The organism is Parageobacillus sp. G301, from assembly GCF_030268025.1.
Lineage (GTDB): Bacteria > Bacillota > Bacilli > Bacillales > Anoxybacillaceae > Parageobacillus_B > Parageobacillus_B toebii.
Genome location: NZ_BSDB01000003.1, coordinates 1 through 57,671, shown reverse-complemented (window position 1 = coordinate 57,671; position 57,671 = coordinate 1). Strand labels below are relative to the sequence as shown.

The following is a 57,671-nucleotide window of genomic DNA, read 5'->3' as shown; positions in this document are numbered from 1 at the left end:
CCATTAATTTTTATTTTTTGAAATAAATGGTTATCATACCAAATATCACTCATTTAATAGTAGTATGTCTGATAAAGATTGGATATATTCTGATAAATTCACTAACACATCTTTTTATATTGCATTATATTGCAGTAAGCGCTGCGATATCAAAAATTGTGATGAACCCTGACCCCGATCCTTCAGTAACCTCCTAAAGAATCAAGCCAATCATGTGTTCTCTTTTAATGAAATATAAACGTTATCCACTAATGCTAAATTCCAAATTCTTTTGTTTCTTAAATACAAAAGGAGATAAAAGAATTCCTCCAACAAATCCACCTATATGACCAGAAATACTTATTCCGGGAATCAAAAAAGTCATGATAAAACCCATTTTTAAATTATAACTGCCTTTTACTACAACAAAAAGATCCTAACTTCCTTCATAAACTAAATCCACTCGTCAACCACTCATACCTCACTTTGCAGAACCACAGATTATGTAAGAAATTCTATTCTTCCCTATAATCTGTCGTGCCATGACATGTTTCAATTTTGTCGCAAACTGTTGAAGAAGTGCAACAAGCCATTATTATTATAAAACGGCATGGGTTCTGTTGAATACTGAACCCATACCGTAATTCTTTTGACAGATGCCAGTTCACCATATTCAGGCCTTCTTCTTTCATTTGCCGCGCAAGTGCAGCTGGCAGTTTTGACGTGGTGGGAAAACGGGAAACATATCCAAGCCTTATGCTTCTAGTTTTTGCGTTTCTCCGTTATAGATATTTAAATTCAATTCTTTAGTGATGCGGCTGGTGACTACACCGGCAGTCATGCTTCCGCTGACGTTTAGGGCAGTTCTTCCCATGTCAATCAACGGCTCTACGGAAATGAGCAATCCAGCCAATGCTACTGGTAGATTCATAGTCGACAGCACTAAAATCGCCGCAAACGTAGCCCCACCGCCAACGCCTGCAACCCCAAACGAACTGATGGTGACGACTAGAATAAGCGTCAAAATAAAGGCAAGAGAAGTTGGATCGATGCTGACGGTTGGCGCGATCATTACTGCAAGCATGGCAGGATAAATGCCAGCACAGCCATTTTGCCCAATTGACAGCCCAAATGAGCCAGCAAAGTTGGCGATGCCTTCCGGAACGCCAAGTGCGGTTGTTTGTGCTTTCACATTCAATGGAAGAGTGGCCGCGCTTGAACGGGAAGTGAATGCAAACGATAGTACCGGCAGCACTTTTTTTACGTAAGTAATAGGGTTTAGTCCCGCAAGCGCCAAAATTAGCAAATGAATGGCAAACATAATGAAAAGTGCAATATAGGAAGCGACGACAAATTTCCCTAGTTTTGCAATTGCGTCGATATCGCTTGTCGCAGTCACTCGGGACATAATGGCTAAAATTCCGTAAGGTGTTAAACGGAGCACTAACGTGACGATACGCATGACAATAGCGTACAAGGCATCCACTATTTTTTTGAACATTTCCGCTTGTTCAGGCTGTTTTCTGGCAACTCCTAAATAAGCAATGCCGACAAAGGCCGCAAAAATAACAACCGCTATGGTGGATGTGCTGCGTTGTCCTGTGAAATCTAAAAATGGGTTTGCCGGAAGCAGCTCGATAATTTTTTGCGGGAAAGACAGGTTTTGAATTTGTTCATATTTTTGTTCTAACTCCTGTCCACGTGCCTGTTCCGCCTCTCCTGAAGGAATTTCCATTGCCTCTAATTGAAAGCCTAATGAGGTCATGATACCGATGGAAGCAGCTATCGCCGTAGTGCCTAGTAATAACCCAATAATGAGCGTGGCGATTTTTCCTAAATTATTAGATATAGAAAGTTTGGTAAACGCCATAACGATAGAAATAAAAACTAATGGCATAACAATCATTTGCAATAGCTTTACATATCCTGTACCGACAATGTCAAACCATTGGGTGGAATGCTGGACGATAGCGGAATCAGCCCCGTACACTCCCTGCAATGCGAACCCAAAGACGATTCCTAGTCCAAGGGCAGTAAACACCCGTTTGGAGAAGGAAATATGTTTCTTTTGCATATAGGCCAAAACACCAATCAATAATAGCAATACAGCAATGTTGAGAATGATTAGGTAAACATTCACTGTTAATCCCTCCTGACACATAGAATTTTTAATGATTAAAAGCCGATATGTCAAGTAAGCTTTATTTATCGTATGGAAAAGTTTATAGGAAATTGCTATTGCTAATAAAAAAATTCATGAATGGCTATTAGATGTTTTTCTTTCTTTATTACAGAATTTATTAAGATTTTGTTATCGAAAACGAAAACATTTTGCTTTTTATCGGGGTATATAAAGTGAAAACAGCACTGAGGAGGTGGATGGAGAAGGAAATCATCCAAAGGATTCAGTAGGGGGATGAGAAGGCGTTTGCCGAGCTTTATCATTTATATGCGGAATACGCTTTAAGGGTGGCTATAGTAGTTACAAAAAGCAGGGCAAACGCCGCTGATGCGGTGCAAGAAACGTTTATCCGTGTGTATGATCATATTGACCGCTTCGATCCGGTCAAAGCGTTTAAGCCTTGGTTTTACCGGATTTTGCTCAATGAATGTAATCGACTAATGAAAAAACAAGCAAAAATGGTGGCGATGAGCGATTATATAGATGATTATGCGCGAATGGCTAATGTAGATCAGCATGCTCACGGAGAAAGCGGCCAGCAATGGAATGATGAAGTAGCAAAGTATTATCTTGTCGATAACGGCCAGGGAGGAACGTTCGTCATCGAGCAGCATTACTTTGTCGAAGCGAGCGAAGGACACGGAGCTAGATTTGACAACATGCTAAAGCAGTTTCAGGTGACGAAAGAGCCCGATAAACAACAATAACAATAGACTACTATAGCATTTGATGTTTGATGGGAGGGTATCCTGATAAAGGTTACCCCGCTTTTAAAGAGATTGCTTTTTTGTTCCACTATCCCCTACATTAAGCCGCACTTTTTTTCATCCAGTAAATGGAGTTGTTATCAATAAGTGTTAAAATAAAAGCAGGAGGTGATAAAATGGGATGGATTATACTAATCGTTGGACTGCTTCTCTTGGGAGGCATTATAGATTTTGTCGCCAAAAAAAGAAATATGAAAATAGATCCTGAAGAGGGGGCAAAGAATGCTTCAGATTCGGAGAGAATTTATGTAGAAACTTATATGCACAATACTAAACAAAATCATGAGAACAATCCTTTTTTATAGGATATGCGCGGTTTGATAAAAGAGGGGGTATCTTCGTGAAGATTCCCCCTCTTTTAATATTTTGTCATTGAGTTTGCAGTTGATATTTCGGTTCTAACATTGTTCCGTATTTTTCATAATTGATATGCCATGAGAACGCTTTTTCCAAGACGTGCGGTGTTTGGCCACCGCGCTTAAGCGCTTCCTCGAAGTATTCGCGCAACTGCGGACGGTAATCCGGGTGTGCGCAATTTTCAATGATAAGAGGTGCGCGTTCGATTGGCGCCAACCCGCGAAGATCGGCATAACCATATTCTGTGATAATCACATCCACGTCATGTTCGGTATGGTCAACGTGCGATACGAATGGAACGATGCTTGAAATAGCTCCATTTTTTGCAATGGATTTTGTCACGAAGATGGTAAGGCGTGCATTGCGGGCAAAGTCGCCTGAACCACCGATGCCGTTCATCATGTTTGTGCCGCGAACATGTGTAGAATTAACATTTCCGTATATATCTGCTTCCAAGGCTGTATTGATGGAAATGAGTCCGAGACGGCGAACGATTTCCGGATGATTAGAAATTTCTTGAGGACGAAGGATCAGCTTGTCTCGGTAAGCATCTAAATTGGAATACACTTGTTTCATTTTGTTTTGAGACAAAGTAATAGAGCAGCCGGAAGCGAACCGGACTTTTCCAGCATCGATGAGGTCAAACATGGCATCTTGAAGAACTTCTGAATAAACTTCTAAATTAGAAAATTCCGAATCCAATAAACCGTAAAGGACAGCGTTCGCAACAGAACCAATGCCTGCCTGAATCGGCGCTAAATTTTCAGAAAGTCGGCCTGCTGCGACTTCCTTTCGTAGAAAATTGATTAAATGATTCGCTATAGCAGCTGTTTCCGCATCTGGAGGCACAATCGTGGATGGAGAATCAAGTTGGTTTGTCAAAACGATTCCAATAATTTTATCTTCATCTACCGGAATACCAATTGTTCCGATTCGATCGTCTACTTTTGTTAAAGGAATCGGTTCGCGTTTTCCCTGGTTGCCGACTTCGTAAATGTCATGAAGTCCTTTTAGTTCTTTTGGTTGGGCTGTGTTCAATTCGACAATAACGTGTCGGGCTTTTTTCACAAAGATCGAAGAATTTCCTACGGAAGTAGTAGGGATAATCATTCCGTCTTCAGTTATCGAAATCGCTTCCACGATTGCGAAATCGATAGGATTTAATACGTCTGCACGCACTAATTCTGCTGTATGTGATAAATGTTGATCAATAAACAAGATTTCCCCTTGATTAATTTTTTTGCGCATAACAGAATCAGCCTGAAACGGAAGCCGTTTATTGATAATTCCTGCTTCTGCCATTGTTTTATCAATATCCGAGCCTAGTGAGGCGCCTGTATATACATTTACTTTTAAAGGTTGTTGTTTTGCTTTTTCAATCAGTGCAAAAGGAACTGCCTTGGCATCGCCCGCGCGGGTAAATCCGCTCAAACCGAGCGTCATACCGTCTTTAATCCATGAAGCTGCTGTTTCTGCCGTTACAATTCGGCTCCTTAAACGGGAATTACCGATTAACTCGGAAATTTGTTTATCCAATGATGCTCACCTCTTATTTTATTTTTTAAAATATTCTATCTATTTAGTTGTAAAAAATCATTCAAAAATGAATAAAAGGGCTTTATTTTCGACTAAAAAAGAATTTTTAATACATAAAGGAGAAAAAATAGAAAACCGATCAATAAACAGGGAAAATCATTGCACATGAATTGAAAGTGAAAAAGTTATGGAAAAGTAAGCTGTTTCCATAAATAAAGAGCTCACTTTCCATGAGCTCTTTAGAGAGATTGGCAAAAGGAAGGGGGCTGTATAGCGGAAGAAACTGTTTTGATGTGCAGTTACACACATTAAAAGCAGAGAAGCTTTCGAAAATGGCTTGCATATGTTTGGCTCACGGGTACTCTTGATCCGTCTTTCATCACCAATAAAAAAGTAGAATGCGAATCTGGGTGAATCTCTGTAATGTGATGAATGTTAATGATATAGGATCGATGACACCGAACAAATTTATCATCAGGAAGGGAAAATTCCAGTTCTGTTAAGTTGTATTTATGGTAGCCTTCCGCATAAGTCGATTTTACGAATGTTTTGCGATTTTGGGCTTCTAAATAGATCACGCTCTCGAAAGGAACAGGCAGCCAACGATCCATCACTCGGATCGTTAAATACGGCATTGTAATCAGCGGCTTTCTTGGCAATATGGCGGTAACGCAGCCTTTCGGGTTGCCATCATCTAAAATTGGGACGGATATCCCGAAATAAGGTACTCCAAAAACACGGCTATCTTTTTGCTCTGCGATTTTCCGTTGAACAGTCAAGGCTTTGTAAGTGACCGATTCCGGTTTGATTTTGTCTCCGGGACGAATTTTTAAATCAATTTGTTTGCTTGGTTGGTAATAAATATAGCGCTTATCATCCGAAATCACGAAAGAAGCTTCTTTAGGAAATAATTCATTCATTACTTTTGCAATCGAGGAAACAGTAAATCGGTCCATGTTACCACCCCTAGTGAACGATCTGCCACTTTACTTCGTTTGAAGCGAGGCTTCTGACGGCTTGTAGGTTTTTGCTAAAGGATGGAGACATACAAGCCCCCTTTACGCTTACTTTCCATCCGAGGCGTTCGTTTGAGCACATTATAGCATTATTGTTGCACGTCCATAAAGAGCGGATAAGGAAATCGATAGATGATGACAACAGTGCAGCAAATTTATGATCAAAAAAGTTTGTCGATATATTTAAAAAAATTATGATTAATGTTGTTTTATAATCTTATAGTAGACATCTTTACGTAAGGGGAGAGGGAGATGAACACGCAATTTATTGCAGGACACGCACGGCTGCCCGCGGGAATGGCGGCAAAAAGCGTATATGATACGCTGACGATTACGGCGGAAATTGATAAAAAGTACGGGGTGATTGTCGACGCTTCGTGTACGCTGGCAACAGAACATGGGCGCGATTATGTTGCACGCCTGCTTAAAGGCCATTCGCTAAGGGACGGGATTGATTCCATTTTAGAGCAGCTGAATGAAGGGTATTTAGGAAAGGCGAATTCGGCGTTGTGTGCGGCGCTAAAAGATTTATACAAGCAATATTGCAAAATGCAGGAAAATATACAGTAAAAAGCCCTCGTATAAGCGAGGGCCTTTTTATGTTAAAGTTTCACCGAATCCGGATTCCAAGGCGGAAGCATTTTGCGCAGCGGTTTATCCTGACGGTAGCCAAGCACATATTCCGCTTGCATGATCGTATGAATTTCCCGTGTTCCTTCATAGATGACCGGCGCTTTTGAATTTCGAAGATAGCGTTCGACAGGGTATTCGTTGGAGTAGCCGTATGCACCGTGAATTTGGACGGCATCGTCGGCTGCTTGATTAGCGAAGTCGCACGCGATCCACTTTGCGAGTGATGCTTCTCTTGTTGTGCGGCGGCCTTGATTTTTCAAAAAACCTACTTTATAGACGAGCAAACGGCTAATTTGCAATCCAGCTTCCATTCTGGCGATCATTTGCTGCACAAGCTGATGGCGTCCGATTTCTTTGCCAAAAGTTTTGCGCTCATGGCAATACTTGACGCTTGCTTCCAAGCAAGCCATAATCAGGCCGACCGCCCCGGCGGCAACCGTGAATCTTCCGTTATCGAGGGCGGACATGGCGATTTTAAATCCTTCTCCTTCTTCGCCAAGTAGGTTTTCTTTCGGGACGCGGACGTTGTCAAAGAACAGCTCACCTGTGTTGCCGGCGCGGATGCCTAGTTTTCCTTTAATCGCTTTTGATGAAAAGCCAGGCATTGTCCGTTCGACAATAAAAGCGGAGATGCCTCGGTGTTTTTTCGATTTATCGGTGTAGGCAAATACGATAAAGTGATCGGCGATGTCACAAAGGGAAATCCATGTTTTTTGCCCGTTTAAAATGTAGTAGTCCCCATCGCGAACAGCTGTTGTGGAAATGCTGGCAACATCCGATCCAGCGTTTGGCTCCGTCAGGCCGAAAGCGCCAATTTTTTCGCCTTTTGCTTGCGGAACGAGATATTTTTGTTTTTGTTCTTCTGTGCCCCATTGCAACAAGGTTAAGCTATTTAATCCTGTGTGTACGGAGACGGCAGTGCGAAACGCTGTATCACCTCGTTCTAACTCCTCACAGACGATTGCAAGCGAGTTGTAGTCCATGCCCATTCCACCGTATTCTTCCGGAATGCACACGCCCATTAAGTTTAACTCCGCAAGCCGTTTGAAAATATTCGGATCAAAATATCCTCGTTCATCCCATTCTTTGATGTATGGCATAATTTCTTTATCGACAAATTTGCGCACGGTGCTGCGAAGCATTTCTTGTTCTGGAGTAAAATCGAAATTCATCATAATACATCCTCCCCCGTTTCATTCATGATTTCTCTTATAATTTCGTCGTTATGCTCTCCGGCAATCGGAGGCGGCAGACGATACGATATTTTTGTATCGGATAGTTTGAGCGGGCTTCCGACAAGCTGCAGCGGCCCCACCTTTTCATGCTTCATCATAATGACCATGTCGCGGGCTAGCGTCTGTGGATGCTGGAACAATTGTTCAAGATTTTGCACCGGGCCGCACGGTATACCTTTTTCGGCAAGCAGGCGCTGCCACTCTGCCCGCGTCCGTTTTTTCACTTCTTCATTAATGCGTCTGTTGAGTTCTTCGCGGTAGGCAACACGGCTTGGATTCGTTTGAAAGCGTGGATCTGTTCCTATTGTCGGGTCGGAAAGAAGCTCGCAAAACGCTTGAAATTGCCGATCGTTCCCAACGGCGATTACAATCGGCCCATCGCTTGCTTCGTACGTTGAATACGGAACAATGTTCGGATGTTCGTTTCCTAAAGGAGTTGGTACGTTGCCAGACATTAAATAGTTAGCCGCAACGTTGACGAGCGCGCTGATCGCCGAGTCGAATAACGAAATATCAATTTTTTGCCCGCGTCCTGTTTTTTCACGGGCGAGGAGAGCCGCTTGAATAGCGATTGCCGCATACAAACCGGTAAAGACATCGGTAATGGCTACTCCGACTTTAAGCGGTCCTGATGATGCGGTGCCATTAATGCTCATCCATCCGCTCATCGCTTGGATAATATAATCATATCCAGGTAAATGGCGGTATGGGCCTGTCTCTCCAAATCCGGTAATCGAGCAGTAAATGAGTCGCGGATTGATGGATGAGAGATGATCGTAATCAAGTCCTAATTTTTCCATTGTTCCTGTTTTGAAATTATGAATGACGACGTCTGCTGTTTTGGCAAGATGACGAATGATGTTTTTTCCTTTTTCTTCTTTCAAATTAACAGTAATGCTTCGTTTGTTGCGGTTGACCGCAGTGTAATAGGCACTCATTCCGTTTTGAAAGGGAGGTCCCCAAAATCTTGTATCATCCGATCCGCCCGGTGCTTCGACTTTAATCACATCAGCGCCAAGATCGCCTAAAATCATCGTGGCGTAGGGCCCTGCGAGGACACGCGTCATATCTAAAATGCGAACGCCGTCTAACGCGCCTGGCATTCGTTCACCTCCTTATGCGGGAAAATAAAAAGCCGGCTCCTTTTCTTTGCGAAGAAAGGAACCGGCTTTCACGACCTGAGGGAGCATTTCGGCAAAGAAATGCTGGTCAGATCGATACAGTTCTTTATCCATTGCAAACAATATAAAATTGTCGCGTCTTCATCGTGTTATGTACCGTCTGCGTAGCGTCAGCCGCAAAACCGACGGAAGACGGTTTGTTAAGTTTTATTATAAATAATAAATTTATAATTGTAAATAGTCAAAAAATTATTCAGAATAAAGGGAGCTCGTGATTGAACTCCGTTAATGTGATTTTACCGTTTGAAAAATGTTTTTCACGATATTTACAACGTATTTGCTGCCATGATCATTTTGTACATCCTCTATTAACATGGCAATGAGAAGGTCAGGATGATTGGCATTGTATGCGACAAACAGCCCATTTTCTTTTCCTTTTTCTCCTTTTTTATCTTTCAATTCAGCGGTCCCGGTTTTTCCTGCTAATATAATATCTTTCATATAAGCGCCGTGTGCGGTTCCATTTGGATTGGCGACTATTTGTTTTAACCCTTCTGCGATGATGTTCGCAGTTTTTGCTGAAATGATCTGTTGTTTCCAAACGGTTTTTTGTTGTCCTTTTTCTAAAATTGGTTGTAATAAATCACCATTGTTTACAAACGGTGTGTATGCAGCGGCAAGATGAAGAATGCTCATCTGCATTTGTCCTTGGCCATAGGCGGTATCCGCCAGTTGTGGACCTGTCTTCAGCTCGCCTGTATTCGATATTTGCGAAGATGGAATCGGGTATGGAAACGGCAATTTTTCGCCAAATCCGAATGAGTGCAACCCTTCTTTCAATTTATTCGGTCCGAGATCCAGACCGGCCATGGCGAAATAAATATTATCGGAATAAATGAGCGCATTTTGGAGGTTGACGTTTTGTAAACGATCGCTTACTCTTGTCACAAAGTAATTTCCCCATGATCCGTCTTTCGGTTGCCATTTTTTCCCGGCAATCGTTTTCGTTTGTTCAGGAGTAATGATGCCTTTTTCAAGGCCGATTGCACCGATAATAGGTTTGATGGCTGACCCAGGCGCATAGGTGGCGGCAAAACGATTAATTAACGGTTTTAGCGGATTATTTTCTAATTTTTTGTATTCCTCTGCTGAAATTCCGAGTACAAACTCGTTTGGATTGAACGAAGGGGAGCTGACTAAGGCGAGAATTTCGCCGGTCAACGGGTGAATGGCAGCGGCGGTTCCAGCTCTTCTTTTCATATTTTCATAAATCGTTTTTTGCAGTTTGGCATCGATCGTAAGAGTAATTGTTTCTCCGTTTTTTGGTTTAGATTCAGCGACCGTCACTGTCGAACCATCTTTTTTTTCGATATAGATTTTAGCGCCGTCTTGTCCTTTGAGACGCTCTTCAAACAGTTCCTCGAGCCCGCGTTTTCCGATGCGGTCGGATGGCGAATATCCTTTGTTTTTTAATTTGCTTAGTTCTTCATCTGTAATATTGCCGATATATCCAACCAGATGGGCAGCGGCCTCCGCGAATGGATATTCCCTTTCTGCTGCCTCTTTTACTGCTACAGCTTGGATGTTGAGGGCGCTTTCTAATAGCGCGGTTTCCGATTTTGCCACTTTTTGAATTGGAACAAAATAATCAGGCTGTACCCAAGCGGCGTTTAATTTTTCGTTAATGTATTCGACAGGGATATGGAGCAGCTCGGCAAGCTGTTTTTTAATGGATTCCTCGTTTTCGCCCATTTTTCCAGGAACAATGCCGATTTCGTAGGCGGCTCCGTTCATCGCGAGCGGCAGCCCGTTGCGGTCGTATATTTCCCCGCGTTTTCCGGCGGTAATGGCAATACGAACTTTATCCCCCTTTTGTAATTGCGGAAAAATATATGTCGTATCCCATTGAACATACCATTGCTCGTCATCGTGTTGTTTTTCTTTGACAAGCAATGCTTCATGCTCAAACTGGATCGGGCCGGCAATTGTGTTCATTTTTACGGAAAAAGGGAGTTTGATTTGTTCTTTCTTATCGTCCTCTTTTTTTTCTTCTGCTGGCAATGGTTTTATCGATAAATTAGTTACTTTGATATCTTTATAAATTTTTTTATAGCGATTTATAAAATTTTCCTTTGATATGTTTTGTTTTGCTTGTTTAGATAGCATCGCATACATGTCTTCAAATTGTTGGTTTGTCCACAATTTCGTATATTTTTGCAATGCATCATGCGGTGAAGGTTTTTCACTGCAGGAAGATAATAAAATGGAACTAATCATGATGACGAAAAATGACACCATTCCTCTTTTGATCATTCATTTTCCCCCAATCGTGTTTAAATCATATAATATTTGCTGTTTACATGTTGGAAGTTAACGGTATTTATATTAACTATAACATAAAAGGTAATGAATAACAGTGAATGGGAAAGAAATGATCGTGGAGAAATAAAAAATATGGATACTAGAAAAATGGTAAAATTATATTTGTATGCAATAAAAAATTTACTGATATTATGCCGGTTGCTTGAATGCGAATCGTTATACATGGCCACATCTTCACATTATTATGTGAAAATGCGATGATCTGTTGCTTTGTTTATGAGATGGCTAATAGGTCAATATTTGTGTATAGGAAAAAATTTAAATTTTTTAAGGAAATTTTAATAATATTTTGTTATTATCATATATGGCATGATGATACTGGCCATTACTGTTGGATACATAAGCATGAGAGATGAAAAGATAGTACTGAAACAATATAGCTGCGGGATGGAGAGTGATCTTCCGCTGCTGCGTAGTAGTGGATTATTATAGATCACATTTATATAACAACATAGACAACAAAGGGAGGATTCAGATGAGCAAAACACCGATTACGGTTGCGTACGGAGATGGAATCGGTCCTGAAATTATGGATGCGACGCTAAAAATTTTAGACGCTGCCGGTGCGCAACTAGATATTGAAACGATTGAGATTGGGGAAAAAGTATATCTTCGCGGCGGCACGACTGGTCTAGAGGAGAGTGCGTGGGATTCGTTAAGAAGAACGAAAGTATTTTTAAAAGCGCCAATTACAACACCGCAAGGCGGAGGGTATAAAAGCTTAAACGTAACGATTCGGAAAGCGCTTGGACTTTACGCAAATGTCCGCCCGGCTGTAGCGTATTATCCGTTTGTCGAAACGAAACACCCAAATATGGATGTCGTCATTATTCGCGAAAATGAAGAAGACTTGTACGCCGGCATTGAGCATCGCCAAACGGAACAAGTATATCAATGCTTGAAATTGATTACCCAGCCTGGCTCGGAAAAAGTGATCCGCTATGCGTTTGAATATGCGCGCAGCTATGGCCGCAAAAAAGTAACCTGTTTTGTAAAAGACAACATTATGAAACTGACAGACGGCATTTTCCACCGCATGTTTGAAGAAATCGGCAAAGAGTATCCGGATATTGAAAAAGAAACGTGGATTGTCGATATCGGCGCGGCAAAATTAGCGAATAGCCCAGAAGAATTTGATGTCATTGTCATGCCAAACTTATATGGCGATATTATGTCAGATATTGCGGCGCAAATTTCTGGTTCTGTCGGGCTTGGAGGTTCGGCGAACATCGGTGATCAATGTGCGATGTTTGAAGCGGTTCACGGATCTGCTCCACCGCTTGCGGGAAAAAATCTTGCCAATCCATCCGGATTGCTTTTAGCAGCAGTGATGATGCTGCAGCATATCGGCCAGCCGGAAGTAGCGTCGCGCGTGCATAACGCTTGGTTAAAAACCATTGAAGATGGCATCCATACGTTTGACATTTACCGCGAAGGAATCAGCAAACAGCAAGTGGGAACAAAAGAGTTTGCCCAAGCGGTCATCGACCGTCTCGGCCAGCTTCCGGAAAAACTTTCTCCAGTTTCCTATAAAGAAGCGCCAAAGCTTCACGCGGTGCTGAAACCGCGGCAAAAACAAAAGAAAGAATTATTTGGCGTGGACATTTTCCTTGATTGGGATAAAGGCACGGCAGAAGAGCTCGGCAAAGCGTTGGAGCAATTTAAAGTTGGCAACCTCAAGCTTCGGGTTATTACGAACCGCGGAGTGAAGGTATATCCAGGAGGACTTCCGGAAACGTTCTGCACCGACCATTGGCGCTGCCGCTTCCATGCGGAACAAGGCGAAACGATCGAACATCGGCAGATTGTCGAATTATACAACCAGCTTGTTACGGCTGGATTTGATTGCATTAAAACAGAAAATCTTTACTTATTTGACGGTGAGCCAGGGTTTGCGGCCGTTCACGGATGATAAAACAGCAGCATTCCACTGCTGTTTTTATTTTTGTATAAGATAGAAAAATGAAACTTTTAGGGGAAAATTCGTATGGACATAAATAAAGAAAGGAGGGGGATTGTGAAAAAATATATAGTATTTTCTCTTAGTTTCATCTCCATCTTTGTCATCGTTCAATGGTTCTCAGGAATGCTGTTGACGATGTTGTATCCCCCGGATCCGTCATTATGGAAAGAGGCGGAGCATTTTTCAACTAAAGTTCAGTTTGTTAGACCAACTCATTTTCCATCGCTTATTTGTCTACTTTTTTCATTTGTTATCTCTTTTCTCATCACGAAGTTATTTCAAAAACGCTTTTCTCATTCCCATTGCGACTAACAGCAAAAATTGGAGCAGTAATTGCGCTGCTTTTTTCATGAATGACAAATAGAGTATAACTAAAAATATGCATAAATGTTAATTAGTACAAATATTGCGGTGAAAGATAAAATGGTTGCATCACCTATTTTGGCTGCGTAAGGAATAATAACGACATCTTATAAAGTAATTTAGTTAATGATATGGGGAAAGTTTCCTTTTTATTTTATCATTAAAATATGTTGGGAACGTGATGAAAATTTATATAGTAATGTAAGGGAATAGTATGACTATACGGTAAGGACAAGGAAGTGATTGCTTATGTTTCATATACTGGTGACGTTAAATTCGAACTATATTCCGCCGTTAAAAGTATTAAATGAACTCGCTGTTTTGCAACAATCATAAACCATTTTCGTTCTATCTATTATATTCGCGTATTCCCGAGATGGAAATCGAGTCATGAAACGGTTTGTAGAACAACAAGGCCATCGACTGATTCCGATTTATGTCGATCCTCAATTATTTGCCGATGCCCCTGTATTTTGTCATTACACTTCAGAAATGTATTATCGGCTTGCTGCTCACCAGTTTTTGCCGCAAGAATTGGATCGCATTTTATATCTTGATCCAGACATTGTTGCGATTAATCCAATCGATGATTTGTATTATATGGATTTTGAAGGAAATATGTTTATTGCCGCGGAGCATACTCATTCCACGAAAGTAGCGAATTTATTTAATAAGCTGAGGCTAAAGACCCCAAATGCAAAAGGATACTTTAACACTGGTGTTATGCTGATGAACTTGCAGTTAATGAGAAAAGAAGTTCGGTTAGAGGATATTTACCAATTTATTCGTGATAGGTGTCTGTCACACCACGAAGGGACGTGGATCACAAAGAAGCATTCCATATGGAGATTTGCGTTCAACCCAAATAGAAAGAAATTAAATCATATCTATTGACAAATAGATACTACTATATGATAATAAATATCGAATTAAAATTATTATAATTTAATCAATATTTTAATTAAGCTATTGACTATTCTAACACTATTTTCAGGAGGTAGATGAATGATGTCTCTAATTGGAAAAAAGGTACAACCATTCCGTGCAAAAGCGTATCATAATGGGGAGTTTATTGAAGTTACGGAACAAGACTTTCAAGGTAAATGGAGTGTAGTTTGCTTCTATCCAGCTGACTTTACATTCGTATGTCCTACGGAGCTTGAAGATTTGCAAAATAACTACGCGACTTTAAAAGAGCTTGGCGTTGAAGTGTATTCTGTTTCAACAGATACACATTTTACACATAAAGCATGGCACGATACGTCTCCAACAATCAGCAAAATCGAGTACATTATGATCGGCGACCCTTCTCAAAAGCTATCTCGCATGTTTGATGTGCTTGATGAAGAGGAGGGTCTTGCTCAGCGCGGTACGTTCATCATCGATCCAGACGGTGTCATCCAAGCGGTGGAAATTAATGCTGACGGTATCGGCCGTGATGCAAGCACGCTTATTAACAAAATTAAAGCGGCACAATACGTCCGCAACCATCCAGGCGAAGTTTGTCCAGCGAAATGGCAAGAAGGGGCTGAAACGCTTAAACCGAGCCTTGATCTTGTAGGGAAAATTTAAGGAGGTAACACCATGATATTGGATGCTGAGATAAAAGCGCAATTAGCCCAATATCTACAATTGATGGAAAATGACATTGTTCTAAAAGTGAGCGCGGGAGACGATCAAGTTTCCCGCGACATGCTTGCTTTAGTCGATGAATTGGCCGCAATGTCACCAAAAATTAAAGTAGAGAAAACGCAGTTGCAAAGAACGCCAAGCTTTAGTGTTAATCGTATCGGCGAAGATACTGGTATAACATTCGCTGGTGTTCCTTTAGGGCATGAGTTTACTTCCTTAGTGCTTGCTCTGCTTCAAGTAAGCGGAAGACCGCCAAAGGTTGATCAGAACGTGATTGACCGAATTAAAAGCATAAAAGGCACCTATCACTTCGAAACTTACGTGAGTTTGACATGCCATAATTGTCCTGATGTGGTTCAAGCGTTGAACTTGATGAGCGTCCTGAACACGGGCATTTCGCATACGATGATCGATGGCGCAGCCTTTAAGGACGAAGCGGAAAGAAAAGGAATTATGGCAGTTCCAACAGTATTCCTAAATGGAGAGCTCTTTGGTAGCGGCCGGATGTCATTGGAGGAAATTTTGGCGAAGATGGGGAATACTTTGGACGCATCACATTTCGCTGAAAAAGAACCATTTGATGTACTGGTTGTCGGTGGCGGACCAGCCGGAGCAACTGCAGCGATTTATGCGGCGCGTAAAGGCGTTCGTACAGGCATTGTTGCGGAACGTTTTGGCGGTCAAATATTGGATACATTAGGCATTGAAAACTTTATCAGTGTGAAATATACGGAAGGCCCTAAGCTTGCAGCAAGCCTTGAAGAGCATGTCAAACAGTACGATATTGATATTATGAATTTACAGCGTGCCAAACGCTTGGAAAAGAAAGATCTTATTGAAATCGAGCTTGAGAATGGCGCCGTTTTAAAAAGCAAGACGGTTATTATTGCAACGGGGGCTCGCTGGCGCAATCTTGGCGTACCAGGCGAGGTGGAGTTTAAGAACAAAGGGGTCGCATACTGCCCACATTGCGACGGTCCGTTGTTTGAAGGAAAACATGTTGCGGTCATTGGTGGCGGCAATTCCGGTATTGAGGCAGCCATTGATCTTGCAGGCATTGCAAAGCATGTCACCGTTCTTGAGTTTATGCCGGAGCTGAAAGCCGATGCTGTTTTACAAGAGCGCCTTTATAGCCTGCCTAACGTAACGGTTTTAAAGAACGTGCAAACAAAAGAAATTACCGGTACGGACAAAGTAAATGGCATCACTTATATCGACCGGGCAACCGGAGAGGAACATCATATTGAATTGCAAGGGGTATTTGTTCAGATCGGCTTGGTGCCGAATACGGACTGGTTAGATGGAACGATTGAACGCAATCGCTTCGGCGAAATTATTGTCGATAAGCATGGTGCTACGAACATCCCTGGAGTGTTTGCTGCAGGTGACTGCACGGATAGCGCATATAAGCAGATCATTATTTCAATGGGGTCAGGCGCTACCGCAGCCTTAGGTGCATTTGATTACCTTATTCGAAATTAAGTTTCTTTGATTGCTGAAATTTGTAAAACAGAGAGCCATAGGGTGGCTCTCTGTTTGTTTTTCAAGAGGTTGGCATGCTTTTTTTCGCATGTGGACGAGCATATCGCATTTGTCGGAAGAACTGTTTATCGATGCAGCGGTTGGGAATCGACCTATCGTTTGTATTGTCTAAAACGCTGATACGGTTGAGTCAAGATTTTGTGGGAGATTTTTTTGAGGTTTTGATTTTTTAGGTATATTTTGTAATCGTTTTCTGATTCTCTTATCCTGTTTGTGTGTGCTTTCCCTACTTGTTTAAATCCCTTTCAATGCTTGTAGCGCTTGATAAATTGGTGCTTGGGGATATTGAATTCCCGCGTACGACTTCAGCTGCTCGCTTCCCGTTTCATGGCTCATCACCGCATAGCCGACCATCTTCTCTAGCGTCTCGACGGCTTTGACGATACAATGGATCCGCCATTGCCAATTCCATCGCTGTTTCCTCCAAGAACGGGCTGATCCTCCCAATCAAAGCGGAGAAAATGGTCTAACAAGCAAGTATAGACGCTTGTTTCTCGATCAAAATAATCGTTGCGTTGAACTTCCGCCTCTTTAAATAACATCTGGAATGAGTACGGTTTGTTTATCTTTTAGGCAATAACGGTTCTTATCTCGATGTTTAGCCAATTCTTGATCGATATACTCCAATACTTGTCGAAGCATGTTTCCGTATGTTTCTTGCAGCGTCGAAAACAGTTCCATTCAATCTCTTTCAATGTTTGCCCATTTATGATAAACTTTTTCGCAGGACTCTCTTCCCTCCTTGTGTTTGGTTTTGTGCACTTATCGCAATACAGGAAGAGAGTCCTTTTTGCATCTATTTTGTTTACCATCTCCTTTTTTAGGAAATACAACCCCAAAATACATATCTTCTCCCATAAATATTTTACTCATACTATATAATGTAAGGGAATAGTATGACTATATACGGTAAGGACAAGGAAGTGATTGCTTATGTTTCATATACTTGTGACGTTAAATTCGAACTATATTCCGCCGTTAAAAGTATTAATGAACTCGCTGTTTTGCAACAATCATAAACCCTTTTCGTTTTATCTATTATATTCGCGTATTCCCGAGATGGAAGTCGAGTCATTGAAACGGTTTGTAGAACAACAAGGCCATCGACTGATTCCGATTTATGTCGATCCTCAATTATTTGCCGATGCCCCTGTATTTCGTCATTATACTTCGGAAATGTATTATCGTCTTGCTGCTCACCAGTTTTTGCCGCAAGAATTGGATCGCGTTTTATATCTTGATCCAGATATTGTTGCGATTAATCCGATCGATGATTTGTATTATATGGATTTTGAAGGAAATATGTTTATCGCCGCAGAGCATACTCATTCCACGAAAGTAGCGAATTTATTTAATAAGCTGAGGCTAAAGACCCCAAATGCAAAAGGATACTTTAACACCGGTGTCATGCTGATGAACTTGCAGTTAATGAGAAAAGAAGTTCGGTTAGAGGATATTTACCAATTTATTCGTGAGAATCGGTTTAAGCTTGTGCTTCCTGATCAAGATGTGCTAAACGGTTTATATTGGGACAAAATTAAGCCAGTGGATTGTTATCGTTATAATTACGATGCGCGATATTACGATATGATTCAGTTATTGCCAAATCCAAAGCATGATTTACATTGGATTCAGGAAAATACAGTGTTTATTCATTATTGTGGAAAAGATAAACCGTGGAAGGGAAATTATAAAGGGGAGCTCGGACTGTTTTATAAACAGTATAGCGACATTTTAGAATTAGAAAAGGAAAAAGCCTAAAGGCAGCGTAAATAAGCTGCCTTTAGGCGCTATTTTTTGCGTGCTTTGCTTTGGCGAATGCCAGCTGCTTGTGCGCGCGCTTCTGCTTCTAGGTCTTCGTGATCCGCAAATTCGCGAGAATATTCGACATCTAGTCCGTCGGATTTCAGTTGTTTTGGGACTTGCGGAAGAGTTGCTTTGTTTTTATCACGCGTTTTTTGTCCGCGAGATCGACCCATCATCAATTCCTCCTAAGCAATAATGTGAATCGTACGATTCACTACTTAGGATGGCATTTGCCCGACAAAGTATAAATAACAATGTTTTCTAATGTTTCGCTTTTTTTGCTGTGTAGCCGCCTGCTTGGTCGGCTAATTTAAAGTCGCGGGAATACGTTATTTCTTGTGCTCTCGTTAACGTGCTTTTCGTTTTTTCTTGTCTTCGTTTTTCCGCCATTATTGTCCCTCACTTTTATCAAGATTTGTTTATTTTTAGTTTGTCCACCGTTTGTTCATTTTATGCATGAATAATAGAAAAAGGGCTGTTGTACACAGCCCCGTTACGCTTCTTTGCGTTGTTCTTGTTCGATTTGAGAAGGATGGCGAAGGGTATATAATGTATAGTTATCTTTTGTAATTTCGTATAAATTATATACATCAGCCCCGATTTGTTCCAGCAAACTTTTTCTTGTCTCATTCGCTGGGGTAACATACGGTAATTTTTCTGCCGCTTTGATGGAGCGGATGTTCACTTTGCGAATGCGCATAAATACTGTTTCAATGGAAAGTTCGTAAAATAATTCGTGGAAAAATGCTTCTTTCGCACGTTGGTTATATCCTTGGCCATGATATGGCTTTCCAAGCCATGTGCCTAAAAATCCAGCGTTATTTTGTATGTCAAATAGGCTGATTGTGCCGATTGGATTTCCCCATTCATCTAAAATGGTGCGGGAAATGAGTTCACCGCGTTCTTCCGCTTCGATGATTTGTTTCGTCATAAATAAAAATTCTTCGTACGAGCTTGCTTTTTGGCGCACGAAAGGGAAGACGTCCGGGTGCACCATCAGCTCGTAGAGTGCATGACAATCTTGCAGCTCCCGTTTTTTTAACATACTTTTCCCTCCTTATATCGAGGGCAGTTTACTTGTGGGCGAAACCACCCTCGAAATTTTTTAATATATTTCATCAAAAAATTCCGGGGTGGGAATCGAACCCACTAGAACCAGCGATATCCGCTGGTGGCGCACCATTTGCCTTCCCTTTTGTTGCGTCGTTATCTGATTGTCGGCAATGAGTAGCACAGGTCTTTATCATCATACACGATGATCAAGAAAAAAGAAATAGGTTTTTTGTTAAATTTTTTTTATATATTTGTTGATTTTTCGATAACGAACGTCACGTGGCTAGTAAATCGGCTAAACTTTTTTCCAGCGTAGGGAAGGAAAAGACGAACCCAGCTTCCATCAGTTTTTTCGGAATGACTTGCTGTCCTTCGGTTACAAGCATGCTCATTTCACCAAGGAGAGCGCGCAGCATCGCACTTGGCACGCGAAGCCAATGAGGGCGGTGAAGTATACGGGCGACCGTTTCGCCGAACTGTCCCATACGGACGGGAGATGGAGAAGTGATATTAACCGGTCCTGCTAGCTGCTTATGATCAATAATATATGCAAGCGCACGAACCACATCGTTAATGTGAATCCAGGAGATCCATTGCTGTCCCGAGCCGATTGGACCGCCGATCCAGAAACGGTACGGTAAGACGATTTTCGGCAACGCCCCGCCGTTTTTGCCAAGAACGACACCAAATCGTGCCATTACCGTACGAATTCCTAACGACTCTGCTTGTTTCGCTTCATTTTCCCATTTCGCTACGGTTTGTGCCAGAAAATCGTTGCCAATTATTGAACTTTCTTCGGTAAAAGAATCGGTAAGCGAAGTGCCGTAAATGCCGATGGCGCTCGCGTTAATAAATACACTAGGAGGGGATGGCAATGATTTGATCAGCTCAATCATCCATTGGGTCGTGGAGACACGGCTATGGACAATGCGTTTTTTCTGCTTTTTTGTCCATCTTCTGCGATTAATCGGTTCGCCGGCTAAATTAATCACGGCATCAAAGGCAGGAAAGTCTGTTGCGGGACGGCTTTCAGGCTTGAATAAAACATAGCGGATATTAGAAGAGGAAGATAATTTAGGACGTCGCGTCAATATATAAATGGTATGGCCTTGTGGCTCAAGGTGATTCGAAAGCGCTTTCCCGATAAAACCAGTTCCGCCGGCAATGGCGATATTCATATCCTTCCCTCCTAGTCTGTCGTAGTGAATTATTTCGCTTTTCATGTACCGGATTCCTTCTGTGTGTTACGATAAAAAATGGAGGGAAAATCATGGGGATCATTACGAATATAGCTGTTCAGCCAAACAGCCGTGAACGTTTTCGCGTCACGATCCAAAAAGAAAATGGAGAAATAGATGTGATTACCGTTGATCAAGACGTGTTGCTTCAATTCCGCCTGAAAAAAGGAATGGAAATTGATGAGAATGCCTTACAAGAAATAGTATATGCGGATCAAGTCAAAAAAACGTATAATCAGGCTTTATATTTTTTATCGCACCGCATGCGGTCTGAACGTGAGGTGACCGATCATCTGAGAAAAAAAGGCGCATCTGACGATGTGATCGCAGAGGTGCTCGATAAGCTGCGAGAGAACAAATACGTCGATGACCGTGAATTCGCCTTCGCTTATGTGCGCACGCAAAAGCAAACGACGGCAAAAGGACCGTATGTCATTCGTAAAGAATTAGAAAAATTCGGAGTTGCGGAAGAATGGATTGAACAAAGCTTGGCTATTTACTCCTTTGATGAGCAAGTGGAAACGGCAAAATCGCTTTATGAAAAAGCAAAAAAACAGCGGGCAAAACAGTCTTTGCGGCAATGGAAATATCAGATCGAGCAGCTTTTATATCGAAAAGGATTTCCGCAGGAAGTCATCGATCAGGTGCTGTTGTCAAAACGGGACGAAAAGGAGGAACAGGAGTGGGAAGCTTTGGAGTATCAAGGAAGAAAAGCGCATCGTCGCTATGAAAAATATGATAGTCCGATGTATGAGCAAAAAATGAAGCAGGCTTTGTACCGGAAAGGCTTCCCACTGGAGATGATCGAGCAATTTTTGAGCAAATTAAAGGAGGAGCAGGAACATTAAGATAAAATAATTTCGTTTTGCCCGTGTTCTAAAGCGATAATTTGTTTTGCTATTTCTTTTGGAGAACGAAGCCGCGAATGATCTTTTATATGATCGGTTCCATGCCAAAACGGGGTGTCCATGCCTCCCATGTACACAGCGGTAACCGAAATATTTGTGCCTTTCAGCTCTTTCGTTAAGCTTTCGCTAAAGCCGCGAATCGCAAATTTTGTCGCGACATAGACCGATTCGTTCACTTTGCCGCGTAAGCCGGCAGTCGAAATAATATTGATAATTTTTGCTTTCGGCATCGCCAGAAAATGCGGCAAAAATGCTTTTGTCATATAAATGGTCCCATTGATGTTCGTTTGAATCATATCGTCAATTTGCTGCGCGGAAAGCGAAGAAAGCGGACCGAAATGGCCGATGCCAGCATTATTCACAAGACACGTAACATGGTGGTGTTTCGCAATCATATCGACTGTGTTAACGACATCTTCGTAACGGCGGATATCAAGGGAATAGGCAAACGCTTTTCCTCCTAGATGCTCGATTTCCTGCACTACGTCTAAAAGAGGGGAGATCCGTCTGCCGAGGGCGATGATGGTATGGCCTTGCCCAGCATATTGCAATGCCAATTCTTTTCCTAACCCTGTGCCGGCCCCGGTAATAGCAATAACATCCATTGTCTGTCTCTCCATTCTGTTGGATTGTCTTTTTTATCATATAATAAAATCAAAGGGGGAACAAACGGTGAAAGCGCCAGGAGAACAAAAACGTTATAGTGAAATGACGGAACAAGAATTGCGTCAAGAAATCGCGGCATTAACGGAAAAAGCGCGCAAAGCGGAACAAATGGGGATGGTAAATGAATACGCCGTATATGAAAGAAAAATCGCGATGGCAAAAGCGTATTTGCTTGACCCAAATGATTTTCAGCCGGGCGAAATATACGAGATCGAGGGAGATCCGGGAGAATATTTTAAAGTGCGCTATTTGAAGGGAGTATTTGCTTGGGGATACCGGTTAAAGGGAAACGGGGAAGAAGAAGCGCTGCCGATTTCGTTGTTGCGAAAGCCGTAATTGTAGTAAAAGAGAACCTAGAGAAGATTCTCTAGGTTCGATTTGCTACGATTGTTTCCGCGTTTGACGCTCAAGGATAATTAAGTTAAGTGTTTGTTGAGTTTCTCCATTGACTTGTGAATGGGCATGTTTTGGATTCGCCCATGGCTGCTGGAAAGGATTGGAGTATAAGTTGTCATAAAATTTTTTGTGCGAATGGCGACCCATTGTCTCACACCTCTCAAAATAAGAGAAAGTTTCTAAAAATTGTCATCTCGTTTGCCGGAAGCGTGCATGCGTTCTTGCGGATGGGTGTTAGTCGTGCCGTTTGCCCGTTTTGAAGCATATTCCGCTTTTGCGCGTGGTTCACCTTCGAATTTATTGTTGTTTTGGTTTGGGAAGTTGCGTTCTTTATTCCGCATCGCACATTCCCTCCTTTGCAATTGCTCGTGTTGATGGCCAACACGTATTTTTATTATGAGGATATTTTGCTCTCTTATGTGTTCAAATTGTTGGGATAAGAGGTGGAAAAAATGACGATGAATGAATATTTTGAACGGCTGACGAACTATTTGTTGGAGAAAAATCCATCGCTTGCTTATGCCCAAGCGAGAACGTGGGTCGAATTGTTATGGGAAGATTTCGAAACGACATATGCCCGCGCTGGACACGAGTATAGAGGAAAAGAGCTGACAGAAAAAGTAGTGCGTCAATGGATTGACCGGTATGGAGCGACATTACATGAATTTCAAACGACAAATCCGAAATATCAACATTTGCTAAATCGCAATGATTATTTAAAACATTGAAAATAGGCGGTTGTTTCAAAACGACCGCCTATTTTTATCAGTTTGGAATGAAGTCCAGTTTTTTTCGCAATTTCCCTTCGCTGAAAATCCAGCCGGTATACGAACTGACAATATTTAAATCGCGATCTAATTGCACTACGGCGACGAATGGATAGTAGCCTTTGCTGCGATAGCGCAAGTCCGTAAATCGCACTTCATAATGATCGTTATATTCATGAAGTTCCCATCGGTAGACGGGGGAAAAGGACAGAAAAGCGGCAACGTTTTCATCCCGCTTGGCCGCTTCGATGACGGGATCGTCAGGAAGAGGGCATTTTTCAAATTGGTCCAATATATAGATGCACCCGTTTTTGGCCCTCGCGACATAAAAGTAGTCTTTTGCCGTAATCGCCAAATGCCACTCGCGGAAGCGGAACGTCGGAACGGTAATAATCTGTTCGACATCGGCAATTTCAGCACGGATGGCTTGTTTAATCGCTGCCTGCTGGCGTAATCGTATTATATAATAAGCGGCGATGACACCGTAAATCGCTAGAAACGTATAGCCGGGATGAAGGCCAAGAAACAACAGACCAACCCCGATGACATGCAGGGCAAAAATAATTGGATCGAATGTATTGATCACACCAAGCGCAATCCACTTTTTTGTAAACGGCCGCAGCGCTTGCGTGCCGTAAGCGTTAAAAATATCGACAAATACGTGAACTGCGACAGAAATGAACGTCCATAGCCATAAGTGAAATACATTGACGTATGAATAAAAGCAAACGATAATGCCTGTAATGAATAACGGCCATAGCCATACGGCAGGAATCGAATGGGTAATTCCGCGATGATTGCGGATATATTTTGCGTTGTTTTGTAATTTTAAAATCGTATCGATATCCGGCGCTTGGGAGCCGGCTAATGTTCCGATAAGCACAGCATGAGACAAAAAAGGGTCTTGAGCGACAGTGGGGTCCAATGTGGCAATACTGCCTAGCGCTACCCCCATAAGAATGTGTGTGCCTGTATCCAAGCGAAATAAGCCTCCTTTGCTAGTTTCGTTCATTAGTATATCCAGTCCGTTTTCGATCATTGGACGAGTAAGCACATAAAAACAAGGATGTATTGCCAGTGTAGCACATTTCGAATGCATTGGCGAGGGAAGGGAATACTAAAGCCATCTTTCCTGTTTAGGAAAGATGGCTGAAAAAGGCGAATGTTTAGCTTTTATCATCATCCAGACGTTTTCCAAATTCTTTTAAAGAGGAAAGAATAAAGCGGATGGCGCGGTTAATGTCAGGATCATTCAGTGATTTTAAAAGATCGAAAATGCCGATTTTTTTATCTTTTTCTTTTGTTTGCTTGTATGCTTCGGCAATGCTGGAAGCGGTGCTTTCCAATAACTTAGCGGTTAATTGCGGATCGAGATTGGCAAGCAGCTGTGCCATCCCGATCACATGATTAATCACCGTTGTCACCGGTTTGCGATTTGCTTGACCGATGACGATTTTCGCGATGTCTTCTCTTGCTTTAAGCATCGCATTTGCCGCTTCGAGTATGCCGCTTTTATGCAGTTCTTCTATAATAGAAAGCAGTTCAGTGACCGCTTCTTCTTTTTCCGTCAATGAAATTTTTAGTTCTTCTATTGTTTTCTCACGTTTTTCTTCTTCGGTAATGGTTTGTTTTTGAATGGTTGTAATTGGTTTAGCCACGCGGCTGTGCCTCCTTCCATTCATCTGTTAAAGGAACGTAATCCGGACGCTTCCATTTTCGCTCGACTTCGACTCCTCTTTTTGGATTCCGCTTTTTAAATCGCGGATTGGTGCGCGGGAGCGGAGGCGTTCCATCGACTTCTAACACTTGCATCCGTACTTTTGTTTGCTTGTATGCCGGTGTGTTGGTGCGATGGTCAGTCGCAGGACCGGTCAGTATGTTAATGGCGCTTTCGTTTGTTGCCGAGTGCATTGGCAAGAACAATTCTTTCCCTTTGACGCGGTCAGTGACGAGCACGCGCACTTTTACTCTGCCGAATGGTGATTCTAAACGAACGAGCGAGCCATCTTTGATGCCGCGTTCTTTCGCTAATTCCGGCGATACTTCGACGAACACTTCCGGGAATTTTTTCTGAATGCCTTGCGATTTGTATGTTAAGTTTCCTTCATGGAAATGTTCGAGCAATCGCCCGTTATTGACAAGCAAATCGTACTCTTCCGGATACTCTGCCGGTTGTACCCAGTCGGCGAGCGCAAAGCGTGCTTTTCCGTCTGGGAAGTTGAAGCGTTCTTTGTAAAGGATTGGCGTATCCGCTCCGTCATAGCTGCCCCAGCAGAGGCTTTTCCATCCTTCCAAGTTTTCATAGTTTGCCTGTGAATAAAGCGGAGCAAGGCTTGCGATTTCATCCATAATTTCTTTTGGTCCGGCGTAATTCCAGTCAGCTCCCATCCGTTTGGCGATTTCTTGAATGATCCACCAGTCTGGTTTGGAATCGCCGAGCGGTTCAAGCGCTTGGTAAAAACGTTGAATGCGCCGCTCTGTGTTGGTAAACGTTCCTTCTTTTTCTAAGCTTGGAGCTGCTGGCAAAACAACGTCAGCAAATTGCGCGGTTTTCGATAAGAAAATGTCCTGCACCACTAAGAAGTCTAATTCTGAAAGCACTTTTTGGACATGATTGGCGTTGCAGTCGACAAACGCCATATCTTCGCCGACGATATACATTGCTTTTAATTTTCCTTGTTCCGCAGCCTCAATCATTTGAATGTTGTCAAGCCCTGGTTTTCCATCAATGCGGACGCCGTATGCTTTTTCAAATTTTGCCCGCGCGACATCATCCGTAATATGCTGGTATCCTGGAAGCCAGCCAGGGAGTGAGCCCATATCGCAAGCGCCTTGCACGTTGTTATGGCCGCGCAGCGGGAACGCTCCAGCGCCTGGGCGTCCGTAGTTGCCAGTTGCGAGCAATAAGTTCGAGATGGCCGCTGATGTATCGCTGCCTCCCGTGTTTTGCGTAACGCCCATTCCCCAGAGGATGCACGTTCCATCCGCCTCATGGATCATTTCAGCGATGCGGATTAAATCTTCTTTTGCAACGCCTGTTACTTCTTCCGCGTAATCGAGCGTATATTTTTCGAGCACCTCTTTGAATTCATCGAAGAAATGAACGCGTTCGCGAATGAACTTTTCATCATGCCAGCCTTGGTCGATGATATATTTCGTAACGGCCATCAGCCATACTTGGTCGGTTCCTTGCTTTGGCCGGATAAATAGATCGGCGCGTTCCGCCATTTCATTTTTGCGCAAGTCAGCAACAATTAATTTTTGACCAAATAGTTTATGGGCACGTTTGACGCGAGTCGCCAAAACCGGATGTCCTTCCGCCGGATTGGCGCCGATAATAATCACTAATCCCGCGGATGCGATATCATGAATCGTTCCGGAATCGCCGCCCATTCCTACTGTGCGGAACAATCCGTCTGTTGCCGGCGACTGGCAGTAGCGCGAACAGTTGTCGACGTTGTTCGTTTCAAACACTTGCCGCGCTAGTTTTTGCATTAAATAATTTTCTTCATTGGATGTTTTCGACGATGAAATAAAGCCGATGGCATTGCCGCCGTATTTCCGTTTGATTTCGCCAAGTTTTTCTGCAACAAGCGAAAGCGCTTCTTCCCATGTGGATTCGACAAACACGTCACCTTTGCGGATAAGCGGTTTGGTCAGGCGTTCTTCGCTGTTGACGAAATCCCAACCGAATTTTCCTTTTACACATGTGGAAATGGCGTTGACTGGTGCTTCAGAGACAGGCTGGATTTTTAAAATTTTACGTCCTTTTGTCCATACTTCAAACGAACAGCCGACGCCGCAGAACGTACAAACCGTTTTCGTCTTTTTGATGCGCTGTTTGCGCATCGCCGCTTCGATTTCCGAAATGGCAAAAATACTGCTGTAGCCAGGTTCGACTTCTTTTACAAAATCGATCATTGGATTTAAAATTTCTTTATCTAAACCGGTCATAAAGCCGGCCTCGCCTAACATCGATTTTTCCATTAATGCATTACATGGGCAAACGGTAACGCATTGTCCGCAACTGACACAGGAAGATTCGTTAATCGGAACACCGTTATCCCAAATGACACGAGGGCGTTCCGCTTCCCAGTCAATAGATAATGTTTCGTTTACTTGTAAGTTTTGACATACTTCTACGCATTGACCACAGGCGATACATTGATTTGGATCATAGCGGTAGAATGGATGGGACATGTCGACTTCCGATGGATCTACTTTCGGGCGGTATGGATACGATTGATGTTCGATTCCCATTAATTCCGCTGTATTGTGCAATTTACAGTTTCCGTTATTGTTATCGCAGACAGTACAATATAATAGGTGGTTTTCTAGGATGCGGTCCATCGCTTCTTTTTGAGCTGCTTTCGCCCGTTCGGAAGAAAGCTCGATGTTCATGCCGTCTTTAGCAGGAGTAGAACAGGCGCGCACCAATTTTCCATCTGCTTCGACAATGCATGTGTCGCACGTTTGAATGGCTCCAAGCTCAGGAGTATAGCAAACTTGCGGATGTGGGATGTTGTTTTCATTAATGACTTCCAAAATCGTCGTTCCTTGTTTTGCGCTGTAATCGCTTCCGTTTATTGTAATCGTTATCAATTGTTCGCTCATGCTTAAACCTCCTCCACAGTAAAATAAAAACTCCACCATGAATGAAGATGGTCTTCAGTCATGGTGGAGTAGTTTTTTAGCATGACGATGCTAAAATAACCAATCCATATCCAAATAGACTAGTAGAAAAATAACAAGGGAAGCCTTATTATTTTTCCACTATGTTTATGTTTATTATAAATTTTTTTATTATAATTATAGTACTGAATTGTTCATAAAACAACCTGTAAAGAAGATTGTTTTTCGCAAATTTACGGTTGGAAAGGGGATTTCCCATGTCAAAAAAGGAAGCGGCATTTAACGATTTAGTGCGAAAAGTTCGCAAACAGCTTTTTGGAAAAGGACCAGAGCGGATTAAAACATATTTTATCGATAATCTCGCTATCAGTATATTGCAAGGAAATTTAACGCCGACGGAAAAGTTTATTGCAAGGTCGCCAGAAGGAAAAGAAATGGTTCATACGGCGCGCACCCGGATGATTCAGGAAGTATATGCGCAAAAAGTGCCGGAAGGCCTCGAGGAGCTGGCAGGATCCAAACTTTTATATTTATTTAATGATATTAAAGTAGAAGACGATATTGCTGTTTCTGTATTTATATTTGAAAAACCGATTAACAAATAATATGACAAGTCTAAAAAATTCTGTATTGTTTTGTAATGCGCTTTCATGGTATGCTAAAAACAGCATTTACATGTTTTATATATGTGTTATATGGATAGGAAGCTTAGCTATGCAATACGCTATTGTTAGTTAAGTTTCCTTTCGCTAGGCGATATGAGCGTTGGTTTTGTCACAGTAGTTCTGTGCTGAAACTACCGCCACTTTTCTATGTGTACGAAGGAATAGTATGCCTTCGTCATAGAAAATGTGGCGGTTTCTTTTTGTGGATCCGAAAATGGAGGTGAATTTAATGGAGTCATTTGTGACTCGTAAGCAAAAAATTGTAAAGTATCGTGATGATCGGTTTGAAGAGCTAGATGATGAGGTTGCTGTGGAGTTTCCGCTTACGATTGTCGTTGATGGGCAGGAATTTGCGACAATGGTGTGCACTCCGACTCATTTAGAAGAACTGGTCATCGGTTTTTTGGCTTCGGAAGGGCTGATTCGTTCTAGCAAGGAAATAAAAACAATCTCTATCGATGAACATCGCGGGTTTGCCTATGTTGAGCTTGTCACGAAACAGTCCATTCAAAAAGAGTTTTACGCAAAGCGGTTTATCGGCTCATGCTGTGGAAAAAGCAGACAGTTTTATTTTTATAACGATATGAAAACAGCCAAAACAATTGTGCACAGCACGAGCGTTCATGTGGAGCAATGTTTTCGCCTTATGCGGTTGCTGCAAGAGAGCTCGACCGATTTTCAGGCGACTGGCGGCGTTCATAACGCGGCGCTTTGTACCCCAAACGACCTAGTCATTGTTCGCTCTGACATTGGCAGACATAATACGCTAGATAAAATTTACGGATATTGCTTGCAGCACGATTTGCTGTTATCGGACAAATTAATCGCGTTTAGCGGAAGAGTATCATCGGAAGTGTTGTTAAAGGTTTCCAAAATGGGGATAGGCATTATTTTATCGAAATCCGCCCCAACGACATTGGCGCTCGAATTAGCGAACGATTTAGGTATTACGATTGTAGGATTTATTCGCGGCCATACGTTTAATGTATACACACATCCAAATAAAATAACGGGGTTGCAAGAAAAAAATATTGTAATTTGATAACTAAATTGCGGAAAAAAGGGGGATCCATAATGGCTTACCGCAATCCTTCACAAATTGCGCAACTCACCATTGAAGCGGGAACGCGTAAAGCGAATTTGCCATTATTATCACAAATTATTCTTGGCTTTTTGGCAGGAGCGTTTATTGCGCTTGGATTTTTATTGGACATTCGCGTGATTGGCAACGTTCCAAAAGAATGGGGGAGCTTTGCCAATTTTTTAGGTGCGGCGGTGTTCCCATTAGGACTTGTCCTTGTCATCATTGCCGGCGGAGAATTGTTGACGGGAAATATGATGTCAATGACATTGGCAGCGTTGGCAAGAACAATTACAATGAAGAAACTAGCGAAAGGATGGTTTTGGGTAACCGTAAGCAATTTTCTTGGTGCTGTATTTGTTGCCTATATGTTTGGTCATATTGTCGGGTTAACAGCGGAAGGTCCTTTTTTAGAAAAAACAATAGCCATTGCTGATGCGAAACTTCACGACACATTTATACAAGCATTTATTTCAGGCATTGGCTGTAACTGGCTTGTGACATTAGCTGTCTGGTTGTCATATGGGGCGGAAGATATTGGCGGAAAAATATTAGCGATTTGGTTTCCAGTCATGGCGTTTGTAGCGATTGGCTTTCAGCACGTTGTGGCGAATATGTTCGTCATTCCTGCCGCGATTTTTGCAGGACATGCGACATGGGCGGACTGGTTCCGCAATTTTGTTCCCGTCTTTCTTGGCAATGCGGTCGGCGGCAGTGTATTTGTTGCACTATTGTACTGGCTTGTGTATGGAAAAGATCATATGAAACAAAGCGTCGCCCATGTGAAAGTAATCCAAAAAGAAGCGAGATAATAAATGGTACACCTGATTTTGCTACAAAGCAAAATCAGGTGTTTTTTTGCGAACAATGATATAATAAAACGTATATACTGACATCATGGGGGAAACAACGTGAAGGAACAAACGTTTCTTGAGGGATTCGCTGTAGAAGATTTTCAACGAGATTTAATTCGTTGGTTTGAAAAAGAACAGCGTGACCTGCCGTGGCGCAAAGATAACGACCCGTATAAAGTATGGGTGTCGGAAATTATGCTTCAGCAAACAAAAGTAGACACCGTTATTCCGTATTTTAATAAGTTTATCGACCAATTTCCGACACTGGAGGCGCTTGCGGAAGCGGACGAAGAAGAGGTGCTAAAAGCGTGGGAAGGACTCGGTTACTACTCGCGCATTCGTAATTTGCATGCGGCGGTAAAAGAAGTGAAAGAACAATATGGAGGGAAAATTCCCGACAATCGAGAACAGTTTTCCAAATTAAAAGGGGTTGGGCCATATACGACAGGAGCGGTATTAAGCATCGCCTATGGCATTCCGGAACCTGCCGTCGACGGCAATGTGATGCGGGTATTATCACGGATTTTTCTTGTCTGGGAAGATATCGCCAAAACAGGAACGAGAAAGCTGTTCGAAGCGATTGTCCGGCAAATTATTTCACGCGAAAACCCTTCGTATTTTAACCAGGCATTGATGGAGTTAGGAGCGCTTATTTGTACACCGCGTAATCCGGCTTGTCTCCTTTGCCCGGTACAAGCGCATTGCCGGGCGTTGCAAGAAGGGGTACAGACGGAGCTTCCGGTAAAAACGAAAAAAACGAGTGTTAAACAAGTGGCGATTGCAGCTGCGGTGCTGAAAGATGAACATGGCAAAGTACTGATCCATAAGCGGGACAGCGATGGATTGCTTGCGAATTTATGGGAATTTCCGAACTGCGAAGTAGCGCATTCACGGGAAAATCCGGAAAGACAGTTGGAAAAGTTTTTGAAGGAAGAATACGGGGCAATAGTCCAGCTTGAGAAACCTTTTGCGGTTTTAGAACATGTGTTTTCTCACTTAGTTTGGAATATTACCGTTTATGACGGCAAACTAGTTAATGGTTTTACGGAAACGGAACAGCTGAAACTTGTTGATGAGCGAGAAATCAGTTTATACGCCTTTCCTGTTTCCCATCAACGAATTTGGCGAGAGTATAAAGAGAAAGAAACAGGTGGATAATCCACCTGTTTCAGTCATACGATTGTCTCGTTCCTTGTGTATAGGTAGCTTCGCTTTTTCTGAGTCCGCCGCGAGCTTCGATTTCTTCGATGATTTCGCGGTGGATCGTTTGTCCTTCTGCGTTTAAATAAGGAGCAATTTGCTGAAACGAATGGTGAAAAAAAGCGAGTTCGCTGTCTTTCCATTCCGATTTTGGGATCATCGAAAGTTCGGTCATATCGCGGCCAACGTACATGATGGATGCCTCCTTTTTTTCTAGTTTAAAAAAGTACTCATTCATTTATACATAAAGGGGAGAAAAACATGAGTGAAAAAGTTGCGGTAGTCACAGGAAGCAGCCGTGGAATCGGCAAAGCGATTGCCCTTCGTCTTGCAAAAGAAGGATACGATATTGTCGTTAACTACGCACGCAGTAAAGAAGCGGCGTTACAAACGGCGCAGGAAATCGAAGCGCTGGGACGAAAAGCGCTTGTCGTGAAAGCGAACGTCGGTGATGTCGAAAAAATTAAAGCGATGTTCGCGCAAGTGGATGAAGCGTTTGGACGTGTGGATGTCCTTATTAATAACGCCGCTTCAGGCGTGCTGCGGCCGGCGATGGAGCTTGCGGAATCGCATTGGGATTGGACGATGGATATTAACAGCAAAGCGCTGTTATTTTGCGCGCAAGAAGCGGCAAAACGAATGGAAAAAGTTGGCGGAGGAAAAATCGTCAGCATTAGCTCGCTCGGCTCCATCCGTTATTTAGAAAATTATACGGCTGTCGGTGTTTCCAAAGCTGCGGTTGAATCATTAACGCGTTATTTAGCTGTCGAATTAGCGCCGAAAAATATTTCTGTCAATGCCGTATCAGGTGGTGCGGTCGACACAGACGCATTAAAACATTTTCCAAATCGGGAAGAACTGCTAGCCGATGCAGTAGCAAAAACTCCTGCCGGTCGAATGGTAAAACCTGAAGATATTGTCAACGCGGTAATGTTTTTATTGTCCGACCAAGCAGAAATGATCCGCGGTCAAACGATTATCGTTGATGGTGGAAGATCTTTACTTTTGTAATTTGGATGGATAAAACGATCACCTCCTGGGCACATTAAGTGACGTGGAGGTGATAACAATGGCAAAACAACAACCAAACAAAACAGCTGCAGGCACTAACATTCAAGAAGTAAGACAACAAAACGCACAATCTGCACAAGCAGGTCAATTCGGCACTGAATTTGCTGCAGAAACTAATGCGCAACAAGTAAAACAACAAAACGCGCAAGCAGAAGCTCGCAAAGCGCAAAATTCAAGCAAATAACATAGAAAAGTGGAGGCGAGCCGTTTAACCGCGACGGGCAAATGTTCTTCGCCCGCAGGGGTGTTTGTCACCCCAAGGGAGAAGGTTATTTGTCCCGCTAGCTGCATCTGCGGTTACTCGGCGCATGTCAGCAAAGATGCAAATTCAAGTAGCTGACAGGTTGCGAGCCGAAGCTAGACAGCTAAAAAAAAGCGGGGGCGGCATAGCCAGTTCTTAGAGAATCGTTTCCCATTGGTCGATTGGGAAAATGATTTCTCGGAAATGAGCTGGCTGCCCCCGTTTTTTATCGACAAAAGCTATCATAACTTTACATATATAGTCAAAGGAAATTTTCCTCTCTTCCCGAATGTAATAAACATAACCGGAAGGGAAGGGAGAGAACGAACGTGGAACTGTTTGAACGTTTAGTGAATGAGCAACTAAAAACGATGGATCGGCTTTTATTTTTACAGTCGGAAATCGAGCGCTGCCAAGAAATTGAAAAACAATTAATCGAGCTGCAACAAGAAGCGAAACTCCAATCCATTCAAGAGGAAATCCAACAAATGAAACGACAGTTAAGAGAGATTCAACAAACGTTTGAAAAGCAAACGGAAGAAGTCATTCTCACATATCAAAACCAGTATCGCCGTACGTGCGAGCCATCTTCAACGCGTTAAGATGGCTCTCTTTTGTTTTCATTTGTATCTTCAATCGTTATAATAAAAAAGAGAAGTTCCCATAGGAAAGTAGGGAGAATGATGTCTGGATATCCTGCAGAAGGAGAAATTATTCAAATTCATAGTTATAAACATAACGGTTTGATTCATCGAGTATGGGAAGAATCGATCGTGCTGAAAGGGACCTCTACGTGTATTATCGGAGCGAATGATAAAACGATGGTGACGGAAGCAGACGGCCGGACATGGGTGACGCGCGAGCCGGCAATTTGTTTTTTTCACGCGAAACATTGGTTTAACATTATTGGCATGATTCGGGAAGAGGGAATTTATTATTATTGCAATTTGAGTTCACCGTTTGTATGGGACGAGGAAGCGCTAAAATATATCGATTATGATTTGGATATTAAAGTATTTCCCGATATGACGTATATTCTTCTTGACGAAGATGAATATGAACGGCATCGCAAAGAAATGAATTATCCAGATGTGATCGATAGAATTTTGAAAAATAATGTGAAAAAGCTGATCAGTTGGATTCATGAACGAAAAGGTCCGTTTGCGCCAGATTTTATTGACACGTGGTATGAAAAGTTTCGTTCATATCGAAAGTGAATGAAAGGGGAAAGCAAAAAAGCCTGTTCGTTGCCGCAAACAGGTTTTCTGCTTTTTAAAGGGGGATATGTTTTTGGCAATTATTCGCCGCTATATGCAATTTGTGCGTCCATATAAATGGTATATTATCGCAACGATGATCATCGGAATTATTAAGTTTGCGATTCCGCTTCTCATTCCGCTGTTATTAAAATATGTCGTTGATGAAATTATCGCAAATACGAAGTTGCCGATGTCCGTCAAGACAGAGCGTCTTTGGTGGGCTATCGCTGTGATGTTAGTGATTTTTGTCCTCATTCGCCCGATTGTCGAATATTATCGGCAATATTTTGCGCAGTGGACGGCAAGCAAAGTGCTCTATGACATTCGCAATCGATTATTTACACATATGCAAAAACTAAGCTTTACGTATTACTCTAACCATCGCACAGGGGAAATTATTTCGCGTGTGATTAATGATGTCGAGCAAACGAAAGATTTTATTATTACAGGTCTGATGAATCTTTGGCTAGATATGACCACGATTATTATTGCACTTATCATTATGATGAAGATGGATATCAAATTAACGCTTGTTTCCATCAGTACGCTGCCGCTTTATGCATTTTCCGTAAAATACTTTTTCGGGCGTTTGCGGCAACGGACGAGAATGCGTTCCCAAGCGCTGGCGGAACTGCAAGCATACTTGCACGAACGAGTACAAGGAATGCCGGTGATTAAAAGTCTTGCGATCGAAGAAGAGGAACAGAAACGTTTTTCCGAACAAAACAACAATTTTTTAACAAAGGCGCTTATGCATACGAGCTGGAATGCAAAATCGTTCTCTGTTGTGAATACAGTGACAGATATTGCCCCCATCATTGTGATTGGCTATGCCGGCTATCAAGTATTGATTGGTCATATTACCGTCGGAACATTGGTTGCTTTCGTCGGTTATATTGATCGGCTTTATAGCCCGTTGCGCCGCCTTGTGAACTCGTCAACGACATTAACGCAGTCGTTCGCCTCGATGGATCGAATGTTTGAGTTTTTGGATGAGACATATGATATTGTGGATGCGCCAAATGCGATGGACTGCAAGGAAGTAAAAGGGGACATCGTATTTGAAAACGTAACTTTTGCTTATAGTAAAAACGAGCCGCCTGTACTTCGAGATATTTCGTTTTCCGTAAAAGCGGGTGAAACGATCGCTCTTGTCGGCATGAGCGGGGGAGGAAAATCTACATTAGTAAGCCTTATTCCACGGTTTTATGACGTCACAAAAGGACGCATCTTATTAGACGGCATAGATATTCGCGACATACGCGTCCGCAGTCTTCGCGATCAAATCGGGATGGTGTTCCAAGATAGTTTTTTATTTAGCGATTCGGTGAAAGAAAATATTTTGCTCGGAAAACCAGGTGCGACAGACGAAGAAGTGATTGCCGCCGCAAAAGCGGCCAATGCTCACGATTTTATTATGAATTTGCCGGACGGATATGATACGAAGGTCGGAGAACGCGGCATTAAATTATCCGGCGGGCAAAAACAGCGAATCGCCATCGCCCGTGTCTTTTTGAAAAATCCTCCGCTTCTTATTTTTGACGAAGCAACATCAGCCCTCGACCTAGAAAGCGAGCATTACATTCAAGAGGCAATGGAACGGCTCGCGAAAAATCGGACTACGTTTATCGTTGCCCATCGCCTGTCAACGATTACTCATGCGGACCGGATTTTTCTTATCGAAGATGGAAAGATTGTTGAAAGCGGCACGCATGATGAATTAATGGCCAGAAAAGGACAATATTATCACTTATTTACGATTCAACAATTGAATTACAAGGAGTGAAAAAATGTTTATATTATCGAAAAATAAGAGTTAGAAACGGTCTTGCAAAGTTGTTAAGGCCGTTTTTTATTTAGATAATATGAACCTCTCCCGCCTTTTCTTTGTTTATTAGGTTCTTTGTTTATTAGGAGGAAAAATATTATTATTTAGTAAATGAAAGGAAAAAACAGTTTTACATGCTGTAAGACTGTTTTTTATTATTAATTTTGTCTGTTTAGATAATTTTAATTTTTTGTAAATATTATATTGTCTTATTGAAATTTTCGTGGCATAATTTTGATTAAAATTAAAAAAATGAATATTCTATCAATTTAGTTAAAAAGGAGGTGAAATAATGGGAGATGCACGAGTGCTGGAAGTAAAAGGATTGAAAACATCTTTTTTTACGGATGAAGGAGAAATTCCTGCCGTTGATGGCGTTGATTTTTACATAAACGAAGGGGAAATTTTAGGAGTCGTTGGAGAATCAGGATGTGGAAAAAGCGTCACCTCGCTGTCGATTATGGGCTTATTGCCAAAAGGAGTCGGGCGCATCGTTGATGGCGACATTATCTTCAAAGGTGAAAATCTCGTTCATGCAACGGAAAAGCGGATGAAACAAATTCGCGGCAATGAAATCGCGATGATTTTCCAGGAACCAATGACCTCATTAAATCCGCTATTTACGATTGGAGACCAGCTAATTGAGGCGATTCGCATACATACGAAAATGAGCAAGAAAGAAGCGAAAGCAAGAGCCGTCGAGATGTTAAAGCTGGTCGGCTTGCCGCGCGCAGAACAGATTGTCGATGAATATCCGCATCAGCTCTCTGGCGGGATGCGCCAGCGTGTGATGATTGCGATGGCGATGGTATGCAATCCATCATTATTAATTGCTGATGAGCCGACAACGGCGCTTGATGTGACGATTCAGGCGCAAATTTTAGCGTTAATGAAGGAACTGAATAAAAACTTTCGCACATCGATTATGATGATTACGCACGATTTAGGGGTAGTCGCTGAGGTATGTGAACGCGTGATCGTCATGTATTCAGGAAAAATTGTTGAAGAAGGCGATGTGCGGACGATTTTTAAAAATCCAAAACATCCTTATACGATTGGTCTCATTCAATCGGTGCCGGATATTCGGACAAAAAAGGAGCGATTATATTCCATTCCAGGAAATGTGCCAAAACCGGGATCAGTACGGCAAGGATGCCGTTTTGCCGCAAGGTGCGAATATGCGTTTGACCGCTGTTTCCGCGAAGATCCAGAATTATATGAAGCGGGGGAACGAGGGCATCGTGTTCGCTGTTTTTTGCCGCTCGGAGAGGAGGAACAAAATCGTGAGCGAACCGCTGTTGCAAGTGAAAGGTCTTAAAAAATATTTTCCGATTACGGGAGGAGTATTTGGCAAAAAAATCGGTGAAGTGAAAGCAGTCGATGATGTCACATTTACTGTTTACAAAGGAGAAACGCTCGGCATCGTCGGGGAAAGCGGCTGCGGCAAATCAACGACCGGCCGGATGCTTCTTCGCTTAATTGAGCCGACAGAAGGTTCGATTGTATTCGAAGGAAAAGAAGTCACAAAGCTATCTAAATCGGAATTACGGAAAATGCGGCGCGACATGCAAATGATTTTCCAAGATCCTTTTGCATCACTGAATCCGCGCCATACAGTTGAAAAAATATTGGAAGAGCCGCTCGTAGTCCATGGAATAGGATCGAAAGAAGAAAGAAAAAAACGCGTGCAAGAGATGCTCGAAATCGTCGGGCTTGGGCGTTATCACGCGAAGCGGTATCCTCATCAATTTAGCGGCGGACAGCGGCAACGTATCGGTATTGCAAGGGCGTTAATGACCAACCCGAAGCTCATTATCGCCGATGAGCCAGTATCGGCGCTTGACGTGTCGATTCAAGCGCAAGTGTTGAATTTGCTAGAAGACTTACAAAAAGAATTTGGGCTTACCTATATTTTTATTGCCCATGATTTAGGGGTTGTCCGTCATATTAGCGACCGCGTCGGCGTAATGTATTTAGGTCGTCTAGTCGAATTGGCTGATAGCGATCAATTATATGAATCGCCAAAACATCCGTATACGAAAGCGCTGCTTTCCGCTGTTCCGATTCCAGATCCCGAATATAAGAAGGAAAGCCAGCTGTTATCAGGCGATTTGCCAAATCCTGCAAATCCGCCGCAAGGGTGTGCATTTCATACGCGCTGCAGCGCTTGCATGGACATTTGCAAGCAAAAGCGGCCGGAGATGAAAGAAGTAGAAAAAGGCCATTACGTTGCTTGCCATCTTTATTAGCCATTGGCAAGCAACGAAATGATAAAAATGAAATCTAAAGGGGGAACTTATGGTGAGGAAAAAAACATGGATAACATTGCTTGCATTGATGCTTGTATTGTCCATGGCACTAGTTGGCTGTGGAAAATCAGAAAAGACAAGCAGCGGTGAAAAAGGCAAATCATCGTCTCAAGACACGCTCGTATATGGACGCGGCGGTGATTCCGTCTCGCTCGATCCAGCTACGGTCACCGATGGCGAATCGTTAAAAGTGACGAAAAACATTTTCGATACACTGCTAGATTATAATGATGGTGATACAACGGTAAAACCGGCGTTAGCGACAAAATGGACGATTTCCGATGATGGATTGACGTACACATTTGAGCTCCGCAAAGGTGTGAAGTTCCATGATGGAACGGATTTCAACGCGGAGGCAGTCGTATTTAACTTCGAGCGTTGGGCGAACGGCAACGCCGAAAAATTCCCGTATTACGGCTCGATGTTTGGCGGCTATAAAAACGATGAAAGCCATGTCATCAAAGAAGTAAAAGCATTGGACGATTACACGGTTCAATTTGTGTTGAAACGTCCGCAGGCTCCGTTTTTGAAAAACATCGCAATGCCGCCGTTTGCAATTGCAAGCCCGGCAGCGATTAAAAAATATGGAGACAAATTTGGCGAAAATCCGGTTGGAACCGGTCCATTTGCCTTTAAAGAATGGAAACGAAATGAGCGAATTGTCCTTGAAAAAAATAAAGATTATTGGGAAAAGGGCTATCCAAAGCTTAATCAATTAATCTTTGTTTCGATTCCGGATAACTCTGCTCGCCTAAATGCGCTATTAAAAGGCGAAATTGATTTAATGGAAGATTTGAATCCGAACGATTTGAAACAAATTGAAGGAAATAAAGATTTGCAAATTTTTAAACGTCCATCGATGAACGTTGGTTACGTTGGATTGACGACGACAAGAGGACCATTGAAAAACAAATTAGTCCGTCAAGCATTGAACTATGCGGTGGACAAAAAAGCGATCATTGACGCATTTTACGCCGGCCAGGCGGAACCGGCGAAAAACCCGATGCCGCCGAGCATTCCTGGTTATAACGATGAAATTCAAGATTATCCGTTTGATTTGAACAAGGCGAAAGAATTACTTGCAAAAGCAGGCTATCCGAACGGTTTTGAAATGGAATTATGGGCAATGCCAGTGCCTCGTCCATATATGCCGGATGGCAAAAAAATAGCAGAAGCACTTCAAGAAAATTTTGCGAAAATTGGTGTAAAAGCGAAAATTGTTACGTATGAATGGGCAACGTATTTAGAAAAAGCAGCAAAAGGAGAAGCAGATGCGTTCTTGCTTGGTTGGACAGGAGATAACGGTGACGCGGACAACTTCTTGTACGCACTGTTAGACAAGGACAGCATCGGCAGCAACAACTATACGTATTACTCAAATGACGAGCTTCATAAAATTCTAGTCGAAGCGCAAACGATCAGCGATGAAAATAAACGGAATGAACTTTACAAAAAAGCGCAAGAAATTATCAAAGAGGATGCACCATGGATTCCGCTCGTCCACTCGACGCCACTGCTTGCTGGGAAAGCAAACATTAAAGGCTATAACCCGCATCCGACCGGTTCGGATAAATTTACAAAAGTTGAATTCGAATAACAACGTGTGGAGGGGGAGGAGTGCATCCTTCCCTCTTTTTTCATGATCAGTGAAAGGAGTGACAGAAGTGCTTTCTTATACAGTAAGAAGAATATTAATGGTCATTCCTGTATTATTAGGGATGTCTCTTGTCGTTTTTTTCATGATTCGCGCGATTCCGGGCAACCCTGCTCAAGTCATTTTAGGGCAAAAGGCAACGAAAGAAGCGGTTGCCGCATTAACCCATAAGCTCGGATTAGATCAGCCGTGGTATGTTCAGTACATCAAATATTTAGGCGGATTGCTGAGAGGAGATTTAGGAGAATCCATTCGAACAGGAGCGGCCATATCAGAAGAAATTTGGCCATATTTAGCGGCGACCTTAGAACTTTCATTAGCGGCAATGATCATCGCCGTTGTGATCGGGGTGAATGCAGGAATCATTAGTGCTTGGTTTCAAAATTCGTGGTTTGACTACATCGCGATGGTATTAGCTTTAATTGGTGTCTCCATGCCGATTTTCTGGCTTGGGCTGATGGAACAATGGGTGTTTGCGATTCAATTAGATTGGCTGCCGACGTCGGGACGCGAAGAAGTACGAAATCCAATTGAACCGATTACCCATTTATATTTAATTGATACGCTCCTAGCAGGAAATATCGAGCAATTTATGCAAGTCGTGCAGCACCTAATTTTGCCAAGCGTGGCGCTGGCGACGATTCCGATGGCGATCATTGCCCGGATTACGCGTTCAAGCATGCTCGAAGTGATGAAATCTGATTATATTCGTACGGCAAGAGCAAAAGGATTAAGCATGTTTTGGGTCGTGTACAAGCATTCGCTAAAAAATGCCATTATTCCTGTATTGACGGTAATAGGTTTACAGACAGGCTTATTGCTAGGTGGCGCGATTTTAACGGAAACAATTTTCAGCTGGCCAGGCATCGGCCGCTACATTTACGATGCGATTGGATACCGTGACTATCCGGTTATTCAATCTGGGATTTTAGTAATCGCAACGATTTTTATTTTCATTAATTTAATTGTAGACCTTCTATATGCAGCGATTGATCCGCGCATTAAATATAACTAATTAAAGGGGGAAAGCGGATATGGCGGAACTAGCCCGTAATCAAACGCCGATTCACGCTGTGGAAGAAAAGGAAGAATCTGCTTCCCTGTGGAAAGAAGGATGGCGCAGATTTCGGAAAAATAAAATGGCCCTTGTCGGATTGGGAATTGTTGTCTTTTTTATCTTGCTGGCGATTTTTGCTCCACTGCTTGCGCCTTATGACTTTAAAGAACAAAATTTAGCAGAGCGGCTGCAGCCGCCTTCATCCAAACATTTATTTGGAACAGACGATTTTGGCAGAGATATTTTCTCACGTGTCATTTACGGGGCAAGAATCTCGCTATGGGTCGGATTTTTCTCCGTGCTCGGCTCCGTTATTGTCGGCTCGATGCTTGGCATTATTGCAGGATATTACGGGCGCTGGATTGATGGAATTATTTCGCGCTTGTTTGATATTATGCTTGCGTTTCCAAGCATTTTGCTTGCCATTGGGATTGTCGCGGTGCTTGGTCCCTCCTTGCAAAATGCGCTGATTGCGATTGCGGTGATTAATATCCCGAACTTCGGACGATTGATTCGCTCGCGTGTATTAAGCATTAAACAAGAAGAATACGTGATGGCGGCAAAAGCAATTGGGATGAGCGATATGCGCATTTTGTTCCATCATATTTTGCCAAACAGTATGGCGCCGATTATCGTGCAAGGCACGTTGGCGATTGCAACGGCCATCATCGAAGCGGCCGCCCTCGGATTTCTCGGGTTGGGGGCACAGCCTCCGAATCCAGAATGGGGGAAAATGTTAGCGGATTCGAAAGACTTTTTGACACAAGCACCATGGACGATGATTTTTCCAGGGCTTGCGATTATGTTAACCGTGCTTGGTTTTAACTTGATGGGCGACGGATTGCGCGATGCGTTGGATCCGCGCATGAAAAACTAATAAAAGAAGGCTATCTCTTTTAGCGGAGATAGCCTTTTTTAGTGACTAGCTAAATTTTTTACTAAGGCAGCATCATGATGATAATGTTGGAAGCTGTCAATCAATTTATCAAGATGTTCTAATTGTTCGCTATAATCGATAATCGCTCCTATTAATGAAAAGAGGTAATATTCGTTTTTTTGCTGGTGATGTGCGTAAAATGCTTCAATTAAACGTGTTCTTTCTTGATGGGTTTCAATCGCTGTTTCTGTACGAGGATGACATTTTGTTTTACCAATAAACTTTAGCAATATTTGTTCATGGTAATGAAGCAGACTGTCTAGTTGTGAGCGGATGGCTTGCTGCAACTCAAGCGGCATGTGGTACAACTCGTTTTCAAAACGATGAAGGATTTTTAATGTATCGAGCGCTCTGTTTGCGACTACGATCATTTGCCGATATAGCACAAGTTTTCGTGATTTTTGAAAACGATTTTTTCGCGAGTACGTGCGCTCTTCTTTATACATTAAGTAAAGATGCTCGAGTTTTGTCATATCTTCTTTCATTTTTTCAATGTCTTCTTTTAAAATATGGTGCTCGGACGCATGCCTTATATGGATGCGAATCCATTTTAAAATATTTTCCGTGTTTTCATTAATTTGTGCATATAGCCTTTTTTCATATTTTGGAGGAAGAAAAATTAAGTTGACGATAAAGGCAGCGAATACCCCGAGCATAATGGTGGAAAACCGGATAACGGCAAATTCGATAAACTCTCTGTCAGTATATTCCATAATCGCGATAACGGTAACTAATGCTACCGATATCGTTGACTCGAGGCGCATTTTTAAACAAAGAGCGATAACGATCATGAGCGTAAGGCCGATAATGAACGGGTCACGTCCGAACAAAAGAACAGCAATAATGGCAAATGCAGCGCCAATGATATTGGCTTGGACTTGTTCAATCAATGATAAATAGGAACGGTAAATCGTCGGCTGCATCGCAAACACGGCCGAAATTCCCGCAAATACAGGAGAGGGAAAGTGTAATAGGGATGCTAGAAAAAGCGCTAATGTAACGGCGATTCCCGTTTTGAAAATGCGGGCACCGAGCTTCATTGTATGTTCAAACCTTTCCTCCTTAGTTCTTATAAACAATTTAGTACTATACACGCTTTTATGTATGATATCAAGTGGAAAATATACAGAAATGTTTTTTAAATGACGAAGGGAAACGTATGATGCTTGCTAACTGGGTGTTTAAAATCTAGAGCAATGTTGTGGTAGATTTTTTTCTAAAAGAAATTGTCTCCGTGCAATAGAGATGCGAAAAAACAAATGAAAAGATAAAAGGCTACATATACAGTTTAGCATGTATAAACACAGGCGGTAAAAAAATAGATGTGACGATTTTCGGTCTAGGGGATTAAAGGTAAAATATTATGAGGCGGTTAATAACAAAATTCCTGTTCAAAAAGTTGCCGAGTATGTCAGAATAAAAAAGAGTATCCCGCTAGTTGCGGGATACTCTTTTCATCATTCTGTTGAAACGGAAGGATCGGCTTGTTCTTTTGTCGGAATCACTTGGAAGAAATGGTTTTCTGGTTTTTCAAGAAGCGGCTGTAATGATTGCGCTTCTTCGTGCTGACCGTGTTCTTTTAATAGTTCAATGTATTTCGATAACAATTCTTGTACATCCGATTTTCCACGTTCGTTCAGTGGCTCGAGGCGTACTTGCGCTCCTTTTGCGATGCGGCGTTCCAATGCCGCCTTCGTTAACCCCATTTCCGGTTGGTGGCGCAAGTAGACGACTCCACCTGTCATTCCGGCGCAAATCCATGGACCTGGGTCGCCAAGAACAATGCCGCGTCCATTTGTCATATATTCGAAGGCAAATCCTTTAATGTTCGCACGTGTGCCGATATTTCCATGTTCTTTTTCCGGAATCGGCGCTGTCACTTGGCCGCCGATGATCATATCCGCACCAGACAGACGAATGCCAGCGCGTGCGTCCGCGTTTCCTTGCGCGATGAGCAAACCTTTTTGCGCCCCGTATCCGAAGCCTTTGCCAACGGAGCCGTTATAAAATTTTCCGTCTTTTCCCTTTGCTTTCAAAATGAAAATGCTGCCGCCAAACGCGGTTTTTCCAACGCCGTCCTGTCCGCCGCCGTCGACATGGATATGGATGCCGTGAGTGTTGTAAGCGCCGAGTCCATTTCCAGGAATCGAGCCGTTTTTGTAGCGCAATGTGACATCTGGCAATTTTTTGTACGATCCGTCGAGACGACCGCGCACGCGGTGGCAAGAAACACGGCTGCCGAGAACGCGCTGTTCGGACGTGACGGTCGTAAATTCACGGGAACGATGCAAATCTTCCACATGGTAATCGAGATATTCCGCCCCAGCAGCAACGAGCAATGATGGTTCCTCTGCGCTTGCAGCTGCTTCTTTTTGCGCCATTTGCTCCACTTCAAGCACTTCAAGCAAGTTTGATAGATTCATTTGCTCTAGTCCTCTTGTTTGCTCTAATAAGTCAGAGCGGCCGACGATATCTTGCAGGCGAGTAAATCCAAGAGAAGCTGTTAATGCTTTTAATTCGTTTCCAAACGCGGTGAATAAGTTGACTAATCCTTGCACTGCCGTCTCGAATTGCCGCGGAACAAAACGGCGCAATCCGTGTTCTTTTGCTTGCGCAACCGATTCGATTTGAGTGGCGATTCCGACATGGCACGTATCTAAATGACAGCCGCGGCACGTCGTACAGCCGATCGCAATCATCGATAGCGTACCAAAGCCGATGCGGTTGGCCCCCAGCAACATCACTTTGAGAACGTCAAGTGCGCTTTTAATGCCGCCGTCCGCCCAAATTTCGACTTTGTTTCGCAAACCGGCTTCAAGAAGGGCGTTATGAGCGGCCTTTACCCCGATTTCCACCGGAAGGCCGACATGTTGCAGCGCATGGATGCGCGCCGCTCCGGTTCCGCCATCGAAACCGCTTAGTGTAATAATGTCCGCTCCCGCTTTGGCGATGCCGACCGCAATCGTCCCGATGTTTGGCACGACCGGCACTTTGACGGCGACTTTTGCTTTGTCGTTTGCCGTTTTTAATTCAGCGATCATTTGTGCCAAGTCTTCAATCGAATAAATATCATGGTTATTCGATGGAGAAATTAAGTCCGAACCGATGGTTGCGTTACGCGCTTCGGCGATTTTTGCCGTTACTTTTGAACCCGGCAAGTGGCCTCCTTCACCTGGTTTTGCTCCTTGGCCGATTTTAATTTCCAATAGATTCGAAGAGTTTAACAGTTCCGCGTTCACTCCAAAACGGCCGGATGCAATCTGCTGGCCGCGAGTACGCGGGTATTTGCCGAGCATATCTTTAATTTCGCCGCCTTCGCCGTTTAAGCTGACCATGTTCAAGCGGTCTGCCGCTTCCGCATAAGCGCGGAACGCCACTTCGTTTTGCGAACCGAACGACATCGAAGCAATGACGAACGGCAGGCTATGTTCGCCGACGCTAATATCGACTTTTTCGATAGGAACTTGTTTTTCCGTTTTCTTTATATCTAACAAATGACGAATCGTTGTTGGTGTTTCGGTTTCGAGCTCGTTCATTTTTTCTCGATAGTTATCATACGATCCCGTTTGGGCGACCTCTCCAATCGCCTTCCAAATGCGAGGGAAGAGGTGGAACGTTTTTCCCGGCTTGGCGTTTTCGTTGGCGTAGTCTTCGGCACGGGAGATTGCGTCTTGTTTCAGCGCTTCGAAATCGTATTGCAACGAGCCAGAGCCAAAGAAGTTGACAATGTTTAATACATCGGCGATTTCATCATGCAGGCCAATCGATGAGAAGAGGCGGCTGTATCCACGCAATTCGTGAATGCCAATCGTTGAAATCACTTTTTCTAATCCTTTATTGAGCGCTTTAAATAGGTTGACAACAGGTACAATCGACTCTTCCGACGCAACCGTCGCAAACATGAGATAAGGGCTGATTGCGTTTGCTCCTAATCCATAGGCGACGACAAAATCATGAAGGGAGCGAATCGCGCCAGAACGAAGCAAAATGGAACAATCGCGGCGCAAGTCTTGTTTTGTTAACGATTGATCGATGGCCGATGTGATGAGCAGCGGGTCAATCCATAAGTTTCCGTTTTGATGTGCTTCTGCATCATCAATGACGAGCAAGGTCTTGCCGGAACGAACCGCTTCACATGCTTCGTTAGAAAGACGCTCTAGCGCCTGCGGAATGTTTTCTTCCGCCGTAAACGTCGCCGACAGGACGTACGCTAATTGTTTTTCTCGGAACGAATGAACAATTTGGTCGTACGAAGGATGATGTAATTCTGTCGCGCAGTCGTTTCCGATTTTTCCTTCGATGAGAATCGGCGAGCTTAGCTCGATAACATATGACGTTTCTGTTTTATCTACGAGAGATGGCCGTTTTCCAATGATAGTTCTTGTTGAAAAATGTTCCATTTCACGGTCGCGGTCAATGGCTGGATTGGTGACGACGGCGACGCTTTCTTTAATGAAATCTGCGAGATTTTTCCGATTCGGATTAATAGCCGCAAGCGGCGCGTCATGACCTAACGAGCGAATCGGCTCCGCACCTTTTTCCGCCATTTGTTCTAAAAGTTGAATATGTTCTCTGTCCCAGCCGAACGCGGCATATTGACCGTTATGCACTTTTGTCGGGGCAAAAGTAAATACGTGATTTTCCAGTTTCGGAACATCGAGACGTTTTCGGAGGTTAGTAATGTCAAACCGTTTCGAAAAACGGGCATATACTTCTTCCTGAAACTGTTCGTATTCCAACACTTGAATGACGTCGCCGCCGAACCATGCTAAGCCGATTTTTTCCCCTGGTGCGAGCGGCTTTGGTTCTCCCGTATATTCGCTTGCCGGAATGATTCCTGGTTCTGACGCAAAAACAAATCGTTTTTCCGTTTCTAATTTCCAAAGTGGGCGTAATCCGAGCGCGTCGACGCTGAAGACCGCTTCGTCCCCGTAGCGGGAGATAATTGCTGCCGGCCCTTGGGCGAAATGCCCCCATGATTCGCGGATGTACGTATACAAGTCTTGGAGGTGCTCTGGATACGCTTTAATTTCATTCACAATAGGCGGGAACAATATATCCATCGCTTCAAATAAGCTATAATCATAACGGCAGATAAGCGTTTCCATCGTCCGGTTTAAATCTTGGGAGTCACTGCCGTCATTTGTCAATGGGACACCAATCATCACTGCTTCGTCACGCAGCTTTGCAATTGTGTTAATTTCGCCGTTATGAGCTAATACGCTAAACGGCTGAACGCGGAAAAAGTTAGACAGCGTATTGGTCGAGTAGCGGTTATGTCCTAATGTCATGGTCGATGCGATAAACGGATGGGCTAAGTCATGATAGTATTTTGGCAAAATATCTCCGGCTCCCATCACTTTATACACAACGTGAAAATTGCTTAAAGAGGCAACATGAACATTTTCATCTTTCTCGATTTCAATCATTAGATCAAACAATCGTTTTGTAAGCTGCGCATTGTCGCTTGGCAATAAGGCGACTTGCCAAAATACCGGTTCTTGCCGAAGCGCGATTGGGCCTAACGCACTGGAGGAGGTCACACGGTCAGATTCAAAAATCAATGAAAAACCTGTTTTTTTGAATAACTGTTTGATCTTTGTTTTTATATGGTCTACATCAGCAGACCGATCGATGAAAAGATGGCCGACGGTAAAACTTTCGTCGTTTGCTATTTCTGGATTTTGACCGACGTTTGCGAGTTTTTCCATCCAAAGTTTTCTTGGAATATCCATATGAATGCCGACGCCGTCTCCCTCGCCATTAATAAATCCGGCGCGGTAATTCATTTTGACAAGCGCGTCAATACATGTCATAATGTTCTCTCGGGTTGGAATACGTCGTTTTTCGATAGCGGCGACAATGCCGCAAGCATCATGTTCTACTTGATGAAAGTTTTTAAAATGGTTAGGGTTCCAACGTTGTCTCATAACGTAAGCGGCGCTAAAGCGGGAACGTTCCTGCTTTTCGCCATTCACCTCCCGTGTTGAATAAACATAAGCGGCAATTTTGATCTTAATTTTCAGAATTTATAACCTATAATATCATGATTGCATATCCAAATCAATTATTTATTCATTTTCTTGGATAATTATATTCATCATATTTTATGTTTTTTGCAAACGTTTTCAACAACTTAACAATAATCCCAGGAGGGGATTCCTCCTGGGATTATTGCATAATTATTCATTTTTTAATTGTTTAAATGCATTTTCCACCGCTTTGAGCGTATATTCCACGTCTTCTTCGGTATGAGCAAGCGTAACAAACCATGCTTCATATTTGGAAGGAGCGAGGTTGATGCCTTGCTTTAACATAAGCTTAAAGAACTTCGCAAACATTTCTCCATCGCTTCGTTGGGCTTGTTCATAGTTTTCGACTTTTTCTGTTGTGAAGTAGACGGTGAATGCACCTTTCAAACGATTGATTGTTATAGGAATGCCGTATTTGTTTGCGTGAAGAAGTATGCCTTCTTCCAGCATCGCGCCGAGCTTGTCAAGATATTCGTACACGCCGTCTTGCTTGAGCACTTCAAGACAGGCGATACCGGCAAGAATTGACGCTGGGTTTCCTGCCATCGTTCCTGCTTGGTATGCCGGACCGAGCGGCGCGACTTGTTCCATAATGTCTTGGCGGCCACCATATGCACCGATTGGCAGACCGCCGCCAATAATTTTTCCAAGCGCGGTTAAATCCGGTTCGATCCCTAATAAATTTTGCGCCCCGCCGTACATAAAGCGGAATGCGGTAATCACTTCATCGTAAATGACGAGGGCTCCCGCTTGATGGGCAATTTCATTGATTGCCTCTAAAAAGCCTGGTTTTGGTGTAACGATCCCGAAGTTTCCGACGATTGGTTCCACAAGCACAGCGGCAACTTGGTCTCCCCATACGTCCATCGCTTGTTTAAATGAGTCGACATCATTGTACGGCACAGTGATTACTTCTTGGGCGATGCTTTTTGGCACGCCTGCGGAATCTGGAGTTCCTAACGTTGATGGACCGGAGCCGGCAGCGACAAGGACAAGATCGGAATGTCCGTGATAGCAGCCGGAAAATTTGACAATTTTATCACGGCCTGTATAAGCGCGCGCCACGCGAATCGTGGTCATGACCGCTTCCGTTCCTGAATTGACAAAACGCACTTTTTCTAAAGACGGAATCGCTTCTTTTAACATTTTTGCAAAGGTAATTTCATGCGGCGTGGGTGTGCCGTAAAGGACGCCAGTTTCTGCGGCGCGCTGAATCGCTTTTGTAATGTGTGGATGGGCATGGCCAGCTATAATTGGTCCGTATGCCGCCAAATAGTCGATATATTTATTGCCGTCGACGTCCCAAAAATAAGCGCCTTGCGCGCGTTCCATGACGACCGGCGCTCCGCCGCCGACCGCTTTATATGAGCGGGACGGGCTGTTGACGCCGCCGACGATATGCTGCAATGCTTCTTGATAAAGCTGTTCTGATTTCGTAAATTGCATCGTTCAAATCCTCCTATTATTTCATTGCCGATTTTTATTTTAACATAAAGCATACCATTTGTTTCGGGATGTGACTTCAGATAAACTATTGCCTATGTGGAGGGAGTGTAACATGAACGTCATTGAAGTAGAAAACTTAAGAAAAGAATTTAAATCGTATTCAAGTCGCTCTGGCTTATTCGGAGCGTTTCGCGATTTATTTACACGAAATTATAAAATCATTCGCGCTGTCAACGACATTTCGTTTACTGTAAAGCAAGGTGAAATGGTCGGCTATATTGGGGAAAATGGTGCGGGGAAATCGACAACGATTAAAATGCTGACGGGAATTTTGACGCCGACATCCGGTAAAGTGCTCGTCAACGGCATGAATCCGCATAAAGAGAGGGAAGCGTTCGTTCGAACCATCGGCGTTGTGTTCGGGCAGCGCTCCCAACTTTGGTGGGATATCGCCGTCCAAGAGTCGTTTCGACTGTTGAAAAAAGTGTACCGTGTATCGGATCAAGACTACAAAGAACATATGGAACATGTCATTGAAACGCTCGATATCGGTCCTCTGTTGGACAAGCCGGTTCGCAAGCTGTCGCTTGGACAGCGGATGCGCTGTGAGCTGGCCGCTGCGCTTATTCATAACCCGCCGCTTTTATTTTTAGATGAACCGACGATTGGCTTGGATGTGCTTGTAAAACTGAAAATCCGTCAGTTTTTAAAAGAAATTAATGAGAAATACAACACAACCATTTTATTAACGACCCATGATATTTCCGACATCGAAGCGTTATGCGAACGCGTCATTATGTTGGATGAAGGAAAAATCATTTACGATGGCTCACTGCAAAAGCTAAAAGAGAATTGGGGAGAAGGGAAACAAATTCAATTTACGTTCGCAAGCGAAATTACGTTAGATGCTTTAAAGGAATTGACCGATGGTTTGCAAGTAACATGGAAAAAAGGGGAGCAAGCAAACGTCTGGACAGCAAATATAGCGCCATCGCTTCTGCCTGAAGTCATTAGCCGCGTTGTTTCCCGCTATTCGATTCAAGATATGAACATTAATGAAATTTCTACGGAAGAAATTATCCGCAACATCTATGAAGAAGGTGTTGTGCATGGATAAATATATCGAAATGATTCGCATCCGCTTTTTAATGATGCTTGCTTACCGGACGAATTATTACACAGGTATTCTCATTTATGCTATTAACATCGCGGCGTACTATTTTCTTTGGTCGGCGATTTATGGCGGCAAATCGGCGATGCAAGGCATGTCGATGGAGCAAATGACAACGTATGTTGCCATTTCATGGATGGCGCGGGCGTTTTATTTCAATAATATCGACCGTGAAATCGCCATGGAGATTAGAGAAGGAAGAGTGGCGACAGAGCTTATTCGTCCTTACAGTTATCTTGGAATGAAAACGATGCAAGGATTAGGGGAAGGAATCTTTCGTTTGTTGTTTCTTTCGCTTCCGGGAATTTTTTTTGTCGCTTTATTTTTGCCTCTCCGTTTTCCAACCGATGTTCATACATGGATGTTTTTCACATTGTCGATTATGTTTAGTTTTATTATTAATTCGGAGTTGAATTTGCTTGCGGGCATTGTCACGTTTTTTACCCTTAACAATGAAGGGTTATTGCGTGCAAAGCGGTTTGTGATCGACTTGTTTTCCGGACTTATTTTGCCAATCAGCTTTTATCCGGATTGGGCGCAAGCGGCAATGAAATACTTTCCATTTCAAGGAATTAGCTATATTCCAAGCATGATTGTGACAGAAAGCTTTCAAGGGCAAGCAATCATCCACGGCCTTTTGTTTCAGTTTGCATGGTGCGTGCTGTTGCTCATCCCGATTCAGCTATTGTGGCGAGCGGCGAAAAAACAGCTTGTCATTCAAGGAGGGTGAGTCGTGTTTTACGTATCGATCTTTTTTCAGTATATGGCGCAATACATGAAAACAAAGTTGCAATATCGCGCTGATTTGCTTGTCGAGTTCATTTCTGATTTGATGTCGCAGGCGGTCAATCTTGTTTTTCTTCTTGTTGTGTTTGGACATACGACGTTATTGCACGGCTGGACGCGTGAGGAAATTTTGTTTATTTACGGCTTTTTCTTAGTGCCATATGCGGTGTTCGGAGCGTTTTTTAACATTTGGGATTTTAACGAGCGCTATATTGTGCGTGGAGAAATGGACCGTGTGTTGACGCGCCCGGTTCACAGCTTATTTCAAATTATTCTCGAACGCATGGAGTTAGAGTCGCTTCTTGGCGGAGTGACAGGCATGATCATTATGGTGTATGCAGGTGCGCGCTTGCATCTTTCGTTGCATTGGTATGATATTTTTATGTTTATGTTGCTTGTACTAGGTGGAGCGCTTATTTACGCGGGAGTATTTGTGTCATTGGCGACCATTAGTTTTTGGGCCGATGCTCGTACATCGATTATTCCGATGATGTACAACATCAGCAACTACGGGCGCTATCCGATTGATATTTATCATCGCGTCATCCGCTATATTTTAACGTGGATTCTGCCGTTTGCGTTCGTTGGCGTGTATCCGGCTTCCTATTTTCTCGGCAAAAAAGAATGGTACGGATATGCGTTTTTTACTCCAGTCATGGGAATCATCTTTTTTACGATTGCCGTGTTTTTGTGGAACGCAGGGGTAAAACGATATCGAGGTGCAGGGAATTAAAAAGAGGGAGAATCCGAAAGGAAGTAAAAATTCCTTAAAGGGATTGCCCTCTTATTTTTTTATGAAAATGAGTATATACAGACCATTTTTTTCGTTTATTGGATTGCTTGCTGGAACTGAATGTAGTGATACAAAAATACTGTTGTGCGGCCAAAATGTTAACAAAAAAGACAAATTTCTTTTATAGTTGATGCTTGATAAAGTTTGTGAAATAATGAACAATATATTTGTGAATAATTTCACAAACTAATTTTTGGGAAAGGATGACAGACAGCTATGAAAAGACAATGCATGAATCGAGTGGCGCTTATAGGAACAGGATTCGTTGGGGCCAGCTATGCATTTGCCCTTATGAATCAAGGAATAGCGGATGAGCTAGTGTTGATTGATGTGAATAAAGAGAAGGCAGCGGGCGATGTGATGGACTTAAATCATGGAAAAGTATTCGCGCCGAAGCCAATGAATATATGGCATGGAGATTATCAAGATTGCCGAGATGCCGATTTGGTGGTTATTTGTGCAGGTGCTAACCAAAAGCCAGGGGAAACAAGGCTCGATCTTGTTGACAAAAACATGAATATCTTTAAAACGATTGTCGATTCTGTGATGAGATCAGGGTTTGATGGCATTTTTCTTGTTGCAACGAACCCAGTAGATATCTTAACGTATGCTACTTGGAAATTTAGCGGGTTACCGAAAGAACGGGTGATCGGCTCGGGAACGATTCTAGATACGGCAAGATTCCGCTTTTTGCTAAGTGAATATTTTCAAGTGGCTCCAACCAATGTGCACGCGTATATTATCGGAGAGCATGGGGATACAGAACTGCCTGTTTGGAGTCACGCGGAAATTGGAAGTATTCCAGTTGAGCAAATATTGTCGCAAAACGATCGCTACAGAAAAGAGGATTTAGAAAATATTTTTGTTAATGTTCGTGATGCAGCATATCAAATTATTGAGAAAAAAGGTGCAACGTATTACGGTATTGCGATGGGGCTCGTCCGCATTACACGTGCCATTTTGCACGACGAAAATGCTATATTAACTGTTTCGGCTTATCTGGACGGTCAATATAATGAGCAAAACGTTTATATTGGCGTGCCTGCTATTATCAACCGAAACGGTATTCGTGAAGTAATGGAATTGAAGTTAAATGAAACAGAACAACAGCAATTTCATCATAGCGCAACCGTATTAAAAGACATTCTTTCCCGTTATTTTGATGAGGTAAAGTAATAAGTACTGACTTAGAATAACAATAAGGTGGACATCATGTGGATACAACATTACAATCCTTTTCATAACACATATCTTTCTGCATTGATTGCGGCGCTTCCAATTGTTTTGTTTTTATTATGTTTAACGGTGTTGAAGATGAAGGGAGTAAAAGCCGCTTTTCTTACCCTTTGTTTTGGATTAGTGACAGCGGTTTGTTTTTTTCATATGCCGATTTCAAAGGCGATTGCCGCTTCCACTTATGGAATTGCGAACGGTTTATGGCCGATTGGCTATATTGTGATCATGGCCGTCTGGCTATATAAAATCGCTGTGAAAACAGGGAAATTTGATATGATCCGCGGGAGTATCGCAAACATTTCTGAAGATCAGCGGCTTCAACTGTTGCTCATCGGTTTTAGTTTTAACGCATTTTTAGAAGGAGCTGCGGGATTTGGCGTTCCGATTGCCATTTCAGCTGCTTTACTTTCGGAACTAGGATTTCGCCCATTAAAAGCCGCCGCTCTTTGTTTAATTGCCAATGCTGCATCTGGCGCGTTTGGAGCCATTGGGATTCCAGTTATCGTCGGAGCGCAAATGGGAGATTTAACATCGCTTGAGTTATCTCGTACACTTGCTTGGATTTTGCCATTGATCACGTTTTTCGTTCCGTTCTTATTAGTGTTTATTTTAGATAAATGGAAAGGCGTTAAAGAAACATTGCCTGCTCTTTTAGTGGTAAGCGGAAGTTATACCATTGTGCAAACATTGACAATCATTGTGCTCGGTCCGGAATTGGCCAACATTTTAGCGGCGCTTGTCAGTATGGGGGCATTAACTATTTTCTTAAGAAAATGGCAGCCGTCACATATATATCGAGTAAATCAGGATGAAGAAGCTGTAGAAAAATCTAAATACAGCTTGAAAGAAATCATCAGTGCGTGGTCTCCTTTTTATATTTTAACGTTAATCGTTATTATCTGGAGTCTGCCGGGTTTTAAAGCGCTGTTTGCTGAAGGTGGAGCGCTTCATAAAACTACGCTTTTGTTTAAAGTGCCATTTTTGCATGGGGAAGTCGTAAAAACTCCTCCGGTGGCACCGGCACAGACGGCATTAGATGCAATATTCAAGCTGGATCTTGTATCAGCAACAGGTACAGCGATTTTATTAGCGGTGCTGTTCACAAGTATGTTTAGCAAAAACATTACGTTCGCTGAGGGAATACAAAGTTTAAAAGAAACATGTAAAGAACTATGGATTCCTGTATTAACTATTTGTTTTATCATGGGATTTGCCAACTTGGCTAACTATGCGGGTTTATCCTCTGCGATTGGTTTAGCATTAGCGAAGACAGGAGGTGCATTCCCGTTCGTTTCCCCGTTATTAGGGTGGCTTGGTGTGTTTATAACAGGATCTGTCGTGAGCAACAATGCTTTATTTGGACATTTACAAGTGGTTACAGGAACGCAAATAGGGACAAACTCTTCGTTATTGCTTGCCGCCAATACTAGCGGGGGAGTGATGGGAAAACTCATTTCTCCGCAATCCATCGCAATAGCAACTGCTGCAGTGCGAGAGACAGGCAAAGAATCTAACTTGTTTAAAATGACGATTTATTATAGCTTGATCCTGCTATTGTTTGTGGGAGTATGGACATACGTTCTTTCGATCATAGGAATGTAGATAATTATAGTTTGTTATTAAGTTAAGCACGGTGTATAGATAAAAAAGATATATTCTGCGGCCTTTTTCCGATTGATGCATCGGGAAAAGGCCGCAGTTAATTTTATATTACTTGCTTCATCTTTTTTGTGTTTCATCATCATTATGAATAATCGACTTTCTGTTTTCATATATATGGTTATGGACAAGTACGAGGTGAGAGCGATGGAGTACGTGTTTGTTGGAATTGTAGCGACGGTGTTGCTTGCAAGCATTGCGTCTATTTGGACGACAAGTATAAAAACGACCCGTCGTATTTCCTTAGAAAATTTATTTGTTCTTATTCAATGGTACATCACGATGATGTTAGGTTTCGCGCTTATATATATGGTGCTTCAACTTAATGGGCATAACGTATTCAACCCATCTGCCAATGAAACAGCCAACGAATGCTTTTCTGTACTTCAAGACAGCCTTTATTTAAGCGGGATGACGTTATTGTCAGTTGGATATGGAGATGTTACACCAAAGGGGATTGGAAGATGGATTGCCATCATTGAAGCTTTATTGGGTTATATTATGCCTGCTGTGCTTGTTGCCCGAACAATGTTTGACTGGGATGAGCGGTAATCGTTGCAATTTATTGTATCTTTCGCTACCCTAAAAACGAAAGAACAAGACAGTGGAGGGAAAACAATGTCACTACAAGTCGGACAACCAGCACCGGATTTCACGTTGCCGGCAAGCAACGGGGAAATAGTTTCTCTTTCTGATTTTCGCGGGAAACATGTCGTATTATATTTTTATCCGAAAGATATGACGCCAGGATGTACGACAGAAGCGTGTGATTTTCGCGATCATTATGAAAAGTTTACAGAGACAAATACAGTTATTTTGGGAGTAAGTACGGATTCTGTAGAGCGCCACAAAAAGTTTATTGAGAAATATCAATTGCCTTTTTTATTGCTTTCCGATGAAGAACATAAAGTAGCGGAAATGTATGGTGTTTGGAAATTAAAGAAAAATTTTGGGAAAGAATATATGGGAATCGAGCGCTCGACGTTTGTGATTGATCGGGACGGAAGATTGGTAAAGGAATGGAGAGGAGTCAAAGTAAAAGGACATGTAGAAGAGGCGTTAGAATATATTTTAGAAAATTTAACGTAATTTTCCTTATATCTAGGTAAAAGTCCATGCGAAAAAGCCGATAATGCGTATGATGGATAGTAACCTCCTCAAATGAATGAAAGAGCGATATTGGTGCGGAACAACCTTCCGCACATTTTTTCTGCTAAAAAATGTAGCAAGTTCATATATTAATGATACGAATATTGACAAATAGCATAAAATACTTGTAGACTAATTATAAAAATTATAAAATAATAATTCTTTTTATTTTTTTAGGAAGAGAGGTGCATGACGGTGTCTCATAATCAGCAGTTAAAAGAAGCGCTTGATACGTTAAAGCAGACGGGAATACGCATCACTCCGCAACGTCATGCGATATTGGAATATTTAATTAATTCGATGTCACACCCGACGGCAGATGAAATATATAAAGCGCTGGAAGGAAAATTTCCAAACATGAGCGTAGCAACCGTCTATAACAATTTGCGCGTTTTTAAAGAGATCGGATTAGTGAAAGAATTAACATATGGTGATGCATCAAGTCGCTTTGATTTTGTTACATCCAATCATTACCACGTTATTTGCGAACAATGTGGCAAGATTGTCGATTTTCACTATCCAGCGTTAGATGAGGTAGAAGAGCTTGCCGCTCATGTAACAGGGTTTAAAGTAGATCATCACCGTATGGAAATTTACGGGACATGTCCTGACTGTCAAGAAAAGACTCGTCAGCAACATTAAAAAGCTGATAGCGGGGAGGGATTGCTATCAGCTTTTTCTCTTTTTTTGGTTATATTTTTCGTCAAATTCTTTTCCTTCCAACTCTGGATCTAATGTCAACGGCTCATTGCAAAACATACATAAATCTACCCTGCCAAGCATTTTTGTCACTTTGCCACAAGATGGACATACGACTTTCACTGCCCTTGTTGATAATGTTCCAATCCAAAAATAAACAACGGTGCTTGCGATGATGAAAAGAAGGCCTAAAATCATAAACAGTGTCATAACAAAAGGAGATGTACGGAAAAATATCCCTATATACATAACAATAAAGCCGACAAAAATTAAGCTCAAGGCAAATGTGCGAATTTTGTTGATTTTGCTCGAATATTTAATGCCCATTTATTGTCCCTCCTATACATAACACTATATCATAAAGTGGAGA

General features: G+C 42.6%; 53 protein-coding genes and 2 pseudogenes. 33 read left to right on the top strand and 22 right to left on the bottom strand.

Features of this window, described 5'->3' with window-relative positions:
- Positions 1-733 precede the first annotated feature (733 nt).
- The gene (locus tag QSJ37_RS16175) at positions 734-2,119 is read right to left on the bottom strand and encodes an L-cystine transporter (RefSeq protein ID WP_285756224.1); all 1,386 of its coding nucleotides are present in this window, start codon (positions 2,117-2,119) and stop codon (positions 734-736) included.
- 296 nt (positions 2,120-2,415) lie between these two features.
- Here QSJ37_RS16175 and QSJ37_RS16170 point away from each other — a divergent pair.
- Positions 2,416-2,868: pseudogene (locus QSJ37_RS16170) on the top strand (RNA polymerase sigma factor); the annotation flags it as partial.
- 176 nt (positions 2,869-3,044) lie between these two features.
- Positions 3,045-3,233: a hypothetical protein gene (locus tag QSJ37_RS16165; protein ID WP_012749164.1), complete on the top strand. Its 189-nt coding sequence runs from the start codon at positions 3,045-3,047 to the stop codon at positions 3,231-3,233.
- Between the two features lie 64 nt (positions 3,234-3,297).
- On the opposite strand, the gene QSJ37_RS16160 is transcribed toward QSJ37_RS16165, so the two are convergent.
- Together QSJ37_RS16160 and QSJ37_RS16155 are read right to left on the bottom strand one after the other, a co-directional pair.
- Entirely contained in the window at positions 3,298-4,821 is a 1,524-nt protein-coding gene (locus tag QSJ37_RS16160) for a succinyl-CoA:acetate CoA-transferase ScpC (protein ID WP_285756223.1), read from the bottom strand.
- 308 nt (positions 4,822-5,129) lie between these two features.
- Positions 5,130-5,777 (bottom strand): LytTR family DNA-binding domain-containing protein, encoded by a 648-nt coding sequence (locus QSJ37_RS16155; RefSeq protein ID WP_285756222.1) that lies wholly within the window; start codon positions 5,775-5,777, stop codon positions 5,130-5,132.
- A gap of 312 nt (positions 5,778-6,089) precedes the next feature.
- Between QSJ37_RS16155 and QSJ37_RS16150 the strand changes: the two genes are divergently transcribed.
- On the top strand, positions 6,090-6,407 hold the full coding sequence (locus QSJ37_RS16150) for a DUF3870 domain-containing protein (protein ID WP_062677537.1): 318 nt from the start codon (positions 6,090-6,092) through the stop codon (positions 6,405-6,407).
- Positions 6,408-6,439: 32 nt separating this feature from the next.
- Here QSJ37_RS16150 and QSJ37_RS16145 read toward each other — a convergent pair whose 3' ends face one another.
- The 3 genes from QSJ37_RS16145 to QSJ37_RS16135 all read right to left on the bottom strand — a co-directional run bounded on the left by QSJ37_RS16145 (position 6,440) and on the right by QSJ37_RS16135 (position 11,139).
- Positions 6,440-7,645 (bottom strand): acyl-CoA dehydrogenase family protein, encoded by a 1,206-nt coding sequence (locus QSJ37_RS16145; protein WP_012749168.1) that lies wholly within the window; start codon positions 7,643-7,645, stop codon positions 6,440-6,442.
- Positions 7,642-8,808, bottom strand: a complete 1,167-nt coding sequence (locus QSJ37_RS16140) for a CaiB/BaiF CoA transferase family protein (RefSeq protein ID WP_285756221.1) — start codon at positions 8,806-8,808, stop codon at positions 7,642-7,644. The genes QSJ37_RS16145 and QSJ37_RS16140 overlap by 4 nt, the downstream gene beginning before the upstream one ends.
- A gap of 303 nt (positions 8,809-9,111) precedes the next feature.
- On the bottom strand, positions 9,112-11,139 hold the full coding sequence (locus QSJ37_RS16135; protein ID WP_285756220.1) for a penicillin-binding transpeptidase domain-containing protein: 2,028 nt from the start codon (positions 11,137-11,139) through the stop codon (positions 9,112-9,114).
- A 544-nt stretch (positions 11,140-11,683) separates the two neighbouring features.
- Between QSJ37_RS16135 and QSJ37_RS16130 the strand changes: the two genes are divergently transcribed.
- The 4 genes and pseudogenes from QSJ37_RS16130 to ahpF all read left to right on the top strand — a co-directional run bounded on the left by QSJ37_RS16130 (position 11,684) and on the right by ahpF (position 16,648).
- Positions 11,684-13,120 carry an NADP-dependent isocitrate dehydrogenase gene (locus QSJ37_RS16130; protein WP_285756219.1) on the top strand — a complete coding sequence of 479 codons (1,437 nt, stop codon included), beginning with the start codon at positions 11,684-11,686 and terminating at the stop codon, positions 13,118-13,120.
- A gap of 663 nt (positions 13,121-13,783) precedes the next feature.
- A pseudogene (locus QSJ37_RS16125) lies at positions 13,784-14,428 on the top strand (glycosyltransferase family 8 protein).
- Positions 14,429-14,542: 114 nt separating this feature from the next.
- A complete protein-coding gene (ahpC, locus tag QSJ37_RS16120) occupies positions 14,543-15,106 on the top strand; it encodes an alkyl hydroperoxide reductase subunit C (protein WP_061580044.1) in 564 nt (187 codons plus the stop codon).
- Between the two features lie 12 nt (positions 15,107-15,118).
- Complete coding sequence (gene ahpF, locus QSJ37_RS16115) at positions 15,119-16,648, top strand: alkyl hydroperoxide reductase subunit F (protein ID WP_244380545.1); 1,530 nt, start codon at positions 15,119-15,121, stop codon at positions 16,646-16,648.
- Between the two features lie 591 nt (positions 16,649-17,239).
- Here ahpF and QSJ37_RS16110 read toward each other — a convergent pair.
- Positions 17,240-17,389 carry a UPF0236 family protein gene (locus QSJ37_RS16110; RefSeq protein WP_244380546.1) on the bottom strand — a complete coding sequence of 50 codons (150 nt, stop codon included), beginning with the start codon at positions 17,387-17,389 and terminating at the stop codon, positions 17,240-17,242.
- Between the two features lie 252 nt (positions 17,390-17,641).
- Between QSJ37_RS16110 and QSJ37_RS16105 the strand changes: the two genes are divergently transcribed.
- Positions 17,642-18,469 (top strand): glycosyltransferase family 8 protein, encoded by an 828-nt coding sequence (locus QSJ37_RS16105; RefSeq protein WP_285756215.1) that lies wholly within the window; start codon positions 17,642-17,644, stop codon positions 18,467-18,469.
- A 29-nt stretch (positions 18,470-18,498) separates the two neighbouring features.
- On the opposite strand, the gene QSJ37_RS16100 is transcribed toward QSJ37_RS16105, so the two are convergent.
- From QSJ37_RS16100 to QSJ37_RS16085, 4 genes are all read right to left on the bottom strand, one after another.
- Positions 18,499-18,687: a YfhD family protein gene (locus QSJ37_RS16100; protein WP_205424633.1), complete on the bottom strand. Its 189-nt coding sequence runs from the start codon at positions 18,685-18,687 to the stop codon at positions 18,499-18,501.
- 88 nt (positions 18,688-18,775) lie between these two features.
- Complete coding sequence (locus tag QSJ37_RS16095; RefSeq protein ID WP_285756214.1) at positions 18,776-18,904, bottom strand: YfhE family protein; 129 nt, start codon at positions 18,902-18,904, stop codon at positions 18,776-18,778.
- 103 nt (positions 18,905-19,007) lie between these two features.
- A complete protein-coding gene (locus QSJ37_RS16090) occupies positions 19,008-19,559 on the bottom strand; it encodes a GNAT family N-acetyltransferase (RefSeq protein WP_285756213.1) in 552 nt (183 codons plus the stop codon).
- A 283-nt stretch (positions 19,560-19,842) separates the two neighbouring features.
- Positions 19,843-20,745 (bottom strand): TIGR01777 family oxidoreductase, encoded by a 903-nt coding sequence (locus QSJ37_RS16085; protein WP_285756212.1) that lies wholly within the window; start codon positions 20,743-20,745, stop codon positions 19,843-19,845.
- Between the two features lie 92 nt (positions 20,746-20,837).
- Between QSJ37_RS16085 and recX the strand changes: the two genes are divergently transcribed.
- Positions 20,838-21,653 (top strand): recombination regulator RecX, encoded by an 816-nt coding sequence (gene recX / locus QSJ37_RS16080; protein WP_285756211.1) that lies wholly within the window; start codon positions 20,838-20,840, stop codon positions 21,651-21,653.
- On the opposite strand, the gene QSJ37_RS16075 is transcribed toward recX, so the two are convergent.
- Positions 21,650-22,318, bottom strand: coding sequence for an SDR family NAD(P)-dependent oxidoreductase (locus tag QSJ37_RS16075; RefSeq protein ID WP_285756209.1), 669 nt, complete (start codon positions 22,316-22,318; stop codon positions 21,650-21,652). The two genes, recX and QSJ37_RS16075, sit on opposite strands and share 4 nt — an antisense overlap.
- A gap of 67 nt (positions 22,319-22,385) precedes the next feature.
- On the opposite strand from QSJ37_RS16075, the gene QSJ37_RS16070 reads away from it, so the two are divergent.
- Positions 22,386-22,715 carry a YfhH family protein gene (locus tag QSJ37_RS16070; RefSeq protein WP_255265199.1) on the top strand — a complete coding sequence of 110 codons (330 nt, stop codon included), beginning with the start codon at positions 22,386-22,388 and terminating at the stop codon, positions 22,713-22,715.
- Between the two features lie 45 nt (positions 22,716-22,760).
- On the opposite strand, the gene QSJ37_RS16065 is transcribed toward QSJ37_RS16070, so the two are convergent.
- Together QSJ37_RS16065 and QSJ37_RS16060 are read right to left on the bottom strand one after the other, a co-directional pair.
- Positions 22,761-22,922 carry a YpzG family protein gene (locus tag QSJ37_RS16065; protein WP_285756207.1) on the bottom strand — a complete coding sequence of 54 codons (162 nt, stop codon included), beginning with the start codon at positions 22,920-22,922 and terminating at the stop codon, positions 22,761-22,763.
- Between the two features lie 32 nt (positions 22,923-22,954).
- The gene (locus QSJ37_RS16060) at positions 22,955-23,116 is read right to left on the bottom strand and encodes a small, acid-soluble spore protein K (RefSeq protein WP_012749183.1); all 162 of its coding nucleotides are present in this window, start codon (positions 23,114-23,116) and stop codon (positions 22,955-22,957) included.
- A gap of 117 nt (positions 23,117-23,233) precedes the next feature.
- Between QSJ37_RS16060 and QSJ37_RS16055 the strand changes: the two genes are divergently transcribed.
- Positions 23,234-23,503 (top strand): YfhJ family protein, encoded by a 270-nt coding sequence (locus QSJ37_RS16055; protein ID WP_285756404.1) that lies wholly within the window; start codon positions 23,234-23,236, stop codon positions 23,501-23,503.
- A gap of 37 nt (positions 23,504-23,540) precedes the next feature.
- Here the strand turns inward: QSJ37_RS16055 and QSJ37_RS16050 are convergent, their stop codons facing one another.
- The 3 genes from QSJ37_RS16050 to fdhF all read right to left on the bottom strand — a co-directional run bounded on the left by QSJ37_RS16050 (position 23,541) and on the right by fdhF (position 28,156).
- A complete protein-coding gene (locus QSJ37_RS16050) occupies positions 23,541-24,521 on the bottom strand; it encodes a metal-dependent hydrolase (RefSeq protein ID WP_285756204.1) in 981 nt (326 codons plus the stop codon).
- A 187-nt stretch (positions 24,522-24,708) separates the two neighbouring features.
- A complete protein-coding gene (locus QSJ37_RS16045) occupies positions 24,709-25,200 on the bottom strand; it encodes a helical membrane plugin domain-containing protein (protein WP_285756203.1) in 492 nt (163 codons plus the stop codon).
- Entirely contained in the window at positions 25,193-28,156 is a 2,964-nt protein-coding gene (gene fdhF / locus QSJ37_RS16040) for a formate dehydrogenase subunit alpha (protein WP_285756201.1), read from the bottom strand. The genes QSJ37_RS16045 and fdhF overlap by 8 nt, the downstream gene beginning before the upstream one ends.
- Before the next feature lie 275 nt (positions 28,157-28,431).
- Between fdhF and QSJ37_RS16035 the strand changes: the two genes are divergently transcribed.
- The 4 genes from QSJ37_RS16035 to mutY all read left to right on the top strand — a co-directional run bounded on the left by QSJ37_RS16035 (position 28,432) and on the right by mutY (position 31,932).
- Positions 28,432-28,779, top strand: coding sequence for a Na-translocating system protein MpsC family protein (locus QSJ37_RS16035; protein ID WP_285756200.1), 348 nt, complete (start codon positions 28,432-28,434; stop codon positions 28,777-28,779).
- 289 nt (positions 28,780-29,068) lie between these two features.
- A complete protein-coding gene (gene fdhD / locus QSJ37_RS16030) occupies positions 29,069-29,881 on the top strand; it encodes a formate dehydrogenase accessory sulfurtransferase FdhD (protein ID WP_285756198.1) in 813 nt (270 codons plus the stop codon).
- Positions 29,882-29,913: 32 nt separating this feature from the next.
- A complete protein-coding gene (locus QSJ37_RS16025) occupies positions 29,914-30,732 on the top strand; it encodes a formate/nitrite transporter family protein (RefSeq protein WP_285756197.1) in 819 nt (272 codons plus the stop codon).
- A 99-nt stretch (positions 30,733-30,831) separates the two neighbouring features.
- Positions 30,832-31,932, top strand: coding sequence for an A/G-specific adenine glycosylase (gene mutY / locus QSJ37_RS16020; protein ID WP_285756195.1), 1,101 nt, complete (start codon positions 30,832-30,834; stop codon positions 31,930-31,932).
- 10 nt (positions 31,933-31,942) lie between these two features.
- Here mutY and QSJ37_RS16015 read toward each other — a convergent pair whose 3' ends face one another.
- Entirely contained in the window at positions 31,943-32,167 is a 225-nt protein-coding gene (locus QSJ37_RS16015) for a hypothetical protein (RefSeq protein ID WP_012749192.1), read from the bottom strand.
- A gap of 68 nt (positions 32,168-32,235) precedes the next feature.
- Here QSJ37_RS16015 and fabL point away from each other — a divergent pair, with 68 nt between their 5' ends.
- The 10 genes from fabL (at position 32,236) to nikC (ending at position 42,270) form a co-directional block, all read left to right on the top strand.
- Positions 32,236-32,985, top strand: coding sequence for an enoyl-[acyl-carrier-protein] reductase FabL (gene fabL / locus QSJ37_RS16010; RefSeq protein WP_062678461.1), 750 nt, complete (start codon positions 32,236-32,238; stop codon positions 32,983-32,985).
- A gap of 58 nt (positions 32,986-33,043) precedes the next feature.
- On the top strand, positions 33,044-33,229 hold the full coding sequence (locus tag QSJ37_RS16005) for a gamma-type small acid-soluble spore protein (RefSeq protein ID WP_285756193.1): 186 nt from the start codon (positions 33,044-33,046) through the stop codon (positions 33,227-33,229).
- Between the two features lie 386 nt (positions 33,230-33,615).
- Positions 33,616-33,888 carry a YgaB family protein gene (locus QSJ37_RS16000; RefSeq protein ID WP_062678460.1) on the top strand — a complete coding sequence of 91 codons (273 nt, stop codon included), beginning with the start codon at positions 33,616-33,618 and terminating at the stop codon, positions 33,886-33,888.
- An 81-nt stretch (positions 33,889-33,969) separates the two neighbouring features.
- On the top strand, positions 33,970-34,503 hold the full coding sequence (gene ntdP / locus QSJ37_RS15995; protein WP_062678470.1) for a nucleoside tri-diphosphate phosphatase: 534 nt from the start codon (positions 33,970-33,972) through the stop codon (positions 34,501-34,503).
- 73 nt (positions 34,504-34,576) lie between these two features.
- Positions 34,577-36,331 (top strand): ABC transporter ATP-binding protein, encoded by a 1,755-nt coding sequence (locus tag QSJ37_RS15990; RefSeq protein ID WP_285756192.1) that lies wholly within the window; start codon positions 34,577-34,579, stop codon positions 36,329-36,331.
- Positions 36,332-36,665: 334 nt separating this feature from the next.
- Positions 36,666-37,691: an ABC transporter ATP-binding protein gene (locus tag QSJ37_RS15985; RefSeq protein ID WP_285756190.1), complete on the top strand. Its 1,026-nt coding sequence runs from the start codon at positions 36,666-36,668 to the stop codon at positions 37,689-37,691.
- Complete coding sequence (locus QSJ37_RS15980; protein ID WP_285756189.1) at positions 37,657-38,622, top strand: ABC transporter ATP-binding protein; 966 nt, start codon at positions 37,657-37,659, stop codon at positions 38,620-38,622. Before QSJ37_RS15985 ends, QSJ37_RS15980 begins: the two co-directional genes overlap by 35 nt.
- Positions 38,623-38,671: 49 nt before the next feature.
- Complete coding sequence (locus QSJ37_RS15975; protein ID WP_483313618.1) at positions 38,672-40,279, top strand: ABC transporter substrate-binding protein; 1,608 nt, start codon at positions 38,672-38,674, stop codon at positions 40,277-40,279.
- A gap of 67 nt (positions 40,280-40,346) precedes the next feature.
- Positions 40,347-41,351 (top strand): ABC transporter permease, encoded by a 1,005-nt coding sequence (locus tag QSJ37_RS15970; RefSeq protein WP_285756188.1) that lies wholly within the window; start codon positions 40,347-40,349, stop codon positions 41,349-41,351.
- Between the two features lie 19 nt (positions 41,352-41,370).
- Complete coding sequence (gene nikC / locus QSJ37_RS15965; protein WP_012749204.1) at positions 41,371-42,270, top strand: nickel transporter permease; 900 nt, start codon at positions 41,371-41,373, stop codon at positions 42,268-42,270.
- 38 nt (positions 42,271-42,308) lie between these two features.
- Here nikC and QSJ37_RS15960 read toward each other — a convergent pair whose 3' ends face one another.
- The 3 genes from QSJ37_RS15960 to QSJ37_RS15950 form a co-directional block, all read right to left on the bottom strand.
- Entirely contained in the window at positions 42,309-43,370 is a 1,062-nt protein-coding gene (locus QSJ37_RS15960) for an FUSC family protein (RefSeq protein ID WP_285756186.1), read from the bottom strand.
- A 417-nt stretch (positions 43,371-43,787) separates the two neighbouring features.
- A complete protein-coding gene (locus tag QSJ37_RS15955) occupies positions 43,788-48,260 on the bottom strand; it encodes a glutamate synthase-related protein (RefSeq protein WP_285756402.1) in 4,473 nt (1,490 codons plus the stop codon).
- 252 nt (positions 48,261-48,512) lie between these two features.
- Positions 48,513-49,808 carry a glutamate-1-semialdehyde 2,1-aminomutase gene (locus QSJ37_RS15950; protein WP_285756185.1) on the bottom strand — a complete coding sequence of 432 codons (1,296 nt, stop codon included), beginning with the start codon at positions 49,806-49,808 and terminating at the stop codon, positions 48,513-48,515.
- Between the two features lie 112 nt (positions 49,809-49,920).
- Here QSJ37_RS15950 and QSJ37_RS15945 point away from each other — a divergent pair, with 112 nt between their 5' ends.
- From QSJ37_RS15945 to perR, 8 genes are all read left to right on the top strand, one after another.
- A complete protein-coding gene (locus tag QSJ37_RS15945; protein ID WP_062754803.1) occupies positions 49,921-50,925 on the top strand; it encodes an ABC transporter ATP-binding protein in 1,005 nt (334 codons plus the stop codon).
- Positions 50,918-51,709: an ABC transporter permease gene (locus QSJ37_RS15940; RefSeq protein WP_285756183.1), complete on the top strand. Its 792-nt coding sequence runs from the start codon at positions 50,918-50,920 to the stop codon at positions 51,707-51,709. Before QSJ37_RS15945 ends, QSJ37_RS15940 begins: the two co-directional genes overlap by 8 nt.
- A gap of 3 nt (positions 51,710-51,712) precedes the next feature.
- The gene (locus QSJ37_RS15935; protein WP_285756182.1) at positions 51,713-52,498 is read left to right on the top strand and encodes an ABC transporter permease; all 786 of its coding nucleotides are present in this window, start codon (positions 51,713-51,715) and stop codon (positions 52,496-52,498) included.
- A gap of 276 nt (positions 52,499-52,774) precedes the next feature.
- The gene (locus tag QSJ37_RS15930; protein WP_285756179.1) at positions 52,775-53,734 is read left to right on the top strand and encodes an L-lactate dehydrogenase; all 960 of its coding nucleotides are present in this window, start codon (positions 52,775-52,777) and stop codon (positions 53,732-53,734) included.
- A gap of 36 nt (positions 53,735-53,770) precedes the next feature.
- Positions 53,771-55,396: an L-lactate permease gene (locus QSJ37_RS15925; protein WP_285756178.1), complete on the top strand. Its 1,626-nt coding sequence runs from the start codon at positions 53,771-53,773 to the stop codon at positions 55,394-55,396.
- Between the two features lie 204 nt (positions 55,397-55,600).
- Positions 55,601-56,005 carry a potassium channel family protein gene (locus QSJ37_RS15920; RefSeq protein WP_285756176.1) on the top strand — a complete coding sequence of 135 codons (405 nt, stop codon included), beginning with the start codon at positions 55,601-55,603 and terminating at the stop codon, positions 56,003-56,005.
- A 66-nt stretch (positions 56,006-56,071) separates the two neighbouring features.
- Entirely contained in the window at positions 56,072-56,542 is a 471-nt protein-coding gene (bcp, locus tag QSJ37_RS15915) for a thioredoxin-dependent thiol peroxidase (RefSeq protein ID WP_285756174.1), read from the top strand.
- Positions 56,543-56,791: 249 nt separating this feature from the next.
- Positions 56,792-57,244, top strand: a complete 453-nt coding sequence (perR, locus tag QSJ37_RS15910; RefSeq protein ID WP_285756173.1) for a peroxide-responsive transcriptional repressor PerR — start codon at positions 56,792-56,794, stop codon at positions 57,242-57,244.
- A gap of 27 nt (positions 57,245-57,271) precedes the next feature.
- Here the strand turns inward: perR and QSJ37_RS15905 are convergent, their stop codons facing one another.
- Complete coding sequence (locus QSJ37_RS15905; protein WP_285756172.1) at positions 57,272-57,628, bottom strand: YgzB family protein; 357 nt, start codon at positions 57,626-57,628, stop codon at positions 57,272-57,274.
- Positions 57,629-57,671: the final 43 nt, after the last annotated feature.

Excerpts from the sequence above, each read along its gene's own strand:
- ahpC (WP_061580044.1), top strand. The coding sequence starts at position 14,543 with ATGTCTCTAATTGGAAAAAAGGTACAACCATTCCGTGCAAAAGCGTAT.
- recX (WP_285756211.1), top strand. The coding sequence starts at position 20,838 with ATGGGGATCATTACGAATATAGCTGTTCAGCCAAACAGCCGTGAACGT.
- QSJ37_RS16140 (WP_285756221.1), bottom strand. The coding sequence starts at position 8,808 with ATGCCAGGCGCGTTAGACGGCGTTCGCATTTTAGATATGACGCGTGTC.
- QSJ37_RS16110 (WP_244380546.1), bottom strand. The coding sequence starts at position 17,389 with ATGGAACTGTTTTCGACGCTGCAAGAAACATACGGAAACATGCTTCGA.
- ntdP (WP_062678470.1), top strand. The coding sequence starts at position 33,970 with ATGTCTGGATATCCTGCAGAAGGAGAAATTATTCAAATTCATAGTTAT.
- nikC (WP_012749204.1), top strand. The coding sequence starts at position 41,371 with ATGGCGGAACTAGCCCGTAATCAAACGCCGATTCACGCTGTGGAAGAA.
- perR (WP_285756173.1), top strand. The coding sequence starts at position 56,792 with ATGACGGTGTCTCATAATCAGCAGTTAAAAGAAGCGCTTGATACGTTA.
- bcp (WP_285756174.1), top strand. The coding sequence starts at position 56,072 with ATGTCACTACAAGTCGGACAACCAGCACCGGATTTCACGTTGCCGGCA.
- QSJ37_RS15960 (WP_285756186.1), bottom strand. The coding sequence starts at position 43,370 with ATGAAGCTCGGTGCCCGCATTTTCAAAACGGGAATCGCCGTTACATTA.
- QSJ37_RS15975 (WP_483313618.1), top strand. The coding sequence starts at position 38,672 with ATGGTGAGGAAAAAAACATGGATAACATTGCTTGCATTGATGCTTGTA.
- fdhD (WP_285756198.1), top strand. The coding sequence starts at position 29,069 with ATGGAGTCATTTGTGACTCGTAAGCAAAAAATTGTAAAGTATCGTGAT.
- fdhF (WP_285756201.1), bottom strand. The coding sequence starts at position 28,156 with ATGAGCGAACAATTGATAACGATTACAATAAACGGAAGCGATTACAGC.
- QSJ37_RS16145 (WP_012749168.1), bottom strand. The coding sequence starts at position 7,645 with ATGATGAATTTCGATTTTACTCCAGAACAAGAAATGCTTCGCAGCACC.
- QSJ37_RS16135 (WP_285756220.1), bottom strand. The coding sequence starts at position 11,139 with ATGATCAAAAGAGGAATGGTGTCATTTTTCGTCATCATGATTAGTTCC.
- QSJ37_RS16075 (WP_285756209.1), bottom strand. The coding sequence starts at position 22,318 with ATGGATGTTATTGCTATTACCGGGGCCGGCACAGGGTTAGGAAAAGAA.
- QSJ37_RS16055 (WP_285756404.1), top strand. The coding sequence starts at position 23,234 with ATGAATGAATATTTTGAACGGCTGACGAACTATTTGTTGGAGAAAAAT.
- QSJ37_RS16105 (WP_285756215.1), top strand. The coding sequence starts at position 17,642 with ATGTTTCATATACTTGTGACGTTAAATTCGAACTATATTCCGCCGTTA.
- QSJ37_RS16060 (WP_012749183.1), bottom strand. The coding sequence starts at position 23,116 with ATGCGGAATAAAGAACGCAACTTCCCAAACCAAAACAACAATAAATTC.
- QSJ37_RS15985 (WP_285756190.1), top strand. The coding sequence starts at position 36,666 with ATGGGAGATGCACGAGTGCTGGAAGTAAAAGGATTGAAAACATCTTTT.
- QSJ37_RS16150 (WP_062677537.1), top strand. The coding sequence starts at position 6,090 with ATGAACACGCAATTTATTGCAGGACACGCACGGCTGCCCGCGGGAATG.
- fabL (WP_062678461.1), top strand. The coding sequence starts at position 32,236 with ATGAGTGAAAAAGTTGCGGTAGTCACAGGAAGCAGCCGTGGAATCGGC.
- QSJ37_RS15905 (WP_285756172.1), bottom strand. The coding sequence starts at position 57,628 with ATGGGCATTAAATATTCGAGCAAAATCAACAAAATTCGCACATTTGCC.
- QSJ37_RS15955 (WP_285756402.1), bottom strand. The coding sequence starts at position 48,260 with ATGAGACAACGTTGGAACCCTAACCATTTTAAAAACTTTCATCAAGTA.
- QSJ37_RS16095 (WP_285756214.1), bottom strand. The coding sequence starts at position 18,904 with ATGGCGGAAAAACGAAGACAAGAAAAAACGAAAAGCACGTTAACGAGA.
- QSJ37_RS15930 (WP_285756179.1), top strand. The coding sequence starts at position 52,775 with ATGAAAAGACAATGCATGAATCGAGTGGCGCTTATAGGAACAGGATTC.
- QSJ37_RS16165 (WP_012749164.1), top strand. The coding sequence starts at position 3,045 with ATGGGATGGATTATACTAATCGTTGGACTGCTTCTCTTGGGAGGCATT.
- QSJ37_RS16130 (WP_285756219.1), top strand. The coding sequence starts at position 11,684 with ATGAGCAAAACACCGATTACGGTTGCGTACGGAGATGGAATCGGTCCT.
- QSJ37_RS16005 (WP_285756193.1), top strand. The coding sequence starts at position 33,044 with ATGGCAAAACAACAACCAAACAAAACAGCTGCAGGCACTAACATTCAA.
- QSJ37_RS16155 (WP_285756222.1), bottom strand. The coding sequence starts at position 5,777 with ATGGACCGATTTACTGTTTCCTCGATTGCAAAAGTAATGAATGAATTA.
- QSJ37_RS16100 (WP_205424633.1), bottom strand. The coding sequence starts at position 18,687 with ATGGGTCGATCTCGCGGACAAAAAACGCGTGATAAAAACAAAGCAACT.
- QSJ37_RS16025 (WP_285756197.1), top strand. The coding sequence starts at position 29,914 with ATGGCTTACCGCAATCCTTCACAAATTGCGCAACTCACCATTGAAGCG.
- QSJ37_RS15925 (WP_285756178.1), top strand. The coding sequence starts at position 53,771 with ATGTGGATACAACATTACAATCCTTTTCATAACACATATCTTTCTGCA.
- QSJ37_RS16090 (WP_285756213.1), bottom strand. The coding sequence starts at position 19,559 with ATGTTAAAAAAACGGGAGCTGCAAGATTGTCATGCACTCTACGAGCTG.
- ahpF (WP_244380545.1), top strand. The coding sequence starts at position 15,119 with ATGATATTGGATGCTGAGATAAAAGCGCAATTAGCCCAATATCTACAA.
- QSJ37_RS15940 (WP_285756183.1), top strand. The coding sequence starts at position 50,918 with ATGGATAAATATATCGAAATGATTCGCATCCGCTTTTTAATGATGCTT.
- QSJ37_RS15950 (WP_285756185.1), bottom strand. The coding sequence starts at position 49,808 with ATGCAATTTACGAAATCAGAACAGCTTTATCAAGAAGCATTGCAGCAT.
- QSJ37_RS16065 (WP_285756207.1), bottom strand. The coding sequence starts at position 22,922 with ATGGGTCGCCATTCGCACAAAAAATTTTATGACAACTTATACTCCAAT.
- QSJ37_RS15945 (WP_062754803.1), top strand. The coding sequence starts at position 49,921 with ATGAACGTCATTGAAGTAGAAAACTTAAGAAAAGAATTTAAATCGTAT.
- QSJ37_RS16085 (WP_285756212.1), bottom strand. The coding sequence starts at position 20,745 with ATGAATATCGCCATTGCCGGCGGAACTGGTTTTATCGGGAAAGCGCTT.
- QSJ37_RS16015 (WP_012749192.1), bottom strand. The coding sequence starts at position 32,167 with ATGTACGTTGGCCGCGATATGACCGAACTTTCGATGATCCCAAAATCG.
- QSJ37_RS16035 (WP_285756200.1), top strand. The coding sequence starts at position 28,432 with ATGTCAAAAAAGGAAGCGGCATTTAACGATTTAGTGCGAAAAGTTCGC.
- QSJ37_RS15920 (WP_285756176.1), top strand. The coding sequence starts at position 55,601 with ATGGAGTACGTGTTTGTTGGAATTGTAGCGACGGTGTTGCTTGCAAGC.